This is a genomic window from Romboutsia sp., assembly GCF_056995035.1.
The window spans coordinates 1-46,671 of the sequence record NZ_JBXKIW010000093.1 but is presented as its reverse complement, the minus strand read 5'-3'; the positions used below and the strand labels follow the sequence as shown (position 1 = coordinate 46,671).

Below are 46,671 nucleotides of genomic sequence, written 5' to 3'. Positions count from 1 at the left end.
AAATAAAAGAAAAAGAAAAAAGAGTAATACTAATTGCTGCGCCATCTTCGTCAGGGAAAACTAGCTTTGCTCATAGGTTATCTATACATCTTAGAGTTAATAATTTAAACCCAGTATCTATATCTTTAGATGATTATTTTGTTAATAGAGACGATACTCCTTTAGACGAATTTGGAAATTTTGACTTTGAATCTATATATGCTATAGATCTAGATAGATTTAATAAAGATTTAAAAAATTTATTAGATGGAAAAGAAATAAGTTTACCAAAGTTTAACTTTAAATTAGGAATAAGAGAAGAAACAGGTAGAAAATTAAAAATACAAGAAAATCAACCTATAATATTAGAAGGTATACATGGATTAAATCCAATTTTAACAGCATCTATACCTGATAAAGATAAATTTAAGATATATATAAGTGCTCTTACTCAAATAAATTTAGATGATCATAATAGAATACCAACGACTGATTTAAGGCTAATAAGAAGAATGGTTAGAGACTATAACTTTAGAGGCTATAGTGCAGAAAAGACAATAATGCAATGGGAATCCGTAAGACGTGGAGAAAAGAAGAATATATTCCCTTATCAAGAAGAAGCGGATGTAATATTTAATTCAGCCTGTGTATATGAATTATCAGTTTTAAAACAATATGCAAAACCATTGTTAGAAGAAATCGGAATAGAAAATCCAACATATATAGAAGCAAATAGGCTTCTAAAATTTCTTCAGTATTTTACTGAATTAAAGGACACATCAGACATACCTTCTACATCAATATTAAGAGAATTTATAGGTGGCAGTAAAATAGTAGATTAAGTATATAGAAAAGTCCTGATATTGACAGAATGTCAGGACTTTATGTATTATGTAATTAGTATATGATTAGAAATATAACTAAATAAGGGGGTACATATGGAAAAGATACTCAAAGAGGTATTAGACATAAATAGAAAATATATAAATTATGGGCAAGTAGCCAGTTATATACCAGAATTAAAAAATGCGCGAAGAGATGATTTAGGAATATGTATAATAGATAAAGATAACAACTTATATAAAATGGGAGATTGTGATACTAAATTTACAATACAAAGTATTTCAAAACCTATAGTACTTGCGATGGCTCTAATGGATAATGAATGGAAATATGTTTTTTCAAAAGTTGGAATGGAACCAAGTGGAGATCCATTTAACTCTATAATGAAGCTAGAGACAAATGATACAAAGAAACCATGTAATCCTATGATAAATGCTGGGGCTATAGTAACAACATCATTAATAAAAGGAGCTAGTCCTCAAGAAAAAGAAGAGAGAATGTTAAAGTTTTTTAGACGATTGACTAAAAATGATAATATAGGAATTAATTATGATGTGTATGAATCAGAGAAGATGAGTGGAGATAGAAACAGAGCTATGGCATATCTCCTTAAGAATGATGGATTTATTACAGGTAATGTAGAAGATGTATTAGATTTATATTTTAAGCAGTGTTCTATAGAGATAGATGCAGTCGATTTAGCAAGAATAGGTATGAATCTTGCATCTTATGGAATTGATATAGAGAATGGTGAAAGAGTAATAAGTGAAAGAGTATCTAGAATGGTAAAGACTTTTATGATTACATGCGGCATGTATGATGCATCCGGAGAATTTGCTATAAAGGTTGGAATACCTGCTAAATCAGGAGTTGGTGGTGGGATAATGGCATCAGTTCCAAATAGGATGGGTATAGGAGTTTATGGACCAGCTTTAGATAAAAAGGGAAATAGTATTGCAGGTGTAAAAATGTTAGAAGACTTATCACATGAGCTAGATTTAAATATATTCTAAATTATAGAATTTTTTGACAACTATGAATGGTTAATATATAATTAAACTACAATGAAATAATTTTTTATAGGGGTGGGGGAATGAAACAGGTACTTGTGTTGAGAGATTTAGAATGTATAAAAGCTATTGCACATCCTAGAAGAATCGATATTTTAAAAACATTTGATAAATCGCCATTGTCAGCTAAACAATTATCGCAATTGTTAGATGAGCCTCATGCTAAAATTAACTATCATATAAAAACACTTTATAAGGTAGGAATTTTAGAATTAGTAGAAGAAAAAATAAAGTCAGGAATAGTAGAGAAGTATTACTACCCAAAAGCAAAAAACATAGTAATAGGAAAGAATGTACTTGATTTTTCTTTAAATACTGAACAAGAAGAAGATGTAGTATGCATATCTAAATTCGAAAACATGAGCGAACTGTTTTATCATGCAGCAGAAGAAGAAAGACTGTCAGAAGAAAGTGTTATTGATTATCATCAAGTCTCTTTAACTATGGACGAAATTAAAGAGTTAAATGATACTATGAAATCAAAAATAGGGGAAATTTTAAAATCGAGACAAAATGGTGAAGTAGATGAAAAATATGAGATAGTTCTATTAACTATACCAATGTTACAAAAAGAAGCTTTAAACATATAATAAGTATCAACATTTGTTGATATTTATTTTTTTGGGTATAATTAAGCTATAGAGATTATCATTTAATATAAAAGACACAGGGAGGATAAGAGATGCTTATAATAGGACCACATATTTCTATAGCTAAAGGATATGCAAAGGCAGCTGAGACTGCTGTAGAAATAGGAGCAAATACATTTCAATTTTTTAGTAGGAACCCAAGAGGAGGAAATTCTAAAGAATTTGTTGAAAAAGATATAGAAAAATTTCAAAAAATAAGAAAAGAAAATAACTTTGGAGCTTTATTAGCTCATGCGCCTTATACTATGAATTTAGGAGGAGCAAAAGATGATGTTTATGAATTTGCAAGAAAGATAATAAAGGAAGATATAGAAAGAATGGATTTTTTAGGGATTGAATATATGTGTTTTCATCCAGGAAGTCATGTGGGTGGAGGAATTGACTTTGGAATAGAGAGAATTAGTACAGCTCTTAATGAAGCTATAAAAGGGGATGAAAATATAACGCTACTTCTTGAAACTATGTCTGGAAAAGGAACAGAAATAGGATTTGATTTTGAGCATCTAAAACGAATAATGGATAATGTACAACATAGTGAGAGAATAGGAGTATGCTTAGATACTTGCCACATTTTTTCAGCTGGATATGATATAGTAAATAATTTAGATGGGGTTTTAGAAGAATTTGATGAAATTATTGGATTAGATAAACTAAAGGCGATCCATCTTAATGATAGTATGATGGCTTTTGGAGATAAAAAAGATAGACATTCTGTAATAGGAGAAGGTAAAATAGGATTAGAGGCAATAATTAATTTTATGACACATCCAAGTCTAAACCACCTTCCATTTTTCTTAGAAACACCACTTGAAGATGAAGGACATAAGAGAGAAATAAAAATGATAAGAGAAATATTGAATAGCGAAGGATAAAGGATAATGCCTATATAAACTTCCAATTAGAGAGATATTAAAAGACGTATTATCAAAAATTGATTAGTATAGAATTATAAAATTTAAAATAGAGAATAATAAAAAGAACTTAAGTTACTATAGAATGATTATTATATAGTGAAAATTAAGTTCTCTTCATATGTAGATAATATTAAACTTTAATCATCAAGATTTTACTTTTTTAAAGATATATTATAAGATACATCATACTGTGAAATTGGATAAAGTTCTATTTCTACACGTGGATTTTCTTTATCTATAAAATCGAATAATAAAACAGGTTTAAGTTGTTTATCATTTTTGATAATACCACTTTTCTCAATACCATCACATATACTTTTAGGGTAGTTATGTAAATCACCCATACGTTTATCAGGGAAATATAACTTTAGTACCATGATTAAATCTTCGACAATAATATCTCCTTGATATTGTTGATTTATGAAACCTGCAATCATATTTTCATAAGCTAGATATTTAGAATGTTTACCTGTTGATGGCATCCATGCTTGACCATGAACATTGTGAAGCTTGAAGTTAGATTTACTTATAGGTCTACCTGGGATTGTTAACTTAACCAAATTATCACCATCCTTACACTTTAGTTATTATAAAACTAATAAAGAATTAATGAAAGGATATTTTATGAATAAGAATAAATTAAAAGAATTTTGTAAATCGATAGGATTGAAATGTGTAGGAATAGCAGGTGTTGGACCATATAATACGCTAGAAAAAATAATAAAGCATAGACTGTTAAATGGACATGTAACGGGAATGGAGGAACAAATACTAGAAAATAGAATAAATGCAAAGCATATAATGGAAGATGCAAAATCTATAATAGTTTGTGCGTTTCCGTATTATATAGGAGAAAAAGAAAATTCAAATTTATCAAAGTATTGTTATGGTAAAGACTACCATATAGTAGCAAAAGATATCTTACAAACAATCTGTAATTATTTAGTTACAGAAATAAATGGATTTGAATATAAAATATTTGTTGATAATGGACCTCTAGTAGATAGACACCTAGCATATTTATCAGGGATAGGATATTTTGGGATAAATAACAACATAATAACAGATGAATATGGTTCGTATGTATTTATAGGTTATATTATAAATAATTACGAGTTTCATTCTGACGAACCTTTACCAAAAACATGTATAAAATGTGGAAAGTGTGTAGAATATTGTCCGGGAAATGCTCTTTTAGGAAGTTTTGAAATGAACCCCAAAAGGTGTTTATCATATTTAACTCAAAAAAAAGAGGAACTATCAGAAGAAGAATTAAAAATATTAAAAAGTGGTGATAAAGTGTTTGGATGTGATATATGCCAAGATATATGTCCTCATAATAGACATATTTTAAAGACTAATATACAAGAATTTATGGAAAATATAATAAATAGATTAGACTATAATGAGATTAGTGATATATCAAACAAAGAATTTAAAAGAAGATATGGAGATAGAGCTTTTAGTTGGAGAGGTAAAAATATAATAAAAAGAAACATGGAATTGTTAAATAAGGAGTCTGATGGCGAATAAGTCAAAGACTTCTTTTTATTTGTATGAATTTCAAAATTAAATCAACATATACAAGCTATTATACATAGAATATATAAAATGAAAGTAATGGGGGGAGTTTATGTTAAGATATAATAACACATCTGAAATAGAACCTCTAGAAAGTATATTAGGTCAAAAAAGAGCAATTGAGGCTATGGAGATAGGATTGAAAATTGATAATCCTGCATATAACATATACTTAGCAGGAGAATCAGGAACAGGTAAAACGACATATGCGATTAAAGCCTTGAAGAAATATGCATCTGAAAAGAGTATACATAAGGATTGGTGTTATGTATATAACTTTGAACAACCTAGAGAGCCTGTTGCTATTGGATTAGAAAAAGGAATAGGAAAGGGATTTAAAAAGGATATTGAAAAACTTATAGAAACACTTTTGGATGAGTTAAAGGATACATTTGAAAGTGAAGATTTTGAAATAGGTAAAAACCAACTTATTGAGGAATATGAAATAGAAAAAGATATTTTATTGAAAAAAATTAAAAAATATGGAGAAGAAAAAGGATTTAAATTAAAAAATAGTAAAGTAGGGATGGTATTTGTACCTATAGAGGAAAAAAAGGACGAAAGTAAAGATGAAGATGAAGTTGATGATGAATTCTATAAAGTAAAAAGAGATTTAGAGAATATGGCAATTCAAGTAGTATATAAAATAAGAGATTTAGAAGATGAAGCAAAGGAAGCATTACTAGATTTAGAAGAAGAAGTAGCTAAGTTTGTAATTGATCCGCACATACAAACTTTAGCTGAAAAATATAAGGAATATGACAAGGTAAAAACATACTTATCAAACATGAGAAAGGATATATTAGAGTATGTTTATTTATTTTATATGGATGAAGAGGAATTAAAAGATAAGTATGATAAAGATCATTTCTTAAAATATAAAGTAAATTTATTTGTTGATAATGGTACAGATAAAGATAATTCATCAGCACCTATAATTGTTGAAATGAATCCAAGCCCAACAAATTTATTTGGTAAGGCAGAATATGATTACTATAATGGTAATGTAAAGACAGACTTTACTAAACTTATTCCAGGTGCGGTTCATAAGGCAAATGGAGGATATTTAGTTTTATATGTAGACCAATTATTAAAATATGGATTATCGTGGGATATGTTAAAGAGAACAATACAGTCTAGAAAGATAGGGGTAGATACTCAGACGTCTATAAAACCAGAAAGTATCCCAATAGATACAAAGGTAATATTGATAGGTAATAACTATATGTATAATTTATTATATAACTACGATCCTGACTTTAGCAAATACTTCAAAATATTTGTTGATTTTGATGATGAGATGGATAAGAATGAAACAAATGAAGATGGAATAGCTAGATTTATAGCATTACAATGTAATAAAAATAATCTTAAGCATTTTACCTATGCCGCTGTTGAAGAAGTTATTAAATTTAGTACTAAAATAGCTGGAGATAATTATAAACTTTCTACCCAATTTAATAAAATTTTAGAAATAGTTGTAGAAGGAGATGCATATGCAACAATTAGGGATGTTGAATATATTGATAAAGAAGATATTAAAAAAGCAGTAAATGAAAGAAGAAAAAGATTAAGTAGAATAGAACATAAGATGGATGAGTCATTAGAAAAGGGATTCACTCTAATTGAAATTCAGGGAAAAAGAGTAGGAGTTATAAATGGATTATCTGTATTAAATATGGGAGAATATTCATTTGGTAGACCATCAAGAATAACGGTAACTACAAGTCCAGGTAATAAGGGTATAGTTAATATAGAAAGAGAAGTAAATATGAGTGGCCCTATACACAATAAAGGAGTATTAATCTTAGGTGGATATATAGCAGAAAAGTTTGCACAGGAATTTCCTCTATCTCTAAATGCATATATTTGCTTTGAACAAAATTATGGAGGAATAGATGGAGATAGCGCAACTGGAGCTGAACTATATGCATTAATATCATCACTAAGTAAAATACCTTTGAAACAGGATATAGCTGTAACAGGCTCGATGAATCAAAAAGGAGAAATACAAGTTGTTGGAGGTATAACTGAAAAAGTAGAAGGATTTTACTCAGCATGCAAGATAAAGGGGCTAAGTGGTAACCAAGGAGTCATAATACCTAAAAATAATAGTAGAAATTTAGTTTTATCAGATGAAGTAAATGAAGCAATTAAAAATGGTGAATTTAAAATTTATACAGTTGAAAGAATAGAAGAGGCACTTGAAATTTTAATGGATATGAAATTTGAGGAAATTAAAAAAGTAACAGTCGAAAGATTATATGAATTTAGTAAAATGCAAAGAGAGTTAAAATAATAGTTTTAGTGGATAATTTAATGGGTAAAATATAAAAAGAAAGCAAGAACAATATAGTTTTTTGCTTTCTTTTTATATGAAAATAAATTAATAACAAAATTTTATGTAAATTTTATCTAAGAAGGTTAAATAAGAAAAACTTACATAATTATGATAAGAATAGTTTGTTATATATTATTGAATATGATAGATAATATAGTAATAAGATAAATTAAAAGGGGGATATTATCATGAAGAATATTAACAAAATATTAGATGTATTAGAGGATACTTATCCAGATGCGCAATGTGAGCTAAATTATACGACTCCATTTGAACTTTTGATAGCTACAATATTGTCTGCACAGTGTACAGATGTTAGAGTAAATAAAGTTACAGAAGTATTATTTAAAAAGTATAATACACCTCAAGCTTTCTCAAAATTAAGTATAGAAGAGATTAGTGAAGAAATAAAAAGTTGTGGGCTATATAAAAGTAAAGCTGAAAATATAAAAGTAACTTCAGGAATGCTGTGCGAAATTTATAAAGGAAAAGTACCAAATACACTAGAAGAATTAACTAAATTACCTGGAGTTGGTAGGAAAACAGCAAATGTAGTATTGAGCAATGCATTTAATCAAGAGGCTATGGCAGTTGACACCCATGTATTTAGAGTTGCTAATAGAATTGGAATAGTTCATACGCAGACTCCAGAAAAAACAGAATTTGCACTAATGGAAGCTATACCTAAAAATAGATGGTCTCATTCTCACCATCTCCTAATTTTTCATGGAAGGAGGATGTGTAAAGCTAGAAAGCCAAAATGTAGCATGTGCCCTATAAAAAATGATTGTAGTTACTATAAAGAAGGGAATGACAAAAGTGAGACGACTTAAGTTAATATCGATAGCATTGTCAGTAGGAATCTTTTTTTTAGGAAATGTAAATATAGTACAAGCTAATACTAAAGAAGGCAAAATATATAAAAATATCTCAATAGAAAATATTGATGTATCTGATTTAACTAAAAATGAAGCGAAAATTAAAGTCGAAGAATTTGTAAATAATAATAGTAAAATTAAATTTTTATGCAATAATAAAATTTATAATTTAGACATAAGAGATATTGGTGTGGTTTATAAAATAAAAGAAAGTGTAGAAGAATCATACAAGATAGGTAGAAATCAAAATATAATTTCTAATATAAGGACAAAAATAAATTTAAAATATAGAGAACCTATTATAGTTGATATAGAGAAAACCTATGATGAAGATAAAGTAAATAAATATATTAATTATATACAAGAAGATATAAAAAAAGAACCTGTAAATGCAACTATTAAATTAGAAAATTGTAATTTGATTTATGGACAAGAACAGTTTGGAGTAAAGTTAGACACAAATGAATTTAAAAAGATTATAATAAATAAAATTGAAAATATAGATTGTTACAATGAAGTTAAAGTTCCTACAATAGATATTAAGCCTAAATATATATATGATGATTTGTCTAAGATAAATACAGTTTTAGGTACTTATGAAACGTATTTTAATCATAAGACCTATAATAGAGTCAGTAATATCAAGGTAGCCGCAAGTGCTACAAATAATATAGTATTAAATCCATCTGAAGAGTTTTCATTTAATTCATATGTAGAAGTGAGAGAAGTACAAGCTAAGTTTAAAAATGCTCCAGTTATAATAAATGGAGAGTTAAAAGAAGGATTAGGAGGTGGAATATGCCAAGTATCAAGTACTCTATATAATGCATCTCTTTATGCAGGGCTTCAAATTACCAATGTTAGAAATCACAGTATTCCTAGCCCTTATGTATCGAAAGGAAGAGATGCTACTATTTCTACAGGAGATATAGATTTAAGATTTAAAAATAACTTTAGGAAACCTATATTTATTACTCAACAAGTATATGAAGATAGAATAGTTTCTACAATTTATGGAGATAAAGAATATAAAAAAGATATTGAAATAGTAACTGAATTAATTGAATCTGTTCCGCACAAAGTAAAAATAAAAAGTAGTAACAAACTATATGAAGGAGAAAAGAGTATATCTCAAAAAGGAAGAAATGGCTATAAAGTAAATACTTTTAGAACATATAAAGGAAATGGTGAGGTAGTTAAAGAACTCATAAGAGAGAATTATTACCCTCCTATGGATAAAATAGTGATATATGGAACCAAAAAAAAGGAAAGTAATAATTTTAATACAAATATTATATAAGGACTAAAATCTCCTATTTACACAAGTTTAGATAGGAGATTTTAATGCTTAATGTATATAGATATAAATAAGTTTTAATAAAGTAAGTTTTTAGAAAAGTAATTTTCTGTTATAATTATATTTGAGAAATATTAGAATATAAAATAATTAGACATTACATATTTAAATTGTACTAAAAAAATAAACGCAATTATGTATAAGATCATAAGGAGGATGGATATGGCATTAAATGTAGTCTTAGTAGAACCGGAAATACCTCAAAATACTGGAAATATAATAAGAACATGCGCAGCTACAGGAACAATATTACACCTAGTAAGACCATTAGGTTTTTCACTTGAGGATAAATATTTAAAAAGAAGTGGACTTGATTATTGGGATTTAGCAAATATACAATATTATGACAGTTATGAAGAAGTGGTTGAAAAAAATCCAAATGGAAAGTTCTTTTTCTCAACTACAAAAGTTGATCAATCACATTCAGATGTAGAATTTGTTGACAACTCATTTATAGTGTTCGGAAAAGAAACAAAAGGATTGCCGGAGACATTAATAAAAGAGAATTTGGAAACTTGTATGAGAATACCTATGATAAATGTTGAAAAGGCTAGATCACTGAATTTATCAAATTCAGTTGCCATAGTTGTATATGAAGCATTAAGACAATTAGGCTATCCTAATATGAGATAATCCCAATTATCCTAAGCATAGTTTAATGAGGGGGGGATTTTATAATGGAAAATTTAAAAATAATATGCGATAGTTTATCGGATATACCTAAAGAATTAATTGATAAATATGATATAGAAGTGGTACCGCTGACGGTTATATTAGATGGAAAAGAATATAAAGACGGTATTGATATATCTAATGATGAGTTTTATAAAATACTTAGAAATCAAAATGAATACCCAAAGACTTCTCAAGCTACATATGCTCAATTTAAAGAAGTTTTTGAAAAGTATGTAAATGACGGTAGAAAGATACTTTATATAGCAGGGTCATCAGTAGCTACAGGAACATACCAAAGTGCAGTTATGGCTAAAAATGATATAAATGGCGAGATATACACTTATGATTCTCAAGCATTTTCTTATGTAATAGGAATATTAGTTGTTAAAGCAGCAGAACTTGCAGAACAAGGAAAAGATATAAATGAAATATTAGATGAAATAGAAAAATTAAGAGAAAAGACTTATGTTTTATTCTCAGTAGATACGTTAGAATATTTACAAAAAGGTGGAAGAATATCTTCTACTAAAGCTGCTATAGGTGGTATATTAAATATAAAACCAATACTAGATATAAGAGATGGATTAGTTGCTCCAATATGTCAAGTTAGAGGAAAGAAAAATGTTATATCAAAGATGATAGATTTAGTAAAAGAAAACTGTGGAACAAATTTAACTGACCAAGTTATATGCATAGGATATAGTGATGACTTTAAAGAAAAAGATAAGTTAACAGAGGTAGTTAAAGAACAGTTTAATCCTAAAGGAATATTATATTTTCAAATAGGTACATGTGTAGGTTCACATGCAGGACCGGGTTTAACCGCTATTATATGTTTAAAAAATAAATAGTATGTCATATTTCAAAAAGACCTTCTAGTTTTGAAGGTCTTTTTAAAACAATCATATATGAATTGATTTTTAAATATATGTTTATAATAAAAAATGTACATTATATATTTAAAATTTCTATATATGATATAAAAAATATAATATATTTTGCTATAAAAGAAATTATATATAGAAAAAAATTAGAAAATGATGTAAAATACAATTAACAAATAAGAAATTATTAGGAGGAGACTTATGAAACTTAAAAAATTATTAACAGTAGGTTTAGTGACTGTTATGAGTGCTAGCATGTTGGTTGGATGTAAATCTGATTCAAAATCAGATACATCTAAAAGTGCTGATGAGGAAAAGGTATTCAAGATAGCTATGGTAACTGATACAGGTGGAGTAAATGATGAATCATTTAATCAATCTTCATGGGCAGGGTTAGAAAAGATAGAAAAAGAGTACGGAAAAGATAAGGTTCAAGTTAAATACTTAGAATCTAAGCAAGATGCGGACTATGTTCCAAATGTTGAAACATTAGTTGATGAAGATACTGATTTAATAATAGGTGTAGGATTTAAATTAGCAGATTCAATAGAAGAAGCAGCAAAAAACTATCCAGATCAACAATTTGCTCTTATAGATGCAGCTTATCCAAAACAACCTGAAAATGTAACTTCTTTATTATTTGAAGACAACGTATCATCTTACTTAACAGGATTAATAGCTGGAAAAATGACAGAAACTAATAAAGTTGGATTCATAGGTGGTATGAAAGGTGAAGTTATAGACAGATTCGATTACGGATTTAGAGCAGGAGTTGAAGAAGCTAATCCAAATGCTAAAGTTATGGTTCAATATGCAAATAGTTTCTCAGATTCAGCATTAGGAAAGTCTATAGCTAATCAAATGAACAAAGATGGAGCTGATATAATATTCTCTGCTGCAGGAGCAGTTGGTATAGGTGCTATAGAAGCTGCTAAAGAAAATGGTAAAAAAGCTATAGGTGTTGACCAAGATCAAAATAAGTTAGCTCCAGAAAACATAATAACTTCAGCAATGAAGAATATAGATGTTGCTGTATTCAACTTATCAAAAACTGTGATAGACGGTAAATATGAAGGTGGAAAAGTTATAGTTAATACATTAGATATGGGTGGGGTTGGTATAGCTCCAACTAGTGATAAGAATGTACCTCCAGATGTTTTAGAATATGTTCAAGCAGAAGCTGAAAAGATTAAAGCTGGAGACATAAAAATTCCTCAAAATGAAAAAGAATATAATGAATTAAAAAAATAATATATAATAAATGAAACAGTAAATAAAAATAAGCTATCCTAGATATAGGGTAGCTTGTTTTTATATTATGAAAAATATAATCAAGAGCATTAATTATGATAATAAATAATTAGTTAAATGATTTATTGACCTCAAAATATAAGTATATAAGAATGACTATAATTAACATAGTAAGCTAGTTAGTATATAATAAAATTATTCGAAAGAGTTGTTATAATTACATAAAAAACAGTCATTTTAATTATTATACAGTACAATATTTTGATAGGTTTTGGAAAGAATAATAATATTAAATTTTAAAGTTAAAGGCATTAGAACCATAAAAATATATTACTTAAATTAACTAAATGACAAAAAACAACAAAAAATAACTTTTTTTTGGAAAACGTTTAAAATGGTTTGTTATACAGATTATATTTTAGTATAATAAAAATACTGAATATTAAATTAAGGAGGGTAAGAAAGGGCGATGAATAATAGTAATATCGACTACAGTCAAAAAGTTGTAGAAATGAAAAAGATAACTAAAATGTTCGGAAATTTTGTTGCGAATGATAACATAGACTTGATTGTACATAAAGGTGAAGTACATGCTCTTTTAGGTGAGAATGGGGCAGGAAAATCTACTCTAATGAACATACTATATGGTTTATATAATCAAACATCAGGTGAGATTAATATAAATGGAAAATTAGTAAAGATGGATAATCCTAATGTTGCAATATCAAACGGTATAGGAATGGTACATCAACATTTCATGTTAGTTCAACCTTTTACAGTGGCTCAAAACATAATACTTGGTACTGAGCCAATGAAGGGTATTGGAGCTGTAGATATTAAAAAAGCAGTAGAAGATGTTAATGCATTATCAGAAAAGTATGGATTATACGTTGATGCAAACGCGAAGATAGAAGATATAACAGTTGGTATGCAACAAAGAGTTGAGATACTAAAAGCATTATACAGAGGCGCAGAAATATTAATACTTGACGAACCAACAGCAGTTCTTACACCACAGGAAATTCAAGAACTTATACAAATAATAAGAAACTTAACTAAAGAAGGTAAGTCTGTAATAATAATAACTCATAAATTAAAAGAAATAAAAGCAGCAGCTGATTATTGTACTATAATAAGAAGAGGAAAGTACATTGATACTGTAAAAGTTTCTGAAGTTAGTGAAGACGACTTGGCAGCTATGATGGTTGGAAGAGAAGTAAACTTCAAAGTTGATAAAGTAGAAGCTAAACCAGAAGAGGTAGTTTTAGAAATAAAGGATTTAACAGTTAAAGATAACAGAAAAATATCGGTAGTAGATGGATTATCATTAGATGTAAAAGCTGGTGAGATACTAGGTGTTGCGGGTATAGATGGAAATGGGCAGTCTGAATTAGTAGAAGCTTTAACAGGACTTAGAAAAGCTCAATCTGGAAGCATAAAGATAAATGGACAAGAAGTTTTAAATAAAAACCCGAAAGAAGTATTTAATAGCGGTATAAAAAATATACCAGAGGATAGACATAAGAGAGGGTTAATATTAGATTTCTCTGTAGCAGAAAATACAGTTTTACAAAACTATAAAGATCCTAGATTCTCTAAAAATGGAATCTTAAATAAAGAAGCAATTGATAAATATGCAGAAGCTATAGTAGAAAGATTTGATGTAAGACCTACAGATCATACAACTAAAGCTAGATCTTTATCTGGGGGAAATCAACAAAAGGTTATAATAGGTAGAGAAGTTGACAATATAGAAATTTCAAGAGCGGCTACAGGCCAAGCTCAACTATTAATAGCAACTCAACCAACAAGAGGATTAGATGTTGGAGCGATAGAGTTCGTACATAAATCGCTAATTAAACAAAGGGATGAAGGAAATGCTGTACTTTTAGTATCCTTAGAATTAGATGAAGTTATGAACGTATCAGATAGAATAGCAGTAATATATGAAGGAAAAATAGTAGGAATTATGGATGCAAAAGATGCAGATGAGAATACATTAGGACTTATGATGGCTGGAGGTGAAGAAAATGAGTAATAAAGCAAATAAGAAGAAAATATCTTTAGCTGATAGTCCGGTATTATTTTCTTTAATATCCATAGTATTAGGTTTATTAGTTGGTGCAATAGCATTGATAATAGCTGGATTTAATCCAATAGAGGCTTATTCAGCAATGATAGAAGGTATATTTGGAAAACCGAAGTTTATTGCATGGACTATAATAAGATCTACTCCACTTATATTAACAGGTCTTTCTATTGCATTTGCATTTAAGACAGGTCTATTCAATATAGGGGCAGAAGGTCAATTTATAATAGGAGCATTAGTTGCTACTATAGTAGGAGTTGGAGTCCAATTACCTCCTTTTATTCATATACCATTTACACTTTTAATGGCAGCATTAAGTGGAGCTGTATGGGGTGGATTTGCAGGTTGGTTAAAATCTAAGTTTGGAATAAACGAAGTTATAGCAACTATAATGCTCAACTGGATTGCTTTTTATCTAAGTAATTTTATTATAAAGACTACAAGGTTAGCTAGACCCAACAGTGAGGCTTCAGCAAGCATAAATGAATCAGCAAGTATAGGAATAGATTGGATGACTACATTAGTAGGACCTGCCACTAAAGTTAACTGGGGTATAATTATATCTATAATATTTGTTTTAATAATAGCTTTTGTATTGTTCAAAACAACTCTAGGGTTTGAGTTAAGAGGGGTTGGATACAACAAATATGGAGCAGAATATGGTGGTATAAATGTTAATTCATCAGTATTAAAGTCTATGGCAATAGCAGGTTTACTTGCAGGTATAGCAGGAGCTATACAAGTTATGGGGGTATCTCATAATATAACAATACTTGCAGCCCAAGAAGGGTATGGTTTTGATGGTATAGCCGTTGCATTAATAGCTAATAGTAATCCAATAGGAGTTATATTCTCAGGACTATTATTCGGGGCATTTAAATATGGTGGAACTAAGATGCAAGCTGTAGGTGCACCTTCAGAGGTAATAAATATAGTTATAGGGTCTATAGTTTACTTTATAGCTTTAAGCAGTGTTTTAAGAATGTTATATGTAAAAATGAGAGATAAAAAAAATAAAGGGGGCAATGTATAATGGAAGATTTAGCTTTAATTATTAGTACCACTTTAATGTATTCTACACCCCTTATATTTGCAGCATTAGGTGGAGTATTTTCAGAGAATTCAGGTATAGTTAACATAGGCATTGAAGGTATGATGACTATAGGTGCTTTTGCAGGTGCAGCAGCAGGTATTATTATAGGTAACCCTTGGATATCGTTTATAATAGGTGGATTAGCAGGTGGTGTATTTGCACTTATACATGCGGTTGCAACTGTAAGCTTTAATGCAGACCATACTATATCAGGGGTTGCAATAAACTTATTAGCTCCTGGAGTAGCATTATTTGCATCTAAAATAATGTTCGATGGTGCAACTATGACACCAACAATACCAATGGAAAATAAGATACCAAGACCATTAAATGGAGTATTTTCGTCTGGTAGTGTATTAGATACAATATTTAATTCATATGCAACAGTATTTTTAGCATTTATATTAGTTGCAGTTGTATGGTATGTATTATACAAAACTAGATTCGGTCTTAGAGTAAGAGCAGTTGGAGAACATCCTGGTGCAGCGGATACGTTAGGTATAAATGTTGCTTTAACAAGATACTGTGCAGTTATAATATCTGGTATATTAGCAGGATTAGGAGGAGCTTCAATGAGTTTAGCTGTTGTTTCTTCATTTAGACCAACACTAATATCAGGGCAAGGATATATAGCTATAGCTGCAGTTATATTTGGTAAGTGGAGACCACAGTGGGCAATGGCAGCATGTTTACTATTTGGATTCTCTACAGCACTATCAGTATACTTTGGTAACCCAGAATTACCATTTAGCATAAATGAAAACTTATTATCAATGATACCATATATTGTTACATTGATAGCGTTAGTTCTTTTTGTTAAGAGTTCTAAAGCCCCAGCAGCACTTGGGAATCAATATAAAAAAGGTGAAAGATAAAAAAATGATAGCTTATGCTATCATTTTTTTTTGCTCATTTATAGATATATAATATGAATCAAATGAAAGGAATATAGAGATAATAAAAGTTATAGGATGTAATGAAAGAAAGTATTATTTAAGTATATAATCTAATAAAAAAAGATAGCTATTATTAAGTTATAAAAATTTATTATATTAATCTCTAGAGTTCCTATTATCATAAGAAAGGAGCGATTAATTTGATAATTAAAAATATTAGCATGACTTTATCACAGCAAGATAAAGCATATGCTATGAAATTTTTAAACAATAAGAATAACTTAAACAAAAAAGTAAAGTATGACGATGAAGTTATAGAAATAGAAATAACACCTAATGATAAAAACATAATAAATATAGAAGATATAACTGAAGAAATAGCTAATTTAATAATAAATATCATGAAAAATAAGTTATTAAGAGAATATATAACAAAAAAATATCGTGATTTATATTTAAATGATGAAGAAAAAATATACATACATTCTTTACAGCTATTTAAAGAAAAAGAATTATTAGTTAGAGAGAGTGTATATAAAAATGTATATAATTACATATTAAATAATGACTATATAAACTTAGAAGGTTTTTTGAAATTTAGAATGAAAGGCTTTATTAAGTACATATCCAATATAGGCGATATAGCTGTAGAAGAGTATATAATGAAAAGGGACCAAGATGAATTCATAAATGTTCTAAAGTATTTTATAGACATACAAGATGAAAAAATAGATTTATTGAGAGTTAATATAATGAAAGATAATTCATTTATATTGTATGATAAATATGGAAAAAAGATAAATAATATTGATGATGAAGAGATTATAAATATGGTAATACAGGAAAATTTAAATTATGAGGATTTCCTAATAAGTACATTGCTTACATTATGTCCTGGAAAAATAGAAATATTAGATGGATTAAACAATAATTCATCTAAAGGAATAACAGATACAATAAAGTCTATTTTTGGAGATAGAGTAACATCCATATATCAAAATTAAACAAAAATAAAGTTATATGATTAATATATTATTTTATATAATAAAAAATTACTTTTTAAAGTTTAATAAAAGCTTTATAATTATATAATGAATAGTTAAAAAACGAACTATACATATAATTATATTACACAAGGAGATTTTATTATGAATGATATATTAAAAATATTAATATCAGCGAGTATTGGTGGTATAATAGGCTACGTTACTAATGTTGTTGCTATTAAGCTAATATTTAGACCGATAGAACCTATTAAGATACCTATAATAAATAAAGAAATAATAGGATTAATACCAAAGAGAAAAGCTGAGATTGCTTTGAATATAGGTGAAGTAATTCAGGAAGAGTTTCTTTCATTAGATGAAATATTAGAAAACATAATCACAGAGGAAGATAAACAAAATGTAGTAGAATACATAAAGGTAAAAATTAAGGTTGTAGTAAATGAAAAAATGGCTTTTGCTCCTAGTGCAATAAAAAATCTTATACAAGGATACGTATCAGAGGTAATAGAAACAGAAATTAGACAAAGTATAGATGATTTAAGTGAAGACATAATAATTAAAGCAAATAAACGTATAAATATACAACAAATGGTAGAGAATAAGATTAATGAGTTAGATTTGTATGAACTAGAGCAAATAATACTTAGAATAGCAAAACAAGAATTAAAACATATAGAAATACTAGGGTTAGTACTAGGATTTATGATAGGTATAGTTCAAGGATTAATAATTATATTTATATAATATATTATGGTTGCGAGACATATAACTATCTGATATACTTATATTAAATTTAAAATAGTAGCTAAGAAGAGGACAAGTAAAGTAGAAACACTTTATCAGAGAGGATAGGCCACCGGCTGTAAGCTTATCTAAAGATGACTATTTGAAAACTACCTTGGAGCAGAATACTAGTAGCATACTTTAATATGTGAAACGATTCGGTTGACTACCTTACAGTCATCAAGAGGGTTGTATAAATATACGCCAACTTGGGTGGAACCGCGAATCAATACTCGTCCCAAATATATTATTTGGGTCGAGTTTTTTTATACAATTTTTTAATTATAAAATATAGATTATTTGAGGAGGAAAAACAATGATAAAAATTACTTTAAAAGATGGATCAGTAAAAGAGTTTGAAAGTGAAATTGCCGTGATAGAGATAGCTAAATCTATAAGTGAAGGCTTAGCTAGATCAGTCGTTGCAGCATCTGTAAATGGGGAAGTAGTAGGGCTAAACCACAAGGTATGTGAAGATTGTGAATTAAATTTATTTAAATTTGAAGATGTAGAAGGGAAAGATGTATTCAGACATACATCTGCACATATGCTAGCTCAAGCTATAAAGAGATTATATCCAGAGGCTAAGTTTGCAATAGGGCCAAGCATAGAGAATGGATTCTACTATGATATAGATTTAGAGCACAGATTGACAATGGAAGATTTAGAAAAAATAGAAAAAGAAATAAAGAAGATAGCTAAAGAAGATTTAGCAGTAGAAAGATATGAATTACCAAAAGAAGAAGCTTTAGCTTGGGCTAAAGAAAATGAAGAAATTTATAAAGTTGAACTTATAGAAGAATTACCAGAAGGAGAAATAATATCTTTCTATAAGCAAGGAGATTTCACTGATTTATGTAGAGGACCACATTTACCTTCAACTAAGAAGATTAAAGCAGTTAAGTTATTAAGTGTAGCAGGTGCTTACTGGCGTGGAGATGAGAAAAACAAAATGCTTCAAAGAATATATGGTATATCATTCGAAAAGAATAAAGATTTAGAAGAATACCTACATATATTAGAAGAAGCTAAAAAGAGAGACCATAGAAAATTAGGTAAAGAATTAGATTTATTCTTCATACCAGAAGAAGGCCCAGGATTCCCATTATTCTTACCAAAAGGTATGGAACTTAAGAATGAATTATTAAAGTTCTGGAGAGATATACACAGAGCAGATGGATATTCTGAGATAGAGACTCCAATAATATTAAACCAAAAATTATGGGAGACTTCAGGTCACTGGTATCACTATAAAGAAAATATGTACACAGTTAAAATAGATGAGCAAGATTTTGCTATAAAGCCAATGAACTGTCCAGGTTCAATGCTATACTATAAATCTAGCCCACATTCATACAGAGATTTCCCTATGAAAATTGCTGAGTTAGGTAGAGTTCATAGACATGAATTATCAGGAGCGTTACATGGATTAATGAGAGTTAGAGCATTCACTCAAGATGATGCACATATATTCATGTTACCAGAGCAGATAAAAGAGCAAATAAAAGGTGTTGTAAACCTAATAGATAGTATTTATAAGACTTTCGGATTCGAATATCACTTAGAATTATCTACAAGACCAGAAGATTCAATGGGTACAGATGAAGAGTGGGAAGTAGCAGAAAATGGATTAAGAGAAGCGTTAGAAGAATTAAACTTACCATATAAGTTAAATGAAGGCGATGGAGCATTCTACGGTCCTAAGATAGACTTCCACTTAAGAGATTGCATAGGAAGAACTTGGCAATGTGGAACTATACAATTAGATATGCAATTACCACAAAGATTTGATATAAGCTATGTAGGTCAAGATGGTGAAAAGCATAAACCAGTTATGATACACAGAGTTGCATTCGGAAGTATAGAAAGATTCATAGGAATATTAACAGAGCACTATGCTGGTAAATTCCCGGTTTGGTTAGCTCCAACTCAAGTTAGAATACTTCCTATATCAGATAAGTACAATGATTATGCTAATGAAGTTAAAAAAGCTTTATTTGCAAAAGGTATAAGAGTTGAAATAGATGATAGAGCAGAAAAGACTGGATTCAAGATAAGAGAAGCTCAACTTCAAAAAATACCATATATGGTAGTAGTAGGTGAAAAAGAAGCTTCTGAGAATAAGGTATCTGTAAGATCAAGGGATAATGGAGAAGTAGCAGACCTAGATTTAAATGAGTTCATGGCAACTGTATTAAAAGAAATAGAGGAAAGAGTAAATGTTATACAAGGATAGTAAATATGACACTTTAATATAAAATAAATAATCCTTATAGTCTTAAGACTATAAGGATTATTTATTTTATTGAATTTTTATATTTCATAATAATTGACTAGTTAACAAACTCTTTTGTTATTAAAGATTTTAGCTCATCATGTGTCATAGTTTCCTTATCAAATAGATGTTTTGAAACTACATGTAAGTCATTTATGTTATTTCTTAATAATTCTAGAGTTTCATTATAACAAGTCTCTACTATACTATTAGCTTCTTTTTGTACTTGCTCTGACATAAATGTTTTAATATTTCCATCTATAGTCATAAATCCTAAGTTGCTCATACCATATTCGCAAACCATTTGGTTAGCTATATCTGTAACTTTCTTTAAATCATCTTTAGCGCCAGTTGATTTATGATTAAATATTATTTCTTCTGATGCTTTTCCAGCTAGTAAAATCTTAATTTTTCCTGATAGCTCATCTTTAGTATATATATATCTATCTTCATCAGGTAATTGAAGTACATATCCTAAAGCTTGACCTCTTGGAATTATAGATATTTTTTGTATAGGACAAAGTCCAACTAAATTACTAACAAGAGCATGTCCTGCTTCGTGATAAGCTACTATTTTCTTTTCTTTTTCTACTAATACAGAGTTCTTAGATTCAAGCCCTGCAATGACCCTCTCGATTGCTTTATCAAAATGAATAGAAGTGATGACTTCACTACTATCTCTAACTGCAAATATAGCTGCTTCATTTGCAATATTTGAAAGATGAGCGCCATTAAAACCGTGAGTTTTTTTAGCTAAAAGTTCTAAATCTACAGATTTATCCACTGGTTTGTTTTTAGTATGAACTTTTAAAATTTCAAATCTAGTATGATAGTTAGGAGAACCTATGTGTATATGTCTGTCAAATCTTCCAGGTCTAAGAAGTGCTTCATCAAGTAAATCAAGTCTATTTGTAGCACCTACTATTATTACATTGGAATCCTTATTAAATCCATCCATTTCAACTAGAAGTTGATTTAATGTTTGATCCTTTTCGTTGTTACTTTCTAGATGTCTTTTTGCACCTATAGCATCTATTTCATCTATAAAGATTATGCTAGGAGCTTCTTTTCTCGCTTTTTCAAATAATGTTCTAACACGCTTAGCGCCTACACCTACGTATTTCTCAACAAACTCAGAGCCAGATACATTGAAGAAAGAGGAGTTAGTTTCTCCAGCTACAGCAGATGCAAGTAGCGTTTTTCCAGTACCAGGAGGTCCATAGAATAAAACTCCTTTAGGTATTTTTGCACCCATTTTTTGATATTTGTCTGGAGATTTCATGAAATCTACTATTTCAAAAAGCTCTTCTTTTACTTCTTCTAATCCAGCAACATCACAAAAATTAGTTTTTGGTTTAATAGAGCTAGAATCATCAGTAGGATTTTCTTTTTCCATTTTAGTTTGAGCAAATACAGGCACTGGTTTGTTAATTTTCTTGAAAAAATTGTTTAACATTTTCATAGCCATACACCTCAATAATAAAAATTGTTTATTAACTTTAATATTTCCATAGTTGTTAATATTTATTAACTAAAATTTTCCATAAACAACTTATAAACAAACCACAGATATCTAACATCTTTAATTATGACCAAAAACTAGTAAAATCATTACTAATAATATAAAAATTAGAAGATAAAAATATAGCAAAGAGGAAAAAATAGAATTTATAATACCAGTTTATAATAATTAATAAAAAAAATAAAAAATAGTTGCAAATATAATTAAATGGTGATATATTATATAAAGTAACTAATTAAAAAACGAAGAAGAAGTTCGCTTCTCACCTTACGATGGAAATTGTCTGGTAAATATAAGTTAAAGTTGTATATATATATACAAAACTTTTAAAATGTGGTAACTTATATAGCGGATGATTTAAATCATTCGCTTTTTATTTTTATAAAAATTTTGGAGGTGTCCTACCATTAGCAAAGAACAAGCAATCAATGAACAAATAAGAGATAAAGAGATAAGAGTTATCTCGGATAGTGGCGAACAACTTGGGGTAATGCCAACTAAAGAAGCTCAAGCAATGGCTGACAGCAAGAACTTAGATTTAGTAATGATATCACCTAATGCTAACCCACCAGTTTGTAAAATAATGGATTTAGGTAAGCATAAATATGAGCAAGCTAGAAAAGAAAAAGAATCTAAAAAAAATCAAAAGACTATAACTGTTAAAGAAGTTAGACTTAGACCAGGTATAGATACTAATGATTTAAATACTAAAGCTAATAATGCAATAAAATTCCTTCAAAAGGGAGATAAAGTTAAAGTTGAGCTTAGATTCAGAGGTAGAGAATTAGGACATAAAGACATAGGAAAACAAGTAATGCTTAAATTTATAGATATAGTAAAAGAGTTTGGTGAACCAACTAAAGCCCCAGCATTTGAGGGTAATAACATGGTTGTAATGATAGATCCAAAAAAATAGATGACCAACTGAGAGGAGGAAATTAACATGCCTAAAATGAAAACTCATAGAGGTGCTGCTAAAAGATTCAAGAAGACAGGAACTGGAAAATTAAAAAGATCTAAGGCTTTCAGAAGACACATATTAACTAAGAAAGCTGCTAAGACTAAAATGCAATTAAGAAAGTCTGGAATAGTTAGTGCAGGAGATGCTAGAAGAATAGCACAATTATTACCATACTAAAAATCGGATTAAAATAATAAACAAACATTAAAGAGGAAAACAAAGGAGGTCATAACGATGGCAAGAGTTAAAAAGGCTATGAACGCTCGTAAAAAACACAAAAAAGTGTTAAAACTTGCAAAAGGATATATAGGAGCAAGAAGTAAATTATACAGACCAGCTAATACATTCGTAATGAAGGCGTTAAAGAACGCATATATAGGTAGAAAGTTAAAGAAGAGAGACTTCAGAAGACTTTGGATACAAAGAATAAATGCTGGAACTAGAGCTCATGGATTATCATACTCTAGATTCATGAACGGATTAAACTTAGCAGGTGTAGAAGTTAACAGAAAGATGTTATCTGAAATGGCTATACATGATGCAGAAGGTTTCGCTAAGTTAGTAGAAGTTGCTAAATCAAAATTAGCTTAATCAAAATATAATAAATTTATATATAAAAGCCTTTGAATGAAAATTCAAAGGCTTTTTTTGCATATAAGCCTTAAGATTAGTGCATAGTAAAGGAATCATTTAGGTGTAAGAATTTAATATTTGATTTATGTAAATAATATTTTTTAGAAATACATAAAAAAGGTTAATTTATGTTAATTTTATTTAACTAAATTAAATATATAGGTTATTGTTTTTAGATAAAATTTGGAATATAATATAATGATGGTTATAAAGATTTACATAATTAGTAGATTTATGATTATGAATTAGTTGAATTATAAAGGAGGACTAAAATTACGTGATAACAATATTCAAAAAGTTTGCTACTTTTATAAATAAAATGCAACCTACACAAATAATGGTAATTGGTTTTGCTACAGTTATATTAATAGGAGGACTCTTATTAAATTTACCAATAGCAAGTCAGAGTGGCGAAAGTATTGGTTTATTAAATGGACTATTTACAGCAACATCTGCAGTATGTGTTACAGGGTTAGTTGTAGTAGATACTGCTACATATTGGAGTGGATTTGGTCAAGTAGTCATAATAATGTTGATACAAGTAGGTGGACTTGGGTTTATGACAATAGCAACCTTATTTGCTCTTATAATTAAAAAGAAAATAAATTTAAGAGAAAGACTTTTAATACAAGAAGCCTTAAATCAAATTGATTTATCAGGGCTAGTAAAATTAACAAGATATGTATTATTAATGACTTTCTTAATAGAAGGTACAGGAGCTATACTTCTTTCTACGGTGTTTATTCCTCAGTTTGGCATAGCAAGAGGGATTTGGTATAGTGTATTCCATGCAATATCAGCATTCTGTAATGCTGGATTTGATTTAATGGGAAATGTTTCAGGTCCATTTAGCTCATTAACATCTTATGTGAATAATTTTACCATAACAATAACTATTTCAGCACTTATAATTTTAGGTGGAATAGGTTTCCCTGTTATTCTTGATGTAATTAAACATAGGAAAGTGTCTAAGTTAACAATACATTCAAAAGTTGTGTTATTTACAACAACTATGTTAATAGTAGTAGGAATGATATTTATATTATTATTAGAACATAACAATCCAGATACATTAGGACCATTGGGATTTGGAGGGAAGTTACTTGCTTCGTTATTCCAATCAGTAACAACTAGAACTGCAGGGTTTAATACGATAGATTTAACTATAATGCATGAAAGTAGTATATTTATAATGATAATATTAATGTTTATGGGAGCATCTCCTGCATCAACTGGAGGAGGAATCAAAACTACTACGTTAGCAATACTAGTGCTTACAGTTAAATCATTTATACTTGGAAAAGAAGATATAGAAATATATGAGAGAAGAATTGAAACATCTACAGTTAGAAAATCAGTAGGGATATTTTTTATAGGGATTATAGTTGTGGTATTTGGAACTTTAATAATCTCAGTTACCGATCCAGAATTTACATTAGTTGAGGCCGGATATGAAGTAGTCTCAGCTTTTGCAACAGTTGGGTTAAGTATAGGAGGTAGTCCAAATTTAAGTACTTTAGGCAAAGTTTTCATAATGCTATTTATGTTTATGGGAAGAGTAGGGTCGTTGACTATATTCATGGCATTAGCATCTAAAGGAATAAAGAAAAAACAACAGATTAGATATCCAGAAGGAAAAATAATAGTTGGTTAACATATAAAGCATATAGTTAAATTTAAAAATTAAGTATATATTATGAATATGAATTGGAGATGAATTTTTATATGGAGAGAAAGAATAAAATAAAACAATATATAGTTATAGGATGTGGAAGATTTGGAGCTTCGGTAGCGACAACTATGCATCTTTTAGGTCACCAAGTTATGGCTATAGATAAAGGTGAAGAAATAATTCAAAACATAGCAGATAAAGTTACACATGCGGCTATAGTAGATGTTACAGATGAACAATCATTAAGATCTTTAGGATTAGGAAATTTTGACGTAGCAATAATATCAATAGGATCGGATATAAGAGCATCTATAATGGCAACACTTATAGCTAAAGAAATGGGAGTGTCTCAAATAGTATGTAAAGCTAAAGACGAGCTACAAGCTAAAGTTCTTTATAAGATAGGTGCAGATAGAGTTGTTTTCCCTGAAAGAGATATGGGAGTAAGAGTTGCACATAACCTAGTTTCTGATAATATATTAGATCATATAGAGTTAGATCCAGAATATTCAATAGTTGAAATAGTTACACCAACTGGTTGGGTAGGAAAAACATTAATAGAATTAGAACTAAGAGCAAAATATGAAATAACAGTTCTTGCTATAAAAACAGGAAAAAGCATAAATGTTACTCCAGCACCACATGAAGAACTAAGATCAGGAAGTATTTTAGTTGTAATTGGGCAAAATAGTAAGATAAGTAACATAGCATCAGAAAATAAAGACGTAATTAGGAGAAAGTAGCAATGCCTATAATGATAACGGCTAAAGATAATGAGAAAGTAAAGTATACAAAATCATTATTGAAAACAAAAAATAGAACTAAAGAATCAAAGTTTATAATAGAAGGATATAGAATACTAACTCTTGCGATAGAATGTAGCGCAGATATAGAGTATGTATTTATAAATGAAGATTTTGAGAATAAAGAAGAACATATAAACTTTTTAGAAATATTAAAAGAAAAGAATATGAAAACATATAAAACTACAAATAAAATATTTGATGATTTAGTAGATACAGAAACAACACAAGGTATTTTAGGTGTGGTAAGATTTAAGCAAAAGAATATAGAAGAAAGTTTAGATGATGATAGTAGATTTGTACTAATACTAGATAGAATTCAAGATCCAGGGAATATGGGTACTATAATAAGGACTGCAGACGCTGCTGGAATAGATGCTATAATTGCATTAAAGGGATGTGTAGATATATACAATCCAAAAGTTATAAGATCTACAATGGGATCAATCTTTGATATGAATGTAATCAATACTACTCAAGATGAAGCACTTAGACTACTTAAATTAAAGAATTTTGATATCGTATCTAGTTACTTAGATACAAATAATTTTTATAATAGCGTAGAATATAACTATAAGACTGCATTAGTTATAGGAAATGAAGCAAATGGAATCAATGAAGAATTAGTATCAAAATCAGATGTATTGGTTAAAATACCGATATATGGCAAGGCTGAATCTTTAAATGCAGCAATAAGTTCAGCTATACTAATGTATGAAATAAAGAAATATCAAGTTTAATATATTGTAAGTAACATATATAGTATGGTATAATTGTATGAAAAACATATTTTTAAATACTATGAAAGAGAAAAGTATTTTGATTTAACTTAGATCAGAGAGAAGTACCTAGGCTGAAAGTACTTTCTAAGAATTCAAAAGAAGTTCGCTCTGGAGTATTAAAGCTGAAATTAATAGTAGGCTTTAACGTCAAAACGCGTTAAGTTTGTTTGAGGTGGTTTAATAATTGATAATTATTAAGCTACTAGGGTGGTACCGCGAAATTATAGTCTTTCGTCCCTAGATAGGGATGAAGGGCTTTTTTTAATACATAAAAAAGTGAAAGGGTGATTAATAGTGCAAGAAAAATTACTTAATTTAGAAGAAGTTGCTTTAAATGAAATTAAAGACACTTCAAGCATCGAAGCTGTAGAAAATCTAAGAGTTAAATACTTAGGTAAAAAAGGTGAAATAACTGCTATCCTTAAAGAAATGGGTAAGTTATCAGCGGAAGAAAGACCTGTAATAGGTCAAGTTGCCAACAAAGTAAGAGAATCAATAGAAGGAAGTATATCTTCTAAAAAAGAAGAATTAAAAACTATAGAAAAGCAAAAGCAATTAGAGCAAGAAGTTATAGATGTTACTATGCCAGCAAAGCTAGCTATAGTAGGAAAGAAACATCCTATATCTCAAATAATAGATGAAGTAAGCGAAATATTTATGGGAATGGGATTCTCTATAGCAGAAGGTCCAGAAGTTGAAACAGTTGCAAATAACTTCGATGCACTAAATGCACCAAAAGACCATCCATCAAGAGATATGAGTGATACATTCTACATAAACAGTGAATTATTGCTTAGAACTCAAACTTCTCCAGTTCAAGTTAGAACTATGAAAAGTGAAGAGTTACCTATAAAAATAGTATCTCCAGGAAGATGTTTCAGATTTGATTCACCAGATGCTACACATTCACCAATGTTCCACCAAATAGAAGGTCTTGTAGTAGGAAAAGACGTTACAATGGCTCAACTAAAAGGAACATTAAATATGTTCGTTAAGAAGTTATTCGGGGAACATACAAAAACTAAATTCAGACCACATAACTTCCCATTCACAGAGCCAAGTGCAGAAGTAGATGTTACATGCTTCAAGTGTGAAGGATCAGGATGTCCTATGTGTAAAGGTGAAGGATGGATAGAAATACTAGGAGCAGGGATGGTACATCCAAATGTACTTAGAAACTGTGGAATAGACCCAGAAATTTATAGTGGATTTGCATTCGGTATGGGTGTAGATAGAATTACAATGCTTAAGTACGAAATAGATGATATAAGAGTATTATTCGAAAATGATATGAGATTCTTAAATCAATTTTAATTAGGAGGAATTGAAGATGTTAGTACCTTTAAAATGGCTTAGAGACTATGTTAACATAGATAAAGATACTCAAGAATTTGCTGATATGATGACTATGACAGGGTCAAAAGTAGAAAAAGTAGAATTCTTTGGAAAAGAAACAAATGGTGTTGAGGTGTGTAAAATACTACAAATAGAACAACATCCAGATGCAGAAAGATTAGCAGTTACAAAAGTTGAAGTGGGTGACGGTCAAATACTTCAAATAGTAACTAATGCAAAAAATATAAAAGTTGGTGATTATGTTCCTGTTGCTAGAATAGGTGCAGTATTACCAGGAGACTTTAAAATAAAAAAAGGTAAGTTAAGAGGAGTATTATCAGAAGGAATGTTCTGTGGTGCTGAAGAATTAACTATACCTTCTCAATATGTTGAAGAGCATAAAAAAGATGGAATATACATATTAGACAACAAAGATTCATTTGAATTAGGAATGGATGTAAGAGAAGCTTTAGAAATTAATGATGCTTTAATCGAATTTGAAATAACTTCAAATAGACCTGATTGTAGATCTATAATAGGTATAGCAAGAGAAGCTGCTGTTACATTAGGAAATGAATTTAAATATCCGCAAATAAAAGTAAATGAATCTGATGAAAATATAGATTTCAATGTTGAAATACAAACACAATTATGTAACAGATACTGTGCAAGAGTAATAAAAGACGTTAAGATAGGACCATCTCCATATTGGATGCAAAGAAGACTTATGGAAGCTGGAATAAGACCGATAAGTAATATAGTAGATATAACAAACTATGTTATGATAGAATTAGGTCAACCCCTTCATGCATTTGATTTAGGTCAAGTTGGAACAACTAAGATGGTAGTTAAATGTGCAGAAGAAGGCGAAAAGTTCACTACATTAGATGGAGTAGAAAGAACGTTAACTTCTGAAATGATAGTAGTAACAAATGGAGAGAAAACTCTAGATTTAGCAGGTGTTATGGGAGGGGAAAACTCTGAAATAACAGATGCAACAACTACTATATTACTTGAAGGAGCAAACTTCGCAAAAGAAAGCGTAAGAGCTACTTCTAAAAAATTAGGATTAAGAACAGAAGCATCATCAAAATTCGAAAAAGGTATAGATATAAATTTAGCTGAGGTAGGTATAAATAGAGCAGCTCAATTAATAGAAGAATTAGGATGTGGAACGGTTCTTAAAGGAATAGTAGACAACTATCCAAATAAACAAGAAGTTCAAAAATTAACAGTTAATCCTCAAAGAATAAATGCTTTATTAGGTGTTAATGTTTCCATGGACCAATTCATAAATATACTAGAAAACTTAGAATTTAAGTGTAACTTAATAAGTTCTGATAAGTTAGAATTAGAAGTTCCAAGTTTCAGATTAGATATAGCTGAAGATGCGGATATATTAGAAGAAGTAGCTAGAATATATGGATATGAAAATATACCATCAGCAGATTTAGAAGGAAATGCTACAGCAGGTGTAAAAACTGATAATCAAAAGTTCATGGATAGTGTAAAAAATAATGCTATATCTGTAGGATTAAATGAAATATTAACATATTCATTTGTAAGCCCTAGAGGTGTAGATAAAATAAACTTACCTGAAAATGATGAGAAGAGAAACTTTGTTAAGATAATAAATCCATTAGGTGAAGAGACTTCGGTAATGAGAACAACTTTAATGCCTAACATGCTAGATATAATATCTACAAATATATCACACAAAGTTGAATCAGTATCAGCATTTGAATGTGGTAATACATTTACTCCACAAAATGGGTTACCAGTAGAAACAAAAAAATTCTGTGTTGGAATGTACGGTAAAGAAGTAGATTTCTTTGTATTAAAAGGAGTTATAGAAGCTATATTAAATAATGTAGGATTTAAAGGCTACGAAATAGAACCGGAAACTAATAATTCGACATTCCACCCTGGTAGATGTGCAAAAGTAGTGTATAATAATATGTATATAGGTACTTTTGGAGAATTACATCCAGATGTTATTGAAAATTATAACTTAGGACAAAGAGTTTATGTTGCAGAAATAAATGCAGATTTAGTATTTGAAAACTTAACTGTAGTTAAACTATATAGTCCATTACCAAAATACCCATCTACATCTAGAGATATAGCATTAATAGTTAAAGATGAAGTATTTGTTAAGCAAATAGAAGATATAATTAAAGCTAACAGTACAGAAATAGTAGAAAAATATGAATTATTTGATGTTTACAAAGGGTCACAAATAGAAGAAGGACATAAGTCTATAGCATACTCTATAACATATAGAAGTGCTCAAAGAACTTTAACTGATGAAGATGTAGCAAAAGTACATGATAAGATACTAAGTGAGCTAAGTGAAAAACTAAATGCAAACTTAAGATCAAACTAACTAACGTAAGGGGGCGTGTTAGTATGAACAAGGTTATAGTAAAAATTAATGGTGCTGAATATCCGATGGTGGGCGATAAATCAGAAAAACATATGCTAAGTGTAGCGTCATATGTTGATAAAGAAATGACTAAAGTGATAGAAAGCAATTCAAGATTAAGTACATCTGTTGCAGCTATAGTCACAGCGGTTAATATAACAGATATATTCTTTGAATGCTCAGAAGAAAATGAAGAACTTCTTAAGCAAAATGAAGAATTAAAGAAAAAAGTTGGGAATTCAGATGAAGAGCTTAAATTAGAAATGAGAAAATTACAACTCTCACTGCAAGGTAAAGTAAAAGAAGAAGAACATTTCAATGTAAAGATAGATGAATTGAATAAGGTAATTGAAAATCAAAAATTACAAATAGAAGAATTAGGGAATAGAACAGAATTGTCTAAAGGAGAAGTTGATAGCTACAAAGCTCAAATTGAAGAACTTAAATCTCAACTTGAGATGGAAGCAGAAAAAGCTACAGTAGCAGAAAAACTATCCTCAAAATTCCAAAATGATGCATATAAAGTACAGTTAGAAAAAATAGAGCTTGAAAATGAGGTAAAATACCTTAGAGCGATGAAATAGTAATCAAAATTAAGCCTTCAGGAGAACCTGAAGGTTTTAATTTTTAAAATTAGGGATATTATAAATATAGGAGAAATATTCCTTAAAGGAGGACATTATGAAAGACATAGAATTATTAGCACCTGTTGGGACTTTTGAAGCATTAAAAGCTGCCGTTCAAAATGGAGCAAATGCTGTATACCTAGGAGGTAAAGACTTTAGTGCAAGAGCATCAGCAAACAATTTTGATAGAGAAGAATTAAAAGAGGCAGTTAGATATGCGCATATAAGAGATGTGCAAGTATTTGTAACTGCAAATACATTGATAAAACAAAATGAAATACATGATTTTGTGCAATATGCAAAATTTTTATACGATATAGATGTAGATGCAATTATACTTCAAGATGTAGGTATGGCGAGACTTATAAAAAAAGAGCTGCCAGATTTTGAAATACACGCAAGTACGCAAATGGTGGCTCATTCTTTAGAAGATGTTAAATATTTAGAATCAATAGGATTTGATAGAGTAGTTTTAGCTAGAGAGGTTAATGTAGAAGAAATAAAGTATATTTGTGACAACTGTGATGCAGATATAGAAGTGTTTGTTCATGGTGCATTATGTGTATGCTACTCGGGACAATGTTTAATGAGCAGTATGATAGGAAATAGATCAGGAAACAGAGGAAGATGTGCACAACCGTGTAGACAAAAGTATGAGCTTATAGATGTACATACAGGAGAAGTTATAGACAGTAATGGAGATTATTTATTAAGTCCTAGAGATTTAAATACTATAGAAGAAATTGATAAAATAATGGATGCAGGAGTTCATTCTTTAAAAATAGAAGGAAGAATGAAAAAACCAGAGTATGTTGCAACAGTTATAGGAAGTTACAGAGACGCAATAGAGGAGTATAGAACTACAAATAAACTAAATGTATCAGATGAAACAATGAGCGACTTATACACTATCTTTAATAGAAAATTTACTAAAGGTCTTGTATTAGGTGAAGTAGGAAAAGATGTTATGAACTCAGAAATACCTAATAACCAAGGATTATACATAGGTAAGGTTCTAGAACATAATAAAAGAACAAAAAGACTTAAAATAATGCTTGAAAATACTCTTAAAAAAGGTGACGGAATAAACCTTGGTGGAGGAACTATAGGAAGGATCATAAAAAATGGTGATATACATACTATAGGACATAAAGGCGAACTAATAGAGTTAGACTTTATTGGAGAAGCAAAAAGAGGGCAAGTTGTATTTAAAACATCGGATAGTGAATTAATGGATAGAGTACAAGCTACCTTCCAACAAGATAAAGAACTTATAAAAAGTGATATAGATGCACAAATAACTATAAAGTTAGGACAAAATCCTATACTTATATTGAGTGATGAAAAAGGAAATGTAGCTACTGTAGAAGGGGATAAGATTGTTGAAGGTGCAATGAAGGTCGCATTAAGTAAAGAAAAAGTAGAAACTCAAATGCAAAAGCTTGGCAATACTCCTTATGTACTTAGAAATCTAGAGATAATATTGGATGATAATGCTAGTTTGCCAGTAAGTATATTAAATCAAATGAGAAGAGATTGTATTGAATTTCTAGATGAAGAAAGAATTAAGATAAAAAATAGAAATCATAAAAATAAAATACTTAAATATAATCCAACTAAAGTAAGTAGAGATTCATCTGAACAAATAGCAGTAAAAGTTAAAAATTTAGAGCAACTAGAAGGTGCTCTACAGTGTAACGTTGATATAGTTTACTATGAAGATGTTAATACACTTGATGAAGCATTAAAAATGGGAATTAAATTTAGTAAGAAAATATCATATTCAGCACCAAGAATTATAAGACATAAAGAATATAAGCAACTAGAAAAAGCTAAGCAAACAGGAATAAATTCTGTACAAGTTGGAAGCTGGGGAGCTCTAGATTACTTTAAGGATGAAGAATTAAATATAGATTATTATTTAAATGCATTCAATAGTGAAACAATAAATCATTTTAAAGAAACTGGTGCTACTAATTTATGTTTATCTCAAGAATTAAATATATATGAGATAAAAGAAACTTTAAAATATACAGATATGAAGACTGAATGTATAGTATATGGATATACTCCACTTATGATAACTGAATATTGCCCAATGGGAGTTATAGTTAGAGATTGTAAAAAAGATAAAAAAGTTTCAAAATGTAAGGAAAGCACATATGCTTTAAAGGATTTTAAAGATGAAAAATATAGAATAACTCAAGATATATTCTGCAGAAGTACAATATATAACTCAAAAGTAACTTGTATGTTGGATAATTTATATGAATTAAATGAGGTAGGAATAAATATACTCAGATTAGATTTTACCTTAGAAGATGGAGAAACTGTAAAAAAAGTAATACAAGCATATCAAGAAGTGTTAGACAATGATTATAAGCTTGGAGTTAAGGCAACTAAACTTTATAATGAACTAGATGAAAAAGGGGTTACAGCAGGACATTATTATAGAGGTGTAGAATAAAAATAAAATAACGTTCAGGAGGAAAAGGGAAATGAGAGAACAAGCAGTAGGATTAGTTGATAAGTATTTAGAAAGTGAACACTTGATAAAACATTCATATGCGGTAGAAGTAGTAATGAGAGAATTAGCTAATAAATTAGAACCAGATAGAGCTGATGAATGGGCTATAGCAGGACTTTTACATGATTTGGATTCAGATATGTTAGATTATAAAAATAATCCGGACGAATCAAAATTACATGGACTCAAAGCTGTAGAACTTCTTCAAAATGAGAAATTTGGAAATGATTATATATATCAAGCAATAAAAGCGCATAATAAAGATAATGGGACAGAGAGATTAAGTACAATAGATAAGGCTATATATGCAGCAGATCCGATAACAGGATTTATAACAGCAATAGCACTTATTTATCCAGATCAAAAAATATCTAGTGTAAAAGTAAAGTCTATAACTAAGCGTATGAAAGAGTTAAGATTTGCAGCAGGAGCGAATAGAGAAGCGATGAAAAGCATAGAAGAACTAGGAATTCCATTTGCTGAATTTGCACAAATATCATTAGAAGCTATGCAAGGAATAAGCGACACCTTAGGCTTATAATTGACTACTTATCATAAATATGATATTATTATGAACATAATGAAATTGAATAATGCTCTGGGTATTAAGTATATCCAGAGCATTTTAAATTTAAAATAACGGACATTATGCATCATGAAAGTGAGATAGAGAATATGAGTAGAAAAAAAATATTCAGTGGAAAAAAACTAAAAGCAGCTAGAATGTATAGAGGAAAAACTATAGAACAATTAGCACAAGAAAGTAATATAAATAAAAAAGATGTACTTGCATTTGAAGAAGATAAATACAAGCCAGTAGTAGAAAATGAGATGAAATTATCAAATACATTAAAATTCCCAAGAGAATATTTCTTTGAAAATGATAATATAAAGGTAATTGTTGAAAGCACACACATAAGACCAGAATCACCTATACCAAGAGTGGAAGAGATATCGTACAAAGAAAAATTAGTAATGACTCATAAATTAATATCGTTTATAGAAGGATATATAAGATTCCCGGAAATGAATATTCCTGACGATTTAAGTAAGTATGATGATATGGAAGAATTAGCAACAAAGGTTAGAAGGTTCTGGGAATTAGGAGATGGACCTATAGGGAATATGGTGAATTTATTAGAAGTTAATGGAATATCTATATCAGCAATGAATGTAGATAAAAAAGGTGCATTATCATTTACTCAAAAGCAAAGTATAGAAAGAAATCCAAGATACTTAATATCTTTAGGAAATGATAGAAAATCTGCTACAATAAGAAACTATGACTTAGCTTATGAATTAGCTTATATAGTATCAGTTGAAGCAGGAATATCATCTAAAAAATTCTCAAAGGATGAATTTGCTTGTGCATTTTTATTACCAAAAGAAGCTTTCTTTGAAGATTTAGCAAATGTAAATGAAATACAAGATTATGTTGAATTAAAGAAAAAATGGATAGTTCCAATATCAGCTATGGTACTAAGATCCTACCAAATCGGAGTTATAAATTACAAGAAATATATGTATTTAATTAAAGAAATGGAAAAGCAAGGATGGTTAAAGAAAGAGCCTTTAGATGATAATATAAAATGTCCTAACCCAGCTTTATTAAAGAAGTCTGTGGAAATGATAATAGATAATAAGATAATGACAGGTACAGGATTAGTGGAGAACTTAGCTGATAGTGGTTTAAGTCTTTATGCAGACGATGTAGAACTGTTATTAGGATTAAAAGAAGGTATGTTGTCACCAAAAGCAAATGCAAAAAAGAGTAATGTAACTAAAGTTAATTTTAAAAATAAAAAATAAAATATTAAACAATAAAAAGTAGCAAAGTTTTGAAAAACGATGCTACTTTTTATTGTTTAAATAACAAAAACTTAATTAAAAAATTTAAAAAATATATATTCTAATTAAGTTTTTACACTTTTGCTATATCGTGATTTTGAAGTTATTTATTTTATTGAAGTTTAATTGATTTAGCTAATGTAGATTATTTTTTAGAACATATATATGAAAATAGGGTTGAAAAAAATAATTAACAGTACTATAATTTAATTAAGTAATTACTTAACTAGATAAGGGGAACAAGAAATAAAATAATGGAAAATTTATCAAAAATATTTAAAGCTTTAGGTGATGAAACTAGACTGAATATACTTATATTAGTATCTAAAAGAAATATATGCCAGAGAGGAATTTCTAAGTATCTAGCGATATCAGATTCAGCTGTTTCTCAGCATATAAAAGTTCTAAAAGAAGCTAAGATAATACATGGACATAAAGAAGGCTATTATGTACTTTATCATATTAATGAAGGTATATTTGATAAGTGTATAAATTTACTGAATTCTTTAGGGAATGAGTCTAAAAATGAATTTACAGAGATAATTAAATTTAATGTCGGTAACATAGGTTGTGCATCTAGTTGTAAATCTATGAAAAAATGTTGTAGTAGAAGGGAGTATTAATTATGAAAATATGTGTACCAGTAGAAGTAAATGAGGGGTTAGCTAGCAAACCATTTGGTCATTTTGGATCAGCTCCTATGTTTGTAGTATGTGATTTAGAGAGTGGAGATATAAGTACAATAAATAATGGAGACTTAGGTCATGAGCATGGTAAGTGCCAACCTATAAAGGCTTTATCAGGAAATGTAGTAGATGCAGTTATAGTTGGAGGAATAGGTCAAGGGGCTATAATGAAATTAAATTCAATGAAAATAAAAGTATATAGAGCACAGGCAGAAACGATAGAAGAAAATTTAAATTTACTTAAAGAAAATAAACTTCAAGAATTTCCATCAAATCATACATGCTCACATGATGATTGTGGACATCACTAAAAAATAAGATATAAATAAAGAAAAGCAGAGTTTAAAATTAATTAAACTCTGCTTTTACTATATTCTAAATATTTAACGAAAAATATTAAATATTAATGTTGATTCATAGATTTTAATATAGCCACTAAGTAATTCCAAACATTTTCAGTAGAAGAAATACTTAAATGCTCATTAGGAGTATGAACTTCATACATATTAGGTCCAAGAGAAATAGCTTGTGCATGAGGCATCTTATCTAATAATAATCCACACTCAAGACCAGCATGTAGAGCCATTATAGTTGGCTTTTTACCAGTTAATTTTTCATAAGTATCAATACATATTTCTTCTAGCTTAGAACCTTTAGTATATTCCCAAGCAGGATAATCACTTTCTAATTTAAATGTACCACCTAAAGTTTCAGCTAATAAAGCCATCTTATTAGTTGTACTATCCTTTAAAGTTCTAACAGAACTTCTAACAGCACACTCAAAAGTAACTTCACTATCAGTTGTTCTTATAACACCTAAATTAGTAGAGCTTTCAACTAATCCTTGTATATCCATACTCATAGATTGAATACCATTAGGCATTAAAGTTAACATTCTTACAATTTTATCAGAACAATTGTAAGTAAGGACTCTATCTGCTGTAGTTTCACTACATTCAATAATTATTCCAGGATCAGAAGTACTAAATTCATTTTTAAATATAGTAGTTATTTCTTCTATACATTTCTTAGCTTTATCAACGTCATTTTTATCAACAACTATAACAGCCTCACACTCACGAGGAATAGCATTATTTTTAGATCCACCTTCAACTCTAGCTAAATCGTAATTTACACATAATGAATTTAATAATCTACCCATTAATATGTTTGAATTAGCTCTTTGTTTTATAATATCCATACCAGAATGTCCGCCAAGTAATCCTTTGATTTCAACTAATAAAGCTTGCTTATCACCTGAAATATCAGTGTATTCAGCATTTAATTTAGACCAAGCAGTAACACCACCAGCACAACTTACTAATAAGAATCCTTCTTCCTCAGAATCAAGGTTTATTATGTATTCACCTTTAACCATTTTACCATCTAGAGCCATAGCACCAGACATACCAGCTTCTTCATCACTAGTAACTAAAAGCTCTATTGATGGATGTTCTAAATCTGTAGATGCAAAAACTGCCATACCCATAGCAACAGCTATACCATTATCAGCGCCAAGAGTAGTTCCTGTAGCATATATCATGTCATCTTCTATTCTTAATTTTAGTGGGTCTTTAGTAAAATCATGTTTTGTATCTTTATTTTTTTCACAAACCATATCCATATGACCTTGAAGGACTACACCAGGACAATTTTCATAACCTTTTGTAGCAGGTTTTCTTATTATTATATTTAATGCATCATCTTGTATAGTTTCAAGACCTAAACTTTCACCAAAGTTTTTTAAATAATCACTTATAGCTTTTTCATCGCCAGAACCACGTGGTATTTGAGATATTTCTCCAAAATATTTAAAAACAAGTTCTGGGTTTAAATTTTGTAATACGTTTTCCATAAGAATTCGCTCCTTTTAGATGAGATTGTATATTTAAGTTTAGTAAAAAAAACTTAAACTTAAATAATATAATCTTATTATACCACCAAATGATAAATATTAACAAATTAGTTATATTTAAAACTAATTTAATTCCATAATAATCCATAAAACTAAGATATTAAAGAGTGTCTATTGATTATCAATTAGTTATAAAGTAGTTCTAAATAAAAAATAGGAGGTTATTATGTTACAAATAAACTATATTTATGTATAATATTACTTAGTCACATAAATAGTATGATTGAAATATACATAAACTAAATGTTATAAATACATAATTTAAGGAGGACGTATGAATCCCAAATCACTAAGAGTTTTAGAATTTAATAAAATAGTAGATCTATTGAAGGGTAAAGCATCATCTTCATTAGGTATGAAATATATAGAAGAATTAAATCCAAGTTCTTATTTTGAAGATGTCAAATATATGCTAAAAGAAACTAGCGAGGCTCAGGCAATACTTATAAAAAGAGGTATAGTCGGACTACAAGGTATACATGATATAGAAGCCAAGGCTATAAGAGCTAATGTAGGAGCATCATTAGATCCAGGTAGTTTAATAATTATAGCAGATACATTAAGAGCAGCTAGAACATTAAAGAATAGTTTATCATCAAGTCAAGAAGAGAACTTTAATTATCCTATAATACAAGCATTGTCAAATTCGTTATATGCATACAGAGATATAGAGGATGCTATTTATAATGCAATAATAAGTGAAATAGAAATATCTGATAGTGCATCATCAACACTAAAAGATATTAGAAGAAGAATAATACAAAAAAATCAATCAATAAGATCAAAGTTAAATTCAATAATATCTTCTACTACATACCAAAAATATTTACAAGATGCCATAATCTCAATAAGAGGAGATAGATTTGTAGTTCCTGTAAAATCGGAATATAGATCACAAGTAGCAGGTATAATTCATGATCAATCATCATCAGGAGCAACATTATTTATAGAACCTATGAGTATTGTAGATATGAACAATGAGCTTAGACAATTAAGACTTAATGAAAAAGAAGAAATAGAAAGAATATTAGCTGAGTTATCTGCAATGGTTGGAGAAGTAAGTGATGACTTAATATCTAATCAAGAAATACTAGGTAGATTAGACTTTGCATTTGCAAAAGGAAAATTATCAATACAAATGAGAGGTGTAGAACCTACTTTAAATGAAGATAAATTTATAAATATAAAAAATGGTAGGCATCCACTATTAGAAAAAGATAAGGTTGTTCCAAATACAGTTTACTTAGGAAGAGATTTCCATACATTGGTTATAACTGGGCCTAATACAGGTGGTAAAACAGTAACTATAAAAACAGTAGGACTATTTGCACTTATGACACAAAGTGGATTACACATACCAGCAGATTTTGGAAGTAGTATGTGTGTATATGATAATGTATTCGCAGATATAGGAGATGAACAAAGTATAGAGCACAGTTTATCTACATTCTCATCTCATATGACTAATATAGTATCAATATTAAAAGACGTAACAGAAGATTCATTGGTTATATTTGATGAGTTAGGTGCAGGAACAGACCCAATAGAAGGTGCGGCACTTGCTATAGCAATATTAGAAGATGTACATATGGCAGGAGCAAAATGTATAGCAACAACACACTATAGTGAAATAAAAAATTATACCCTGACTAAAGAAGGTGTAGAGAATGCTGCTGTAGAATTTGATTTAGAAACATTAAGTCCTACATATAGATTATTAATAGGTGTACCAGGCAAATCAAATGCTTTTGAAATATCTAGAAAATTAGGCTTGAGTTCACACGTAATTTTAAGAGCAAGGGATTTTATTGATACTGACAATATAGCGTTAGAAGATGTACTTCAAAATGTTGAGAAAAATAGAATCAAAGCTTTAGAAGAAAGAGAAGAAGCAGAAAAATTAAAAACTCAAATAGAAAGATTGAAGATTGAGTATGATGAAAAGATTTCTAAAATATCAGCACAAAAAGAAAAAATGATAGAACAAGCAAAATCAGAAGCTTTTAGGATTACAAGACAAGCTAAAGAAGATGTGGATAGTATAATAAAAGAGCTTAGAGTATTAGAAGAAGAAAGAGCTTCAAAGGAAAAGAATCAAAAGATAGAAGCACTTAGAAAAGAATTAACAAGTTCTATGGGAAGTCTTCAACCAACTGTTGAGAGTATGATAATTCCTAAAGTAGCAAATAAAGAAATCAAGGATTTAAAGGCAGGACAAGAAGTAAGAATCATAACACTTAATCAACAAGGTAGTGTAGTCTCTGTTGATAAAAATAAAAAAGAAGCAGTTGTACAAATAGGTATAATGAAAATGACTCTACCATTTAAATCTCTTCAAAGAGTTAAAAAAGATGTTAAAACTACAGTTACCAAGTCAACAAGAAATATAATAAAATCTAAATCAGGTAATGTAAGAAGTGAAGTTGATTTAAGAGGACTGAATTTGGAAGAAGCTATTATGGAAGTTGAAAAGTATTTAGATGATGCTTATGTAGCAGGATTAGAATCAGTTACGATAATACACGGTATAGGAACTGGTGTATTAAAATCCGGAATTCAAGATATCTTAAAGCGTAATAGACATGTAAAAGCTCAAAGGGCTGGTCAATATGGTGAAGGTGGAGCAGGAGTAACTATAGCGAACTTAAAATAGATTAATAGATAGGGTAATTATAGGGTGAAACGTATATGATATTGGTATCGGCATGCTTACTTGGAATAAACTGTAAGTACAATGGAGACAATAATAAAAATGACGAGGTAGTAAAATACTTAAGAGATAAACAATTTATAATTATTTGTCCAGAACAGTTAGGTGGAATGTCTACGCCTAGAGAGCCATCTGAGATAGTTCGATTAGATGGAGAAGCTGTTATAAAAGGTCAAACTAGCGTAATTAGCAATAAAAAGCTAGATGTAACTAGTGAATTTAAAAAAGGTGCCCAAGAATCATTGAAAATAGCTCAGATTTACAATTGTAAAGAAGCTGTCTTAAAAGAAGGAAGTCCTTCTTGTGGCTCAAATTACATATACGATGGCACATTTTCAGGCAAAAAAATAGATGGAGTTGGAGTTACTACAGCCTTATTAAGAAGCAATGGCATAAAAGTAATGAGTGAAAAAGAATTATAATAAAATATAACGAGTTAAATAAAGTAAATAACTTGAAAAAAGTCGAAATTTGATTTACCATAAAACAATACAAGAAAAAAGAGGAGAAATAGAATGCAGGATTTTAAAGTAGCAATAGCAGAATGTTTAAAAGAAAAGATAGAAGATTTATCAGTAGAAGAAATAGTAGGATTATTAGAAGTTCCACCAAATAAAGAAATGGGAGACTATGCTTTCCCGTGTTTTAAATTAGCAAAATTATTTAGAAAAGCTCCTAACATGATAGCTCAAGAGTTATCAGAAACTATAGAAGCTAAAGGGACAATAGCTAAGGTTATACCACTAGGAGGATATGTTAATTTCTTCGTTAATAAATCTCAATTAGCAGAAAATGTTATAAATGATGTATTAACACAAAAAGAAAACTATGGACGTAGTGAAATAGGAAAAGATCAAAATGTTATAGTTGAGTTCTCATCTCCTAATATAGCAAAGCCTTTCCATATAGGGCATATAAGAACCACTGTTATAGGAAATGCTTTATATAAAATGTATGAATCACAAGGATACAATACTACGAGAATAAATCATTTAGGTGATTATGGAACTCAATTTGGTAAGCTAATAGTAGCTTTCAAGAAGTGGGGAGATAAAGAGGTAGTAGAAGCTAGCCCAATACCAGAGTTATTAAAATTATACATACAGTTCCATGATGAAGCTGAAAAATTCCCGGAAATGGAAGATGAAGCAAGAGCATGGTTCACTAAATTAGAAAATGGTGATGAAGAAGCCAAACAATTATGGCAATGGTTTAGAGATGAAAGTTTAAAAGAATTCTCTAGAGTGTATGACTTATTAGACATAGAGTTTGATTCTTTAGCAGGAGAAAGTTTCTACTCTGATAAAATGCCTAAAGTAATAAAAATATTAGAAGAAAAAGGTCTTTTACAAGAATCTAAGGGAGCTAGAATAGTTGATTTAGAAGACTATAATATGCCACCAGCACTTATAACTAAAAATGATGGCTCAACATTATATATGACAAGAGATTTAGCAGCGGCTATATACAGACATGAAACTTATAACTTTGATAAGTGTGTATATGTAGTTGGTTCTCAACAAAACTTACACTTTGAGCAATGGTTTAAAGTTATAGAACTTATGGGATTTGATTGGGCTAAGGATCTACTTCATGTTGGATTTGGTATGGTTGCATTAGAAAATGGAACTATGTCTACAAGAAAAGGTAGAGTAGTATTCTTAGAGGATGTTCTAAAGCAGGCTATAGAAAAAACAAAAGAAACAATAATTGCTAAAAATCCTAATGCTCTAAATGCTGATGAAATAGCTAAGCAAGTAGGGGTTGGAGCTGTAGTATTCCAAGAATTATCTAATAGCAGAATAAAAGATTACACATTCTCATGGGAGAGAACATTAAGTTTTGATGGAGAAACAGGACCATATGTTCAATATACTCATGCTAGATGCTGTGCAGTACTTAGAAAAGCTAATGAAGAAGTAACTACAGATATAAACTATGATTTATTAAATGATGTTGATAGTGCGGAAGTATTAAAAGTTATAGCATCTTTCAATAAGTGCATACTTGCAGGCTTAAGAAAGAACGAGCCTCATATAATAACTAGATTTGTACTAGATTTAGCACAAGCATTTAATAAATTCTACCATGATAACTCAATATTAGTTGAAGATGTAGAATTAAGAAAAGCAAGACTTGCTTTAGTTGCAGCTACTAGACAATCTATAGAGAACGGACTTAAGTTATTAGGAATGCATGCACCAGAAAGAATGTAATAAAATATAAAAATACAGGGATGTCGAAAATTGATGCTTTACATCTAAAAATGTAATATCGTATACTAGAAGTAGATAGTAGAATACACAAAGTTTTTTGTATACTACTATCCCCTGTATAAATGGCAGCTTATGAGCTGTCTATTTTTTTTAAGTTGACAAGAGGAAGTATATTAAATATAGTAGATGATAAAAATAATTATTATAAGTATTACATGAGGAAGGTAATATTAATGAAAGATGATATAATAAGAAAATCCTATGTAGGAGCATTTGACATAGCTGATAAAGGTTTAAGAGATTTAATTATAATAAATACAAAATGTTTAGTAGATGATAATACACAACGTTTTGTTTATATGGATAATAATAGACTTAAAGATGAATTAATTTACTATAAATATTATGGAGAAACACCATCATATAAAAATATATTGAATATTTTACTGCCAGTAATCATTGCGAATACTAACATGCAAAAAAGTGAAGAAGTAGTTATAGATTTAATTCAGAAGTACGTAAAATACTTCAAAAGAGAAGAGCATTTATTTGAGTACATATTGAGTACAGTGATATATAATAATGTGATTCATAAAATAATAGAAGATAAAAATATAAAATACCAAGAATTATTACAAGATATAAAACAAACAATAATAGGATTTTCTATAAGTTTGGATAAAATGAAGACGATAAAATTTCAAATGGCAAGAATAAAAGCTATACAAGAAATTGATAAATATATAGATTTAAAAATACAAGATTATAACGATGATAAAATAGTATGTAGTATATTAAATATTTTATATGATATATACATAGAAAATAGAGTAGTTGAAAATGATGGAGTTTTGAGTATAAAAAAATCTATACTATCTATATTGGGAAATGAAGGAAATCCAAGTATAGACAATATAGACTTTGTTTTATCGATGTCACAATATATTATCAAATTGAGAAAGTATAAAATTAATAAAAAAAATTATGATAAAAATGCAGACCCGCGAAATTTAATTAGTCTTGAAGCTGGGGATACTGCACTAGATCCGATACTTAATCAAATAACAATCGTATCAAAGAATTTTAGTAATAATATACTTCATATAAATATAAAATCTAAATCAGGTATATATGAACTAAAATTTAAAAAATCATAATTTATTAGTTATTATTTTCTAAATAACTTACAAATTGTTCTTCAGTAGTAGTAGTTAAAAAACATAATTCTTTTACTATGCTATTTCTAAGATCAATAAAATCTTCAAGGCCAGTATTTTCGTTTGTATACTCTAGAGCCTTTAAAATAAGCAATAAATCTCTTTTTGATAAAGCGTTGATAGATACTTGGTCGATTAATTCCATAAATAACTTCCTTTCTAATTAGATATACTTAATACTATTATTCTACAAAATATATGCTAAAACCTTCTATTAAAGAAAATTTTGATAAGATATTACATATACTATTTTAACCTAAAAATAGTATAAAATCATACAACAATATTAAAAAGAGGTGAAATAATTGAAAATACTATTAACAACTCTAAATTCGAAGTTTATTCATACGAATTTAGCTATAAGATACTTAAAAGAATTTGTTAAAGACTTAGTAACTGTAGATTTAAAAGAATACACAATAAATAATGATTTAGATTATATATTAAAAGATATACATAAGAACGATTATGATATAATATTATTTTCTACATACATATGGAATGTAAATGATATAGTTAAATTATGCGAGAATATAAAAAAAATCAAACCGAATACTAAAATAGCCTTAGGTGGACCAGAGGTAACATATGATAGTGAGTGTGCTATGAGTAAATACCCATTTGTAGACTACATATTATGTGGTGAAGGTGAATTAGTATTTAGAGATTTAGTAATGCATTTACAAGGAAATAAAAATATAGAAGATGTTGAAGGTATAGTTTATAGGCAAGGAAATGAAATAATAACTAATGCACCTAAAGCATTATTAGAAAACCTAGATGAAATACCAAGTCCATATGAAAACTTAGATCCAAGTGAATATGAAAATAGAATAGTTTATTATGAAACATCGAGAGGATGTCCTTTTAACTGTCAATATTGTTTATCATCAACACTTAAAGGACTAAGATATTTCAGTATAGATAGAGTTAAAAGAGACTTAAAAGCATTAATAGATGCTAGGGTATCTCAAATTAAATTTATAGATAGGACGTTTAACGCAAATAAAAAATTTGCTAAAGAAATTATGAACTTCTTAATGGAAAATGATAATGATTATACTACATATCATTTTGAAGTTACAGCACATTTACTAGATGACGATATGCTAGAATTTTTATCAGATTGCAAAGAAGGACTATTCCAGTTTGAGATAGGTGTCCAAACTACAAATCAAAAAGTGTTAGATGCAGTAGGAAGAAGAGATGATTTTAAGAAACTATCATATGTAGTTCAAAAAATAGCATCTTATAGAAATATACATCAACATCTAGACTTAATAGCTGGATTACCTTATGAAGAGTATTCTAGTTTTGAAAAATCATTTAATGATGTTTTTAATTTAGGTATAGAGCATTTGCAACTAGGATTTTTAAAAATGATAAAAGGGACAGGTATAAGAAATACTGCAAATGAACATGGATATAAATATAAGGATTATCCACCATATGAAGTTTTATATAATGACTATATAAGTTATACTCAAATACTTAAACTAAAGGATATAGAGGAAATATTAGAAAAGTACTATAACTCTAAAAATTTTGTATTATCTATGAGATATATAATATTTAATTATTATAAAGAAAGCCCATTTAAGTTCTTTGAGGAATTTGCAACGTATTTTGATGAAAATGGATATTTTGATATGGCTCAAGGAAAGAATCAATTATATAAAATATTACTAGATTTTTATAACGATAAGATAAATGTTGAAAATGAAATGTTTAATGATATTTTAAAATATGATTATATATCATTAGGAAAAACATCTAATATGCCAAACTTCTTTAATAAATTAGATATGGAAGATTTTAAAAATAGATGCCATATATATTTACAAAATAAAGAAAATACATCTAAGTATTTACATCAATTTGCAAATATAACAGCTAAACATATAATAAAACATGTCCATTTTGAACCTTTTGGGTTCAATATACTAGAATTAAAGAATGACATAAAAAGTAAAATCGAAAAAATAGATAATGTAGTCTTATTTGTATATGACGATAAAAAAATATTTGAAAAATCGAAAACATATAGCGTAGAAATATAAAAGGAGATTGAGTATGAAATTTAAAATAGAAAAATACTTATTAAAAAAAGCAGAAGAATTAGCTTTTATAACTATAAAACATGATGGAGAATTCCAAGTGGAAGGTTACAGTATTCCCAAAGGTGGACTAGATGTACCTATAAAGAACGAAGTATTAGTTAAAGGAA

40 protein-coding genes and 2 other annotated features are annotated in these 46,671 nt (G+C 28.9%); of the genes, 36 read left to right on the top strand and 4 right to left on the bottom strand.

Going from position 1 to position 46,671, the window contains the following annotated elements:
* The 4 genes from AC11VW_RS14930 to AC11VW_RS14915 all read left to right on the top strand — a co-directional run.
* Window positions 1-821: uridine kinase family protein (locus AC11VW_RS14930; protein ID WP_484302227.1), on the top strand; the 821-nt coding region annotated here is incomplete at its 5' end.
* Window positions 822-917: 96 nt separating this feature from the next.
* Entirely contained in the window at window positions 918-1,835 is a 918-nt protein-coding gene (glsA, locus tag AC11VW_RS14925) for a glutaminase A (protein WP_484302226.1), read from the top strand.
* An 80-nt stretch (window positions 1,836-1,915) separates the two neighbouring features.
* Entirely contained in the window at window positions 1,916-2,482 is a 567-nt protein-coding gene (locus tag AC11VW_RS14920; RefSeq protein ID WP_484302225.1) for a helix-turn-helix domain-containing protein, read from the top strand.
* A gap of 92 nt (window positions 2,483-2,574) precedes the next feature.
* Window positions 2,575-3,414 carry a deoxyribonuclease IV gene (locus AC11VW_RS14915; protein WP_484302224.1) on the top strand — a complete coding sequence of 280 codons (840 nt, stop codon included), beginning with the start codon at window positions 2,575-2,577 and terminating at the stop codon, window positions 3,412-3,414.
* A 194-nt stretch (window positions 3,415-3,608) separates the two neighbouring features.
* Here the strand turns inward: AC11VW_RS14915 and AC11VW_RS14910 are convergent, their stop codons facing one another.
* Complete coding sequence (locus AC11VW_RS14910) at window positions 3,609-4,016, bottom strand: RusA family crossover junction endodeoxyribonuclease (protein ID WP_484302223.1); 408 nt, start codon at window positions 4,014-4,016, stop codon at window positions 3,609-3,611.
* Window positions 4,017-4,080: 64 nt separating this feature from the next.
* Here AC11VW_RS14910 and queG point away from each other — a divergent pair, with 64 nt between their 5' ends.
* The 13 genes from queG (at window position 4,081) to thrS (ending at window position 20,527) form a co-directional block, all read left to right on the top strand.
* Window positions 4,081-4,989, top strand: a complete 909-nt coding sequence (queG, locus tag AC11VW_RS14905) for a tRNA epoxyqueuosine(34) reductase QueG (RefSeq protein ID WP_484302222.1) — start codon at window positions 4,081-4,083, stop codon at window positions 4,987-4,989.
* 100 nt (window positions 4,990-5,089) lie between these two features.
* Complete coding sequence (locus AC11VW_RS14900; protein ID WP_484302221.1) at window positions 5,090-7,336, top strand: Lon protease family protein; 2,247 nt, start codon at window positions 5,090-5,092, stop codon at window positions 7,334-7,336.
* Between the two features lie 230 nt (window positions 7,337-7,566).
* On the top strand, window positions 7,567-8,211 hold the full coding sequence (gene nth, locus AC11VW_RS14895; RefSeq protein ID WP_484302220.1) for an endonuclease III: 645 nt from the start codon (window positions 7,567-7,569) through the stop codon (window positions 8,209-8,211).
* A complete protein-coding gene (locus tag AC11VW_RS14890; RefSeq protein WP_484302219.1) occupies window positions 8,198-9,556 on the top strand; it encodes a VanW family protein in 1,359 nt (452 codons plus the stop codon). Before nth ends, AC11VW_RS14890 begins: the two co-directional genes overlap by 14 nt.
* A gap of 219 nt (window positions 9,557-9,775) precedes the next feature.
* Entirely contained in the window at window positions 9,776-10,246 is a 471-nt protein-coding gene (gene trmL / locus AC11VW_RS14885; RefSeq protein ID WP_484302218.1) for a tRNA (uridine(34)/cytosine(34)/5-carboxymethylaminomethyluridine(34)-2'-O)-methyltransferase TrmL, read from the top strand.
* 44 nt (window positions 10,247-10,290) lie between these two features.
* The gene (locus AC11VW_RS14880; RefSeq protein ID WP_484302217.1) at window positions 10,291-11,139 is read left to right on the top strand and encodes a DegV family protein; all 849 of its coding nucleotides are present in this window, start codon (window positions 10,291-10,293) and stop codon (window positions 11,137-11,139) included.
* A gap of 234 nt (window positions 11,140-11,373) precedes the next feature.
* Window positions 11,374-12,423 carry a BMP family lipoprotein gene (locus AC11VW_RS14875; protein ID WP_484302216.1) on the top strand — a complete coding sequence of 350 codons (1,050 nt, stop codon included), beginning with the start codon at window positions 11,374-11,376 and terminating at the stop codon, window positions 12,421-12,423.
* A 469-nt stretch (window positions 12,424-12,892) separates the two neighbouring features.
* Window positions 12,893-14,461: an ABC transporter ATP-binding protein gene (locus AC11VW_RS14870; RefSeq protein WP_484302215.1), complete on the top strand. Its 1,569-nt coding sequence runs from the start codon at window positions 12,893-12,895 to the stop codon at window positions 14,459-14,461.
* Window positions 14,454-15,545, top strand: coding sequence for an ABC transporter permease (locus AC11VW_RS14865; protein WP_484302214.1), 1,092 nt, complete (start codon window positions 14,454-14,456; stop codon window positions 15,543-15,545). Before AC11VW_RS14870 ends, AC11VW_RS14865 begins: the two co-directional genes overlap by 8 nt.
* The gene (locus AC11VW_RS14860) at window positions 15,545-16,480 is read left to right on the top strand and encodes an ABC transporter permease (RefSeq protein ID WP_484302213.1); all 936 of its coding nucleotides are present in this window, start codon (window positions 15,545-15,547) and stop codon (window positions 16,478-16,480) included. The genes AC11VW_RS14865 and AC11VW_RS14860 overlap by 1 nt, the downstream gene beginning before the upstream one ends.
* A 221-nt stretch (window positions 16,481-16,701) precedes the next feature.
* Window positions 16,702-17,505: a sporulation protein YtxC gene (gene ytxC, locus AC11VW_RS14855; protein ID WP_484302212.1), complete on the top strand. Its 804-nt coding sequence runs from the start codon at window positions 16,702-16,704 to the stop codon at window positions 17,503-17,505.
* 144 nt (window positions 17,506-17,649) lie between these two features.
* Window positions 17,650-18,252 (top strand): DUF445 domain-containing protein, encoded by a 603-nt coding sequence (locus tag AC11VW_RS14850; protein ID WP_484302211.1) that lies wholly within the window; start codon window positions 17,650-17,652, stop codon window positions 18,250-18,252.
* 54 nt (window positions 18,253-18,306) lie between these two features.
* Window positions 18,307-18,535 (top strand) — a binding site (T-box leader).
* Between the two features lie 72 nt (window positions 18,536-18,607).
* The gene (thrS, locus tag AC11VW_RS14845) at window positions 18,608-20,527 is read left to right on the top strand and encodes a threonine--tRNA ligase (RefSeq protein WP_484302210.1); all 1,920 of its coding nucleotides are present in this window, start codon (window positions 18,608-18,610) and stop codon (window positions 20,525-20,527) included.
* 97 nt (window positions 20,528-20,624) lie between these two features.
* Here thrS and AC11VW_RS14840 read toward each other — a convergent pair whose 3' ends face one another.
* Entirely contained in the window at window positions 20,625-22,028 is a 1,404-nt protein-coding gene (locus AC11VW_RS14840) for an ATP-dependent metallopeptidase FtsH/Yme1/Tma family protein (protein ID WP_484302209.1), read from the bottom strand.
* A gap of 466 nt (window positions 22,029-22,494) precedes the next feature.
* Between AC11VW_RS14840 and infC the strand changes: the two genes are divergently transcribed.
* The 14 genes from infC to AC11VW_RS14770 all read left to right on the top strand — a co-directional run bounded on the left by infC (window position 22,495) and on the right by AC11VW_RS14770 (window position 36,697).
* Window positions 22,495-23,004 (top strand): translation initiation factor IF-3, encoded by a 510-nt coding sequence (gene infC / locus AC11VW_RS14835; RefSeq protein ID WP_484302230.1) that lies wholly within the window; start codon window positions 22,495-22,497, stop codon window positions 23,002-23,004.
* 27 nt (window positions 23,005-23,031) lie between these two features.
* Window positions 23,032-23,226 carry a 50S ribosomal protein L35 gene (gene rpmI, locus AC11VW_RS14830; RefSeq protein WP_484302208.1) on the top strand — a complete coding sequence of 65 codons (195 nt, stop codon included), beginning with the start codon at window positions 23,032-23,034 and terminating at the stop codon, window positions 23,224-23,226.
* Window positions 23,227-23,283: 57 nt separating this feature from the next.
* On the top strand, window positions 23,284-23,640 hold the full coding sequence (gene rplT / locus AC11VW_RS14825; RefSeq protein WP_484302207.1) for a 50S ribosomal protein L20: 357 nt from the start codon (window positions 23,284-23,286) through the stop codon (window positions 23,638-23,640).
* Window positions 23,641-24,001: 361 nt separating this feature from the next.
* On the top strand, window positions 24,002-25,336 hold the full coding sequence (locus AC11VW_RS14820) for a TrkH family potassium uptake protein (RefSeq protein ID WP_484302229.1): 1,335 nt from the start codon (window positions 24,002-24,004) through the stop codon (window positions 25,334-25,336).
* Between the two features lie 89 nt (window positions 25,337-25,425).
* Window positions 25,426-26,097 carry a potassium channel family protein gene (locus AC11VW_RS14815; RefSeq protein WP_484302228.1) on the top strand — a complete coding sequence of 224 codons (672 nt, stop codon included), beginning with the start codon at window positions 25,426-25,428 and terminating at the stop codon, window positions 26,095-26,097.
* A gap of 2 nt (window positions 26,098-26,099) precedes the next feature.
* A complete protein-coding gene (locus AC11VW_RS14810) occupies window positions 26,100-26,897 on the top strand; it encodes a TrmH family RNA methyltransferase (protein ID WP_484302206.1) in 798 nt (265 codons plus the stop codon).
* Between the two features lie 52 nt (window positions 26,898-26,949).
* Window positions 26,950-27,181 (top strand) — a binding site (T-box leader).
* A gap of 52 nt (window positions 27,182-27,233) precedes the next feature.
* Window positions 27,234-28,253 carry a phenylalanine--tRNA ligase subunit alpha gene (gene pheS, locus AC11VW_RS14805; protein WP_484302205.1) on the top strand — a complete coding sequence of 340 codons (1,020 nt, stop codon included), beginning with the start codon at window positions 27,234-27,236 and terminating at the stop codon, window positions 28,251-28,253.
* A gap of 16 nt (window positions 28,254-28,269) precedes the next feature.
* Complete coding sequence (gene pheT / locus AC11VW_RS14800; RefSeq protein ID WP_484302204.1) at window positions 28,270-30,660, top strand: phenylalanine--tRNA ligase subunit beta; 2,391 nt, start codon at window positions 28,270-28,272, stop codon at window positions 30,658-30,660.
* A 23-nt stretch (window positions 30,661-30,683) separates the two neighbouring features.
* Window positions 30,684-31,283: a cell division protein ZapA gene (locus tag AC11VW_RS14795; RefSeq protein WP_484302203.1), complete on the top strand. Its 600-nt coding sequence runs from the start codon at window positions 30,684-30,686 to the stop codon at window positions 31,281-31,283.
* 97 nt (window positions 31,284-31,380) lie between these two features.
* Complete coding sequence (locus AC11VW_RS14790) at window positions 31,381-33,792, top strand: U32 family peptidase (protein WP_484302202.1); 2,412 nt, start codon at window positions 31,381-31,383, stop codon at window positions 33,790-33,792.
* A gap of 31 nt (window positions 33,793-33,823) precedes the next feature.
* Complete coding sequence (locus AC11VW_RS14785; RefSeq protein WP_484302201.1) at window positions 33,824-34,393, top strand: HD domain-containing protein; 570 nt, start codon at window positions 33,824-33,826, stop codon at window positions 34,391-34,393.
* Window positions 34,394-34,527: 134 nt separating this feature from the next.
* Window positions 34,528-35,661 (top strand): XRE family transcriptional regulator, encoded by a 1,134-nt coding sequence (locus AC11VW_RS14780; protein ID WP_484302200.1) that lies wholly within the window; start codon window positions 34,528-34,530, stop codon window positions 35,659-35,661.
* A gap of 293 nt (window positions 35,662-35,954) precedes the next feature.
* A complete protein-coding gene (locus AC11VW_RS14775) occupies window positions 35,955-36,323 on the top strand; it encodes an ArsR/SmtB family transcription factor (protein WP_484302199.1) in 369 nt (122 codons plus the stop codon).
* Between the two features lie 2 nt (window positions 36,324-36,325).
* Entirely contained in the window at window positions 36,326-36,697 is a 372-nt protein-coding gene (locus AC11VW_RS14770; RefSeq protein ID WP_484302198.1) for a NifB/NifX family molybdenum-iron cluster-binding protein, read from the top strand.
* 92 nt (window positions 36,698-36,789) lie between these two features.
* Here AC11VW_RS14770 and AC11VW_RS14765 read toward each other — a convergent pair whose 3' ends face one another.
* Window positions 36,790-38,241 carry an aminoacyl-histidine dipeptidase gene (locus tag AC11VW_RS14765; RefSeq protein ID WP_484302197.1) on the bottom strand — a complete coding sequence of 484 codons (1,452 nt, stop codon included), beginning with the start codon at window positions 38,239-38,241 and terminating at the stop codon, window positions 36,790-36,792.
* A gap of 334 nt (window positions 38,242-38,575) precedes the next feature.
* Here AC11VW_RS14765 and AC11VW_RS14760 point away from each other — a divergent pair, with 334 nt between their 5' ends.
* From AC11VW_RS14760 to AC11VW_RS14745, 4 genes are all read left to right on the top strand, one after another.
* Complete coding sequence (locus AC11VW_RS14760; protein WP_484302196.1) at window positions 38,576-40,954, top strand: endonuclease MutS2; 2,379 nt, start codon at window positions 38,576-38,578, stop codon at window positions 40,952-40,954.
* Window positions 40,955-40,989: 35 nt separating this feature from the next.
* Window positions 40,990-41,433 (top strand): 2-thiouracil desulfurase family protein, encoded by a 444-nt coding sequence (locus AC11VW_RS14755; RefSeq protein ID WP_484302195.1) that lies wholly within the window; start codon window positions 40,990-40,992, stop codon window positions 41,431-41,433.
* 93 nt (window positions 41,434-41,526) lie between these two features.
* Window positions 41,527-43,227 carry an arginine--tRNA ligase gene (gene argS, locus AC11VW_RS14750; RefSeq protein WP_484302194.1) on the top strand — a complete coding sequence of 567 codons (1,701 nt, stop codon included), beginning with the start codon at window positions 41,527-41,529 and terminating at the stop codon, window positions 43,225-43,227.
* A 233-nt stretch (window positions 43,228-43,460) separates the two neighbouring features.
* Complete coding sequence (locus AC11VW_RS14745) at window positions 43,461-44,384, top strand: hypothetical protein (RefSeq protein ID WP_484302193.1); 924 nt, start codon at window positions 43,461-43,463, stop codon at window positions 44,382-44,384.
* A gap of 4 nt (window positions 44,385-44,388) precedes the next feature.
* On the opposite strand, the gene AC11VW_RS14740 is transcribed toward AC11VW_RS14745, so the two are convergent.
* The gene (locus tag AC11VW_RS14740; protein ID WP_484302192.1) at window positions 44,389-44,589 is read right to left on the bottom strand and encodes a hypothetical protein; all 201 of its coding nucleotides are present in this window, start codon (window positions 44,587-44,589) and stop codon (window positions 44,389-44,391) included.
* Between the two features lie 160 nt (window positions 44,590-44,749).
* Between AC11VW_RS14740 and AC11VW_RS14735 the strand changes: the two genes are divergently transcribed.
* Window positions 44,750-46,504, top strand: a complete 1,755-nt coding sequence (locus tag AC11VW_RS14735) for a B12-binding domain-containing radical SAM protein (RefSeq protein ID WP_484302191.1) — start codon at window positions 44,750-44,752, stop codon at window positions 46,502-46,504.
* Window positions 46,505-46,671 lie beyond the last annotated feature (167 nt).

Coding starts and splice junctions, on each gene's coding strand:
- thrS (WP_484302210.1), top strand. CDS start 18,608: ATGATAAAAATTACTTTAAAAGATGGATCAGTAAAAGAGTTTGAAAGT.
- AC11VW_RS14900 (WP_484302221.1), top strand. CDS start 5,090: ATGTTAAGATATAATAACACATCTGAAATAGAACCTCTAGAAAGTATA.
- rplT (WP_484302207.1), top strand. CDS start 23,284: ATGGCAAGAGTTAAAAAGGCTATGAACGCTCGTAAAAAACACAAAAAA.
- AC11VW_RS14745 (WP_484302193.1), top strand. CDS start 43,461: ATGAAAGATGATATAATAAGAAAATCCTATGTAGGAGCATTTGACATA.
- rpmI (WP_484302208.1), top strand. CDS start 23,032: ATGCCTAAAATGAAAACTCATAGAGGTGCTGCTAAAAGATTCAAGAAG.
- AC11VW_RS14765 (WP_484302197.1), bottom strand. CDS start 38,241: ATGGAAAACGTATTACAAAATTTAAACCCAGAACTTGTTTTTAAATAT.
- AC11VW_RS14840 (WP_484302209.1), bottom strand. CDS start 22,028: ATGAAAATGTTAAACAATTTTTTCAAGAAAATTAACAAACCAGTGCCT.
- AC11VW_RS14755 (WP_484302195.1), top strand. CDS start 40,990: ATGATATTGGTATCGGCATGCTTACTTGGAATAAACTGTAAGTACAAT.
- AC11VW_RS14870 (WP_484302215.1), top strand. CDS start 12,893: ATGAATAATAGTAATATCGACTACAGTCAAAAAGTTGTAGAAATGAAA.
- trmL (WP_484302218.1), top strand. CDS start 9,776: ATGGCATTAAATGTAGTCTTAGTAGAACCGGAAATACCTCAAAATACT.
- AC11VW_RS14915 (WP_484302224.1), top strand. CDS start 2,575: ATGCTTATAATAGGACCACATATTTCTATAGCTAAAGGATATGCAAAG.
- AC11VW_RS14875 (WP_484302216.1), top strand. CDS start 11,374: ATGAAACTTAAAAAATTATTAACAGTAGGTTTAGTGACTGTTATGAGT.
- AC11VW_RS14740 (WP_484302192.1), bottom strand. CDS start 44,589: ATGGAATTAATCGACCAAGTATCTATCAACGCTTTATCAAAAAGAGAT.
- AC11VW_RS14775 (WP_484302199.1), top strand. CDS start 35,955: ATGGAAAATTTATCAAAAATATTTAAAGCTTTAGGTGATGAAACTAGA.
- AC11VW_RS14865 (WP_484302214.1), top strand. CDS start 14,454: ATGAGTAATAAAGCAAATAAGAAGAAAATATCTTTAGCTGATAGTCCG.
- glsA (WP_484302226.1), top strand. CDS start 918: ATGGAAAAGATACTCAAAGAGGTATTAGACATAAATAGAAAATATATA.
- AC11VW_RS14810 (WP_484302206.1), top strand. CDS start 26,100: ATGCCTATAATGATAACGGCTAAAGATAATGAGAAAGTAAAGTATACA.
- AC11VW_RS14790 (WP_484302202.1), top strand. CDS start 31,381: ATGAAAGACATAGAATTATTAGCACCTGTTGGGACTTTTGAAGCATTA.
- AC11VW_RS14880 (WP_484302217.1), top strand. CDS start 10,291: ATGGAAAATTTAAAAATAATATGCGATAGTTTATCGGATATACCTAAA.
- AC11VW_RS14760 (WP_484302196.1), top strand. CDS start 38,576: ATGAATCCCAAATCACTAAGAGTTTTAGAATTTAATAAAATAGTAGAT.
- queG (WP_484302222.1), top strand. CDS start 4,081: ATGAATAAGAATAAATTAAAAGAATTTTGTAAATCGATAGGATTGAAA.
- AC11VW_RS14780 (WP_484302200.1), top strand. CDS start 34,528: ATGAGTAGAAAAAAAATATTCAGTGGAAAAAAACTAAAAGCAGCTAGA.
- argS (WP_484302194.1), top strand. CDS start 41,527: ATGCAGGATTTTAAAGTAGCAATAGCAGAATGTTTAAAAGAAAAGATA.
- AC11VW_RS14860 (WP_484302213.1), top strand. CDS start 15,545: ATGGAAGATTTAGCTTTAATTATTAGTACCACTTTAATGTATTCTACA.
- AC11VW_RS14920 (WP_484302225.1), top strand. CDS start 1,916: ATGAAACAGGTACTTGTGTTGAGAGATTTAGAATGTATAAAAGCTATT.
- pheT (WP_484302204.1), top strand. CDS start 28,270: ATGTTAGTACCTTTAAAATGGCTTAGAGACTATGTTAACATAGATAAA.
- AC11VW_RS14795 (WP_484302203.1), top strand. CDS start 30,684: ATGAACAAGGTTATAGTAAAAATTAATGGTGCTGAATATCCGATGGTG.
- AC11VW_RS14820 (WP_484302229.1), top strand. CDS start 24,002: ATGCAACCTACACAAATAATGGTAATTGGTTTTGCTACAGTTATATTA.
- nth (WP_484302220.1), top strand. CDS start 7,567: ATGAAGAATATTAACAAAATATTAGATGTATTAGAGGATACTTATCCA.
- AC11VW_RS14785 (WP_484302201.1), top strand. CDS start 33,824: ATGAGAGAACAAGCAGTAGGATTAGTTGATAAGTATTTAGAAAGTGAA.
- AC11VW_RS14850 (WP_484302211.1), top strand. CDS start 17,650: ATGAATGATATATTAAAAATATTAATATCAGCGAGTATTGGTGGTATA.
- AC11VW_RS14770 (WP_484302198.1), top strand. CDS start 36,326: ATGAAAATATGTGTACCAGTAGAAGTAAATGAGGGGTTAGCTAGCAAA.